The 57,671-nt window shown below is 60.7% G+C and carries 47 protein-coding genes (2 of these 47 cut by a window edge); 14 read left to right on the top strand and 33 right to left on the bottom strand.

Going from position 1 to position 57,671, the window contains the following annotated elements; genetic code table 11:
- From ACNOHI_RS20860 to ACNOHI_RS20840, 5 genes are all read right to left on the bottom strand, one after another.
- Positions 1-113, bottom strand: partial view of an ABC transporter ATP-binding protein gene (locus ACNOHI_RS20860; protein WP_420476632.1) — the 5' portion only. It extends 658 nt beyond the left edge of the window; the window shows 113 of its 771 coding nt (coding positions 1-113); its start codon is at positions 111-113; its stop codon lies off the left edge, out of view.
- Positions 114-122: 9 nt separating this feature from the next.
- A complete protein-coding gene (locus ACNOHI_RS20855; protein WP_420476631.1) occupies positions 123-1,343 on the bottom strand; it encodes an ABC transporter permease subunit in 1,221 nt (406 codons plus the stop codon).
- 11 nt (positions 1,344-1,354) lie between these two features.
- Complete coding sequence (locus ACNOHI_RS20850) at positions 1,355-2,284, bottom strand: branched-chain amino acid ABC transporter permease (RefSeq protein WP_420476630.1); 930 nt, start codon at positions 2,282-2,284, stop codon at positions 1,355-1,357.
- 721 nt (positions 2,285-3,005) lie between these two features.
- Positions 3,006-3,947 (bottom strand): 4-hydroxy-3-methylbut-2-enyl diphosphate reductase, encoded by a 942-nt coding sequence (gene ispH, locus ACNOHI_RS20845; RefSeq protein WP_420476629.1) that lies wholly within the window; start codon positions 3,945-3,947, stop codon positions 3,006-3,008.
- Between the two features lie 36 nt (positions 3,948-3,983).
- A complete protein-coding gene (locus tag ACNOHI_RS20840) occupies positions 3,984-4,439 on the bottom strand; it encodes an FKBP-type peptidyl-prolyl cis-trans isomerase (protein WP_420476628.1) in 456 nt (151 codons plus the stop codon).
- 167 nt (positions 4,440-4,606) lie between these two features.
- On the opposite strand from ACNOHI_RS20840, the gene radC reads away from it, so the two are divergent.
- The 3 genes from radC (at position 4,607) to rpmG (ending at position 5,848) form a co-directional block, all read left to right on the top strand.
- Entirely contained in the window at positions 4,607-5,281 is a 675-nt protein-coding gene (radC, locus tag ACNOHI_RS20835) for a RadC family protein (protein ID WP_420476627.1), read from the top strand.
- A 139-nt stretch (positions 5,282-5,420) separates the two neighbouring features.
- Positions 5,421-5,657 (top strand): 50S ribosomal protein L28, encoded by a 237-nt coding sequence (gene rpmB, locus ACNOHI_RS20830; RefSeq protein ID WP_088708877.1) that lies wholly within the window; start codon positions 5,421-5,423, stop codon positions 5,655-5,657.
- A 23-nt stretch (positions 5,658-5,680) separates the two neighbouring features.
- On the top strand, positions 5,681-5,848 hold the full coding sequence (rpmG, locus tag ACNOHI_RS20825; RefSeq protein ID WP_040039369.1) for a 50S ribosomal protein L33: 168 nt from the start codon (positions 5,681-5,683) through the stop codon (positions 5,846-5,848).
- Positions 5,849-5,962: 114 nt separating this feature from the next.
- Here rpmG and ACNOHI_RS20820 read toward each other — a convergent pair whose 3' ends face one another.
- The 7 genes from ACNOHI_RS20820 to ACNOHI_RS20790 all read right to left on the bottom strand — a co-directional run bounded on the left by ACNOHI_RS20820 (position 5,963) and on the right by ACNOHI_RS20790 (position 11,972).
- Positions 5,963-7,156, bottom strand: a complete 1,194-nt coding sequence (locus ACNOHI_RS20820) for a DesA family fatty acid desaturase (RefSeq protein WP_420476626.1) — start codon at positions 7,154-7,156, stop codon at positions 5,963-5,965.
- A 112-nt stretch (positions 7,157-7,268) separates the two neighbouring features.
- On the bottom strand, positions 7,269-8,606 hold the full coding sequence (locus ACNOHI_RS20815; RefSeq protein WP_420476625.1) for a mechanosensitive ion channel family protein: 1,338 nt from the start codon (positions 8,604-8,606) through the stop codon (positions 7,269-7,271).
- Positions 8,603-9,160 (bottom strand): phospholipase D family protein, encoded by a 558-nt coding sequence (locus ACNOHI_RS20810; RefSeq protein WP_420476624.1) that lies wholly within the window; start codon positions 9,158-9,160, stop codon positions 8,603-8,605. The genes ACNOHI_RS20815 and ACNOHI_RS20810 overlap by 4 nt, the downstream gene beginning before the upstream one ends.
- Positions 9,157-10,413, bottom strand: a complete 1,257-nt coding sequence (locus ACNOHI_RS20805) for an RsmB/NOP family class I SAM-dependent RNA methyltransferase (RefSeq protein ID WP_420476623.1) — start codon at positions 10,411-10,413, stop codon at positions 9,157-9,159. Before ACNOHI_RS20805 ends, ACNOHI_RS20810 begins: the two co-directional genes overlap by 4 nt.
- 9 nt (positions 10,414-10,422) lie before the next feature.
- Positions 10,423-11,052 carry a phosphoribosylglycinamide formyltransferase gene (gene purN, locus ACNOHI_RS20800; protein ID WP_420476622.1) on the bottom strand — a complete coding sequence of 210 codons (630 nt, stop codon included), beginning with the start codon at positions 11,050-11,052 and terminating at the stop codon, positions 10,423-10,425.
- Between the two features lie 85 nt (positions 11,053-11,137).
- A complete protein-coding gene (locus ACNOHI_RS20795; RefSeq protein WP_420476621.1) occupies positions 11,138-11,536 on the bottom strand; it encodes a barstar family protein in 399 nt (132 codons plus the stop codon).
- Positions 11,537-11,597: 61 nt separating this feature from the next.
- Positions 11,598-11,972, bottom strand: a complete 375-nt coding sequence (locus ACNOHI_RS20790) for a ribonuclease (RefSeq protein WP_420476620.1) — start codon at positions 11,970-11,972, stop codon at positions 11,598-11,600.
- A 280-nt stretch (positions 11,973-12,252) separates the two neighbouring features.
- Between ACNOHI_RS20790 and ACNOHI_RS20785 the strand changes: the two genes are divergently transcribed.
- The gene (locus tag ACNOHI_RS20785; RefSeq protein WP_420476619.1) at positions 12,253-12,591 is read left to right on the top strand and encodes a hypothetical protein; all 339 of its coding nucleotides are present in this window, start codon (positions 12,253-12,255) and stop codon (positions 12,589-12,591) included.
- A gap of 40 nt (positions 12,592-12,631) precedes the next feature.
- Here the strand turns inward: ACNOHI_RS20785 and ACNOHI_RS20780 are convergent, their stop codons facing one another.
- From ACNOHI_RS20780 to ACNOHI_RS20735, 10 genes are all read right to left on the bottom strand, one after another.
- The gene (locus tag ACNOHI_RS20780; RefSeq protein ID WP_420476618.1) at positions 12,632-13,846 is read right to left on the bottom strand and encodes a patatin-like phospholipase family protein; all 1,215 of its coding nucleotides are present in this window, start codon (positions 13,844-13,846) and stop codon (positions 12,632-12,634) included.
- A gap of 85 nt (positions 13,847-13,931) precedes the next feature.
- Positions 13,932-15,725 (bottom strand): gamma-glutamyltransferase, encoded by a 1,794-nt coding sequence (gene ggt, locus ACNOHI_RS20775; protein WP_420476617.1) that lies wholly within the window; start codon positions 15,723-15,725, stop codon positions 13,932-13,934.
- 131 nt (positions 15,726-15,856) lie between these two features.
- Positions 15,857-16,615, bottom strand: a complete 759-nt coding sequence (locus ACNOHI_RS20770) for a 3-hydroxyacyl-CoA dehydrogenase (RefSeq protein WP_420476616.1) — start codon at positions 16,613-16,615, stop codon at positions 15,857-15,859.
- 136 nt (positions 16,616-16,751) lie between these two features.
- The gene (locus ACNOHI_RS20765; RefSeq protein WP_420476615.1) at positions 16,752-18,899 is read right to left on the bottom strand and encodes a sodium-translocating pyrophosphatase; all 2,148 of its coding nucleotides are present in this window, start codon (positions 18,897-18,899) and stop codon (positions 16,752-16,754) included.
- 282 nt (positions 18,900-19,181) lie between these two features.
- On the bottom strand, positions 19,182-19,838 hold the full coding sequence (gene adk, locus ACNOHI_RS20760; protein WP_420476614.1) for an adenylate kinase: 657 nt from the start codon (positions 19,836-19,838) through the stop codon (positions 19,182-19,184).
- 154 nt (positions 19,839-19,992) lie between these two features.
- Positions 19,993-20,751, bottom strand: coding sequence for a 3-deoxy-manno-octulosonate cytidylyltransferase (gene kdsB / locus ACNOHI_RS20755; RefSeq protein WP_420476613.1), 759 nt, complete (start codon positions 20,749-20,751; stop codon positions 19,993-19,995).
- Positions 20,752-20,782: 31 nt separating this feature from the next.
- Complete coding sequence (locus ACNOHI_RS20750) at positions 20,783-20,971, bottom strand: Trm112 family protein (RefSeq protein WP_420476612.1); 189 nt, start codon at positions 20,969-20,971, stop codon at positions 20,783-20,785.
- Complete coding sequence (gene lpxK, locus ACNOHI_RS20745) at positions 20,952-21,974, bottom strand: tetraacyldisaccharide 4'-kinase (RefSeq protein WP_420476611.1); 1,023 nt, start codon at positions 21,972-21,974, stop codon at positions 20,952-20,954. The genes ACNOHI_RS20750 and lpxK overlap by 20 nt, the downstream gene beginning before the upstream one ends.
- Positions 21,971-22,405 (bottom strand): ExbD/TolR family protein, encoded by a 435-nt coding sequence (locus ACNOHI_RS20740; protein WP_420476610.1) that lies wholly within the window; start codon positions 22,403-22,405, stop codon positions 21,971-21,973. The genes lpxK and ACNOHI_RS20740 overlap by 4 nt, the downstream gene beginning before the upstream one ends.
- A gap of 9 nt (positions 22,406-22,414) precedes the next feature.
- The gene (locus ACNOHI_RS20735) at positions 22,415-23,020 is read right to left on the bottom strand and encodes a MotA/TolQ/ExbB proton channel family protein (RefSeq protein WP_420476609.1); all 606 of its coding nucleotides are present in this window, start codon (positions 23,018-23,020) and stop codon (positions 22,415-22,417) included.
- Positions 23,021-23,334: 314 nt separating this feature from the next.
- Here ACNOHI_RS20735 and xseA point away from each other — a divergent pair, with 314 nt between their 5' ends.
- From xseA to phnE, 7 genes are all read left to right on the top strand, one after another.
- Complete coding sequence (gene xseA, locus ACNOHI_RS20730) at positions 23,335-24,696, top strand: exodeoxyribonuclease VII large subunit (protein ID WP_420476608.1); 1,362 nt, start codon at positions 23,335-23,337, stop codon at positions 24,694-24,696.
- Positions 24,697-24,827: 131 nt separating this feature from the next.
- Positions 24,828-25,406, top strand: coding sequence for a superoxide dismutase [Fe] (gene sodB, locus ACNOHI_RS20725; RefSeq protein ID WP_420476607.1), 579 nt, complete (start codon positions 24,828-24,830; stop codon positions 25,404-25,406).
- 171 nt (positions 25,407-25,577) lie between these two features.
- Positions 25,578-29,063, top strand: a complete 3,486-nt coding sequence (locus ACNOHI_RS20720; RefSeq protein WP_420476606.1) for a pyruvate carboxylase — start codon at positions 25,578-25,580, stop codon at positions 29,061-29,063.
- A 195-nt stretch (positions 29,064-29,258) separates the two neighbouring features.
- Positions 29,259-30,122, top strand: coding sequence for a putative selenate ABC transporter substrate-binding protein (locus ACNOHI_RS20715; RefSeq protein WP_420476605.1), 864 nt, complete (start codon positions 29,259-29,261; stop codon positions 30,120-30,122).
- A gap of 2 nt (positions 30,123-30,124) precedes the next feature.
- Positions 30,125-30,943, top strand: coding sequence for a phosphonate ABC transporter ATP-binding protein (locus tag ACNOHI_RS20710; RefSeq protein ID WP_420476604.1), 819 nt, complete (start codon positions 30,125-30,127; stop codon positions 30,941-30,943).
- Positions 30,944-30,950: 7 nt separating this feature from the next.
- Positions 30,951-31,787: a PhnE/PtxC family ABC transporter permease gene (locus ACNOHI_RS20705; protein ID WP_420476603.1), complete on the top strand. Its 837-nt coding sequence runs from the start codon at positions 30,951-30,953 to the stop codon at positions 31,785-31,787.
- On the top strand, positions 31,784-32,578 hold the full coding sequence (gene phnE, locus ACNOHI_RS20700; RefSeq protein WP_420476602.1) for a phosphonate ABC transporter, permease protein PhnE: 795 nt from the start codon (positions 31,784-31,786) through the stop codon (positions 32,576-32,578). Before ACNOHI_RS20705 ends, phnE begins: the two co-directional genes overlap by 4 nt.
- Positions 32,579-32,656: 78 nt before the next feature.
- Here phnE and ACNOHI_RS20695 read toward each other — a convergent pair whose 3' ends face one another.
- The gene (locus ACNOHI_RS20695; RefSeq protein WP_272938364.1) at positions 32,657-32,962 is read right to left on the bottom strand and encodes an HU family DNA-binding protein; all 306 of its coding nucleotides are present in this window, start codon (positions 32,960-32,962) and stop codon (positions 32,657-32,659) included.
- Positions 32,963-33,090: 128 nt separating this feature from the next.
- The gene (locus tag ACNOHI_RS20690; protein WP_420476601.1) at positions 33,091-33,570 is read right to left on the bottom strand and encodes a glycine zipper 2TM domain-containing protein; all 480 of its coding nucleotides are present in this window, start codon (positions 33,568-33,570) and stop codon (positions 33,091-33,093) included.
- A gap of 187 nt (positions 33,571-33,757) precedes the next feature.
- On the opposite strand from ACNOHI_RS20690, the gene ACNOHI_RS20685 reads away from it, so the two are divergent.
- Complete coding sequence (locus tag ACNOHI_RS20685) at positions 33,758-34,651, top strand: YihY/virulence factor BrkB family protein (RefSeq protein ID WP_420476600.1); 894 nt, start codon at positions 33,758-33,760, stop codon at positions 34,649-34,651.
- On the opposite strand, the gene ACNOHI_RS20680 is transcribed toward ACNOHI_RS20685, so the two are convergent.
- From ACNOHI_RS20680 to ACNOHI_RS20665, 4 genes are all read right to left on the bottom strand, one after another.
- A complete protein-coding gene (locus ACNOHI_RS20680) occupies positions 34,648-35,157 on the bottom strand; it encodes a CinA family protein (RefSeq protein ID WP_420476599.1) in 510 nt (169 codons plus the stop codon). The two genes, ACNOHI_RS20685 and ACNOHI_RS20680, sit on opposite strands and share 4 nt — an antisense overlap.
- A gap of 106 nt (positions 35,158-35,263) precedes the next feature.
- Positions 35,264-37,531, bottom strand: coding sequence for a CHASE2 domain-containing protein (locus ACNOHI_RS20675; protein WP_420476598.1), 2,268 nt, complete (start codon positions 37,529-37,531; stop codon positions 35,264-35,266).
- 22 nt (positions 37,532-37,553) lie between these two features.
- Complete coding sequence (locus ACNOHI_RS20670; RefSeq protein ID WP_420476597.1) at positions 37,554-39,182, bottom strand: HD domain-containing phosphohydrolase; 1,629 nt, start codon at positions 39,180-39,182, stop codon at positions 37,554-37,556.
- Positions 39,183-39,233: 51 nt separating this feature from the next.
- Positions 39,234-40,001, bottom strand: a complete 768-nt coding sequence (locus ACNOHI_RS20665) for a 3',5'-cyclic-nucleotide phosphodiesterase (protein WP_420476596.1) — start codon at positions 39,999-40,001, stop codon at positions 39,234-39,236.
- Between the two features lie 380 nt (positions 40,002-40,381).
- Here ACNOHI_RS20665 and ACNOHI_RS20660 point away from each other — a divergent pair, with 380 nt between their 5' ends.
- A complete protein-coding gene (locus ACNOHI_RS20660) occupies positions 40,382-42,742 on the top strand; it encodes an ATPase, T2SS/T4P/T4SS family (protein WP_420476595.1) in 2,361 nt (786 codons plus the stop codon).
- Between the two features lie 67 nt (positions 42,743-42,809).
- Here ACNOHI_RS20660 and ACNOHI_RS20655 read toward each other — a convergent pair whose 3' ends face one another.
- The 5 genes from ACNOHI_RS20655 to ACNOHI_RS20635 form a co-directional block, all read right to left on the bottom strand.
- A complete protein-coding gene (locus tag ACNOHI_RS20655; RefSeq protein WP_420476594.1) occupies positions 42,810-43,685 on the bottom strand; it encodes a FecR family protein in 876 nt (291 codons plus the stop codon).
- Positions 43,654-48,354 (bottom strand): filamentous hemagglutinin N-terminal domain-containing protein, encoded by a 4,701-nt coding sequence (locus ACNOHI_RS20650; RefSeq protein WP_420476593.1) that lies wholly within the window; start codon positions 48,352-48,354, stop codon positions 43,654-43,656. Before ACNOHI_RS20650 ends, ACNOHI_RS20655 begins: the two co-directional genes overlap by 32 nt.
- 210 nt (positions 48,355-48,564) lie before the next feature.
- The gene (locus ACNOHI_RS20645) at positions 48,565-49,440 is read right to left on the bottom strand and encodes a FecR family protein (protein WP_420476592.1); all 876 of its coding nucleotides are present in this window, start codon (positions 49,438-49,440) and stop codon (positions 48,565-48,567) included.
- Positions 49,409-53,905 carry a filamentous hemagglutinin N-terminal domain-containing protein gene (locus ACNOHI_RS20640; protein ID WP_420476591.1) on the bottom strand — a complete coding sequence of 1,499 codons (4,497 nt, stop codon included), beginning with the start codon at positions 53,903-53,905 and terminating at the stop codon, positions 49,409-49,411. Before ACNOHI_RS20640 ends, ACNOHI_RS20645 begins: the two co-directional genes overlap by 32 nt.
- Positions 53,906-53,926: 21 nt before the next feature.
- Positions 53,927-55,516, bottom strand: a complete 1,590-nt coding sequence (locus tag ACNOHI_RS20635) for a ShlB/FhaC/HecB family hemolysin secretion/activation protein (protein WP_420476590.1) — start codon at positions 55,514-55,516, stop codon at positions 53,927-53,929.
- 286 nt (positions 55,517-55,802) lie between these two features.
- On the opposite strand from ACNOHI_RS20635, the gene ACNOHI_RS20630 reads away from it, so the two are divergent.
- Positions 55,803-57,671, top strand: partial view of an EAL domain-containing protein gene (locus ACNOHI_RS20630; RefSeq protein ID WP_420476589.1) — the 5' portion only. The gene runs 1,263 nt beyond the window's last position; 1,869 of the gene's 3,132 nt are visible here — the first part of the coding sequence; it begins with the start codon at positions 55,803-55,805; the stop codon falls past the right edge of the window.

Below are 57,671 nucleotides of genomic sequence, written 5' to 3'. Positions count from 1 at the left end.
ATCAGGCCGTAAATCTGGCCGCGCATGATCTTGACGTTGACGTCCGACAGCGCCTGCAGGCCGCCGAAGCGCTTGTTGACACCTGCGATATTCAGAATGGTTTGTTCGCTCATGAAAGTTCCTTATGCAGCCAGCGCCGCCGGTTCTTTTTCGTCGTGACGCTTCTTGGCGTTGGCGTCCATGCGGTCTTCGTGCTGCGGCGACGGCCACAGACCGGCCGGGCGGTACAGCATGATCACAACCATGGCCAGGCCGTACAGCAGCTGGCGCAGGACTTCGGCGTCGATCAGCACGGCGCCAAACAGCTTGCGCTGCAGCGGCTCAACGACGTGACGCAGGACTTCCGGCAGCGCGGCGAGGATGACGCCACCCAGCACGACGCCCGGGATGTGACCGATACCGCCGAGCACCACCATTGCCAGAACAGCGATCGATTCCATCAGCGAGAACGATTCCGGCGAGATGAAGCCCTGGAAGGACGCGAACATTGCACCGGAAATGCCACCGAAGGAAGCGCCCATGCCGAAGGCGAGCAGCTTGATGTTGCGGGTGTTGATACCCATTGCCTTGGCGGCGATTTCGTCTTCGCGGATCGCGACAAATGCGCGGCCGAGGCGGGAGTGCGTCAGGCGAACGGAAATGAAGATGATCGCTGCGCACAGTGCCAGGAACAGGAAGTAGTACGCGTTCACGGACGGCATGGAGAATCCGAGGAACTTTACCGTGGCGTTCGAGCCTGGCTCGCCGGCGAGCGATACGCCGAAGATACGGATCGGATCGATCAGGTTGATGCCTTGCGGGCCGTTGGTGATGTTGACCGGGGCATTCAGGTTGTTCATGAAGATACGGATGATCTCGCCGAAGCCAAGGGTCACGATGGCGAGGTAGTCGCCGCGCAGCTTCAGGGTCGGAGCACCGAGCAGCGCTCCGAAGAATGCAGCCAAGGCAGCGCCCAGCGGCACGATCATCCAAACGGAGAGGTGGATGCCGTTCTTCGCCGCTTCTTCGCCCACCATCCATGTCAGCGCTTCACCGATCATCGGATATTGATTGACGAAGGATTCGAGCACCGTCGCAAATTGCGGCGACGCCAGCAGGCCGGTCATGTACGCACCCAGCGCATAGAACGCGATATAGCCAAGGTCCAGCAGGCCGGCCATGCCGACCACGATGTTCAGCCCGAGCGCCAGCATGATGTACAGCAGCGCCAGGTCCATGATGCGCACCCAGGAGTTGCCGTAATGCATTGCGATGAACGGGAAGGCGATCAGCGCGATACCCAGGATGGCAAAGCTCGTGTAGGCCTTGCGCGGATTCTGTTTAACGTCGAATAGTGTTGACATGAAGCTCTCCTTTACGCACGGTCCGCAACACGTTCACCCATGATGCCGGACGGACGCAATGTGAGTACGATGATAAGCACGATGAATGCAAAGATGTCCTGGTAGTGGCTGCCGAGGAAGCCGCCGGTCAGGTCGCCGATATAACCGGCGCCGAGGCTTTCGATCAGTCCGAGGAGAATGCCGCCGACCATCGCGCCGTAGATGTTGCCGATACCGCCAAGCACCGCAGCGGAGAATGCCTTCAGGCCGGGCACGAAACCCATCGCGAACTGTGCGGACGAATAGTTGGCGCCCCACATCACGCCGGCAACCGCAGCAAGCGCAGCGCCGATTGCGAACGTCATGACGATGACCTTGTTGGCATCGACACCCATCAAGCCGGCAACGCGCGGATTCTCGGCCGTCGCGCGCATCGCACGTCCCATGCGGGTACGTTCAACGAGGAGGACCAGGCCAACCATGGCGGCGGTCGCGAGGAGGAGAAGCATGACCTGCGTCGGCGAAATCAGCGCGCCACCAAGGGTGAACGGTTCGGACGGCATCACTTGCGGGAAGGGGATCGGGCTGCGGCCCCAGATCATCATGGCGAAGGTCTGCAGCAGGATCGACACGCCGATCGCTGTGATCAGCGGCGCAAGACGCGGCGCGTTGCGCAGGCGGCGGTATGCGACACGCTCAATGATGATGTTCACGATAATACAGACCGGAATGGCACCTGCAATGGCGATGCCGAGCTTGACGATGCCAGGCAGGTCGGGCGCGACCTTTTGCAGGATCTGAAGGATGGTGACACCCATCATGGCGCCAATCATCAGCACATCGCCGTGCGCAAAGTTGATCAGATTCAGAACGCCGTACACCATGGTGTACCCGAGCGCGACCAGCGCATACATACTGCCTAGCACCAGTCCGTTGATGATTTGTTGGATAAATGTATCCATGGTTTGCCTACTCTCTATAAAGATCGTTCAAATCGGTCTGCAACTTCATTGCGGGAAGCAATGTGCAATCGCAGCAATTCGATTCAGATAACAAAAACGGCACCCGGGGGATTACCTCGAGGTGCCGCCTGAAAAATTCATTGTTTATCTGCCAAGAATCGCAGCGAGATTGCGAATAGCGGGGGTGGTCTGGATGCGCATGATCGTGTCTCCTTTGCCGTCTTCGGTAAAAAACTTTTTTAGTTAAGCGTTGCCTTTTGAGCGCACCTGAACCGGGCGGCATTATACCGAACCTGTTCTCATATGAAACATTATTGCGACTTCTTTACGCAAATCGCTGAGAAAGCAACAACAATTCCGTCGAACTGTTGGAACCCTTGCAACGATTGGCGTTCCCTGCCGCCTTCACCTGCCCGCTCCGCATACACTTCGCGCCGTTCTCGCGTGGCGACGCGTGTTATCTACTTTATATTCAAAAATGCAAAAAACATCCTGAATATTTGCGGAAGAGCCGTTCTTATGTTTCATCGGCCGCCCGGCATGCGACGCCGCCATGCATGGGCTCTTTAGGCCATGTCTGCGGCAGTGCTGCCTGCACCTGCAATGACACTGTCATTGCAGGCTGCATCATAACGACGAACGCAAAAAACAATCGATGGAAATAGTGGAGCCCGTCTGAATTAAATTCCGGCGTGTTTCAGGCTCCGGAGCAGGCCATTGCTCAGCCCGGACGTACCGCCGTCAATCCTTTTGGCATGGGGAAAGTTACGTTTTCTTCCACGCCTGGCAGCGGGCGCACGCTCTTCGCGCCGAGGTCCTTGAGACGGTTGATGACAGCTTCAACGAGCACCTCCGGGGCGGAAGCGCCTGCGGTTACTCCGACCCGAGTGGCATTTGCAATCCAGGCAGGATTGATCTGATTCGCGTTGTCGACCATGTATGCGGCGGCGCCCTTCTTCTCGGCGACCTCGCGCAAACGGTTGGAATTGGAACTGTTCGGGCTGCCGACGACCACGACCACTTCCACTTGCGGCGCCATGAACTTGACGGCCTCCTGGCGGTTGGTCGTGGCGTAGCAGATGTCGCCCTTCTTGGGCTCGGAGATATTGGGGAAACGGCGCTTGAGTGCCGCAATGATATCGGCGGTGTCGTCGACGGACAGCGTGGTCTGCGACACGTAGGCGAGCATGTCGGGATCGGCGACTTGCAGCGTCTCGACATCCTTTACATTTTCAACCAGGTACATGCCTTCGTCCGCTTGTCCCATCGTGCCTTCCACCTCGGGATGCCCGTCATGGCCGATCATGATGATCTCGCGTCCTTCGCGACGCATCTTCGCGACCTCGACATGCACCTTGGTGACCAGCGGACAGGTCGCGTCGAACACGCGCAACCCGCGTGCTTCCGCCTCCTCCTGCACGGCCTTCGAAACGCCGTGCGCGGAGAAGATCACCGTATTCCCGGCAGGTACCTCATGCAGTTCTTCGATAAAGATTGCGCCCTTGACGCGCAAGTCGTTGACCACATACGCGTTATGCACGATTTCATGACGCACATAGATCGGCGCACCAAATTCTGCGAGGGCGCGCTCGACAATTTCGATCGCCCGATCGACACCGGCGCAAAAGCCGCGGGGCTGGGCAAGCAGGATTTCCTTATCCATATTCTGTACAACCTTCAGGAGCTGCGAAAGCAAGCGTTACAGTATGCCGATAATCCGGACTTCAAACTTCAAGGTCTGTCCAGCGAGCGGGTGATTGAAGTCAAACAGGGCGCTATCGGCATCGATGGCACGCAGCACGCCGGCGAACTGGCCGCCGCTGGGCGCATTGAACTCGATCAGGTCGCCAACCGCATATTCGTCACCTCCGCCCGAATTCTCGTCGAGCGTAGCCCGCGAAAGGCGCTGGATCAGGTCAGGATTGCGCGGACCGAAGGCCTTCTCCGGCGGCAGTTCGAATACGGTATGCGCGCCCTCTTGCATGCCGAGGAGGCAATCCTCCAGGAACGGGGCGAGCTGGCCGGTGCCAAGCTGAAGCGTGGCCGGCTTTTCTTCGAACGTACTAACAATGTTATTACCATCGACCGACGCCAGGCGGTAGTGCAGGGTCAGGTAAGACGTGGGAGTGACGACGGGGACGGAAGAATTGGACATGGAAATTCCGGTTCAAAAGGTAACCCGCTATTGTATGCCACGAGTGCGGAAGGCTGCCGCTTTTCGGCAACGGTGGAATGCTCCAGGGCTTTCCGAAATGTCGCAGTTATCTTTTTTGCAATTATTTCCCTATAATTTTCCATCTTCAACCCGCCTCCTCCTACCTCATGGCAATTACCGATTGGCCCGAAGAACAGCGCCCGCGCGAACGACTCGTCAGGCATGGCGCGCAAACCTTGTCCGATGCGGAACTGCTTGCCGTTTTCCTGCGGGTAGGCGTGAGCGGCAAAAGTGCTGTCGACCTGGGTCGCGACATGATTGCGCATTTCGGATCCCTGAACGGGCTGTTCTCGGCGAACCTCCCGGAATTCTCACAGCTGCATGGACTGGGTCCCGCAAAGTACGCCCAGTTGCAGGCCGTGATGGAACTCGCCCGCCGCTCGATCACGGAAGAATTACGGGCCGGAGAAATCCTCAGTTCGCCTCAGGCCGTCAAGCAGTACCTGCAATTACTCCTTGCGAGGCGCCCCTATGAGTCCTTCGCTGTCCTGTTCCTCGACGTGAAAAACCGGCTTATCGCATCGGAGGAACTCTTTCGCGGCACGCTCACACAGACGAGCGTCTATCCGCGCGAAGTCGTGAAGGCGGCACTGGGACACAATGCCGCCGCGGTCATCATTGCGCATAACCACCCTTCGGGCACGCCGGAACCCAGTGCAGCAGACCGCACCCTGACGCTCGCGCTAAAGCAGGCACTGGCCCTGGTGGACGTCCGGTTGCTCGATCATTTTATCGTCGCGGGACGGCTCGTCTATTCGTTTGCCGAGCATGGCGAAGCATGAATGAACGCGAGTGTCGGAACTGTTAAATTTCTCTGTATTTTCAAGACACAATTGTTTTTCGCAAGTCATTGAAAACTCACATTTTTTTGGATATACTCTCGTTTTTTCCAAATTCCGGAATCTTTTTAAGGAGTACACCATGGCACGTGTTTGCCAAGTCACCGGGAAGGGGCCGATGGTCGGCAACAACGTTTCCCATGCGAACAACAAGACCAAGCGTCGCTTTTTGCCGAACCTGCAGAACCGCCGCATCTTCGTTGAATCCGAAAACCGCTGGGTTTCCCTGCGCATCTCCAACGCCGGCCTGCGCGTGATCGACAAGATCGGCATCGACGCAGTCCTCGCCGATATGCGTGCGCGTGGCGAGAAAGTCTAAGCGGAACCTAACAGGAAATCATCATGGCAAAATCTAACCGCGACAAAATCAAGCTGGAATCGACCGCAGGTACCGGTCACTTCTACACCACCACGAAGAACAAGCGCACCACGCCGGAAAAAATGTCGATCATGAAGTTCGACCCGAAGGCACGCAAGCACGTGGAATACAAAGAGACCAAGATCAAGTAATCGATCCGGTTTCCGTATTACGACAAAAGCCCCGCACTGCGGGGCTTTTTGTTTTGAGAAAGAAAAACGCGGCCGAGAAATTCCTGCCGCGTTTTGCATTAGCGCTGCGTACTATCAGGCATAGCTGCGCAGGCGCGACGAGAACTCCTGCAAGGATTTGATCCCGGAGGCTTCGGCGCGTGCACACCAATCCTGCAACTGCTGCAGCAACTGCTCGCGGCTGGAATTCGAACGCTCCCAGATCGCACCGAGTTCGACACGCATCTCGTGCATGGTCTTCAGTGCCTTGCTGTGGACGAACAACTCGGTCAGTTGCTGTTTCTGCGGCGCTTCGAGCTTTGCCGGCTCTCGCTGGAGCAGCTTCTTGGCATTCTTCAGGAATTTCGCCTCCAGGTTGGCCTTGCCCTTCAGGTCGGCGAGTTCGTCGCGCCATGCACTCTTGACGGACTTGGCATACGTCGCCATCACGTCATAGCGGTTGGCGATAACTGACTGCAGGGTTTCAAAATCGGCCACGAGCTTCTGGCGATCGAACTTGGGTTCCGGTGCGACCTTCTTTACCTTGGCCAGGCCCAGCGTCTCCAGAATGCGGATGTACAACCAGCCGATGTCGAACTCGTACCACTTGGACGACAGTTTGGCGGAGGTGCCATAGGTGTGATGGTTGTTGTGGAGTTCTTCGCCGCCAATGATGATCCCGATCGGGAAAATGTTGGTCGACGCGTCAACGCAATCGTAATTGCGATAGCCCCAGAAATGACCGATGCCATTGATGATGCCTGCGGCGGTGATCGGAATCCAGAGCATCTGCACGGCCCAGACCGTGAGGCCGATGCCGCCGAACAGCATGACGTCGATGATCAGCATCAGTCCCACGCCTTGCCAGCTGTATTTGGTGTAGAGGTTGCGCTCGATCCAGTCATCGGGCGTGCCGTGGCCGTACTTCTCCATCGTCTCACGGTTTTTTGACTCGGCGCGATACAGTTCCGCGCCTTCCAGCAGCACCTTCTTGATGCCGCGCGTCTGCGGGCTATGCGGGTCTTCTTCGGTTTCGCACTTGGCGTGGTGCTTGCGGTGGATTGCGGCCCATTCCTTCGTCACCATGCCCGTCGTCATCCACAGCCAGAAGCGGAAGAAGTGGCTGGGAATGGCATGCAGCTCGAGTGCGCGATGCGCCTGGCAACGGTGCAGGAAGATGGTGACGCTGGCAATCGTGATGTGGGTCACGACAAGCGTGAAGGCGAGAATTTTCCAGCCGGAAGCGCCGGTCAGGCCATTGGATAAAAAGTTGAGTACGGCATCGAGCATCGTGTGTCCAGTCTTTGAGTTTCAGTTGGAATGCATCCGGAAATAGCGCTGGAAGCGTTCTGTCAGCCAAAAACCGACCTCCTGCATGCATGCAGGCCCGATTGTACGCTGTTTAGGACGCCCCCGTGGCGCGGACCGCCTGCAAAGTTGAGGATTCACTGCTTGCAATCGGATCGAGCAATCGGATTTCGCGCTGCGGGTAAGGAATCTGGATCCCGTCTTGTTGCAACTGTTTCCAGATGGCGCGGTTCACGTCGGACAGCACGCCGGACCTTCCGTTCTCCGGATCCGCAATCCACCAGCCCACTTCGACTTCGAAGCCATCAGCATCGAATCGCAGGAGGAAAGCTTGCGGTGCCGGATCCTTGACTACCCGTGCCACGCTGGCCGCCGCCTGCTCAAGCAGCTTTAGCACTGCATCGATATCGCTTTGATAAGCGACGGACAGCTTCGTCGACATCCTGAGCATGCGGTCGCTCAAGGAGTAATTCTGGACGGGCCCAGACAGCAGCATTTCATTTGGAACAACGGTTTCGATGCCGTCCATGCTGCGGACCACGGTGTAGCGTGTATTGATCTGCGTGACCTGTCCGTAATACTTGTCCACATTGACCAGGTCGCCGATGGCGAGGCTGCGTTCGATCAGAATCACGAAACCGGATACGTAGCTGCTGACGATCTTTTGCAGGCCAAGACCGAGGCCTACACCTAACGCGCCGCCGAAGACAGACAGGACCGTGAGGTCGATCCCGACCAGCGAGAGGCTGATCAGCACGGCAAGCAGGATCAGGACTGCGCGGCCGAGGCGGGCCGTAACCGCGCGAAGGGATGAATGGACGGCATCCATCCGCATCAGCCGCTCTTCGAGCACGGCGCCCGCCCAGAGGGCCAGGATCAGGGTCACAACCACGGACGCGGCCGCCTGCACGATTACCAGCAGCGAGGTCTTGTGACGCCCAACCGGAACGAGCGTCTGGTCAAGGAAACCGACGAGTTCGGGCCAGAGCCCGGTGATGTAAAGCGCCACGCCGCACCAGACAATCGTGGCGATGACTTTCTCGAATGTCAGCAGTACCCTGCCCGCCTTCCCTCCGCGCGCGAAAATTCGGCGCAGCACGTAGAAGGCCAGGCGAATCAGGGCGAACGAGCCCACCAGCGGAATGGCCAGGCGAAGCAGGTTCACGTTCTGCCATTGTTCGAGTATCAGCTTGGCGACGGCGATCAGCGACAGCGCCACGAGCGGTGCGAGTACGCTGGCGAAACTTTCGACGCCGAGGCGCATGACGCGCAGTTGCATGTCCTGCGTGCTCAGGCGGTTGCGCAAGACGCGTCCAAGCACCCATCCTAGCGCAAGGCAGGCGACCAGCGCGGTGAGCTGCCAGAGCAGTCCGGGATCGCTCAGATCGGTCCATAAGTCGGTCAGCAGGTTCGAAAGCAGGTTCTGTTTCATTTCTTGAAGGGTGTCGCCTCCAGGCGGTGCCGTTCCCAGTTTTCAGCATAGCGGGTGGCAAGCGCCGGGTTGTTGCGCGCAATAAGGATGTTTTCGGCGTTCTTGTGCTGCGCCGTCCAGGTGAAATTGAAGCTGCCGGTGATCACCGTTGCCGCCGGGCTGCCCGCATCCACGATGATGAGTTTGTTGTGGGCATTCTGGTACCGGGTTTCGATCCATACTGGGACGCCGGCGGCGGAAAGGTCGGCCGCCATCGATGAGGGGACCTTTTCCAGCTGGCCGCCATCGACAAGCACGCGCACCTCGACACCGCGTCTATGGGCTGCAATAAGGGTAGTGGCGATCTTTTTGCTGGTCAACAGATAGGCCTGGACAAGGACCTGCTTGCGAGCGCTGACGACGACATCGATCACGGCAGATTCGACATCGTCCCATGGAGCAAACAGGGGTTGCAGCGAGCCCTGCGCAGGAAGGGGGACTCCTGTGGCATGGGCCGCGCCGGACAGCGCGGCCAGCGTAAAGATTAACGAGGCAACGAGCGCCCGCCGGATCATTTCCGGCGCTCGAAGACGGCGGCGAAGAAGCCGTCGGTCTGATGAACGTGGGGGTACAGCTTGAGGTAATCGCCCATTTCCAGCGCCACCTTCTGCTCGGCGAGCACGTCCTTCATGGGTATGAGCGTGAAATCAGCGTGCGATGCAATGAACTGCGCGGCGATGGCGTCGTTTTCCTCATCGAGCAGGCTGCAGGTTGCGTAAACGAGGCGGCCGCCGGGTTTCACGATGCGTGCGGCGCTGGCCAGGATAGCTGTCTGCTTGGCATTGAGCTCTACGACGGATTCCGGCGTCTGACGCCATTTCATGTCCGGGTTGCGGCGAAGCGTACCCAAGCCGCTGCATGGCGCGTCGACGAGGACACGGTCGATTTTGGCGGCGAGACGCTTGATCTTGGCATCGTTTTCATGGGCGATGACGACCGGATGCACATTCGACAGTCCGCTGCGTGCCAGTCGCGGCTTCAGCTTAGCCAAGCGCTTTTCCGAGACGTCAAATGCATAGAGGCGGCCGGTATTGCGCATCATGGCGCCGAGTGCGAGGGTTTTCCCGCCGGCACCGGCACAGAAGTCCGCCACCATCTCGCCACGCTTGGCGCCGACAATCTGGGCCAGGAGCTGGCTACCCTCGTCCTGCACTTCGATCGAGCCGTCCTTGAACAAGGGCAGGTTCTGCAGTGCGGGCTTCTTGTGCAGTCGAAGGCCGAACGGTGCGTATGGTGTGGCTTCGCAGACAATGGGTGCTTTGGCCAGTTCGGCGATGACTTCATCGCGCTTTGCTTTGAGCGCGTTGACACGCAGGTCGAGCGGCGCGGGGCGATTGAGCGCATCAGCAAGCTGCAAGGCCGCCGCTTCGCCGTCGCGCGCCACCAGCTTGTCGTACAGCCATTGCGGCAGGTTGGCGCGAAGGGCGACCGGAAGCGCGGCGCGATCGATTTGGGCGATCCGCTGGAGCCAATCCGCCTCTTCTGTTGCAAGTCCGCCTATCGCATCGGCGCCGACGACGTCGGCCAGACCCAGGAGGGCAAGCCGGCGCATGGCGGGACCGTGGCCCGATTCGGCAAAACTCGCATAGCTGAGCTTGTTGCGCAGGACGGCGTAAATGCCTTCTGCAACCGCATTGCGTTCGCGCGGGCCAAGCTTCGGATGTTCGCGGAAATAGCGGGATAGGATAACGTCGGCCGGGCCGGTAAAGCGCAGGATTTCTCGCAATGCTTCTTCGATATGGCCCACGACTGCGGGATGCAATCTCATGGAAATCTTTCAGGTAATGGCAGGCTTGCCGGATTCCGGGGAAACGCGGACGAGGCCGTTGTCGATGGTCAGCCGGCCCTCAATGAACCATCGCACCGCGCGCGGATAAATAATGTGTTCCTGCGCCAGCACGCGGTCGCCGAGCGCATGTTCGGTGTCGTCCGGCAGGACGGGTACAACCGCCTGTTCGACGATTGGTCCATGGTCGAGTTCGGCGGTGACGAAGTGTACGGTGGCGCCGTGATATTTGACGCCTGCCGCCAGCGCCTGGCGATGTGTGGCGAGGCCGGGGAAGCTTGGCAGCAGCGATGGATGGATATTCAGCAGGCGTCCGGCGTAATGCTCGACGAACGCGGGAGTCAGGATGCGCATGAAACCGGCAAGAACGACGAGATCCGGGGCGAACTTGTCGATTTCTGCACGCAACGCGGCGTCAAATTCATCCCGGCTGGGGAATGCCTTGCTGACAACCACAGCGGTCTGGATGCCGTGTTCGGCAGCGAAGGCAAGCCCTTCGGCATCGGCGCGATTGCTGATAACGGCGGCTATCCTGCACGGCCATTGCTCGGACTTGGCGGCGCGGACGATCGCCTGCATGTTGCTTCCGCGTCCGGAAATCAGGATGACGATATTTTTCATGGCGCGCATTTTACCGTACAGGGGTTCCGCCACCCCAACAAAAAAGCCGACCGGAAAGGGTCGGCTGTGCGGGAGAAGGTGAATATTACTGGAAGGAGTAGAAGACCCGGAAGGCCACCTTGCGCTCCGCCCAGAAATCGGCGGCGTCGCGGAAAACGTCCAGCAGAGTTTCGCGTGCTTCCTTGTCGAACTTTGGCGTGTTTGGCAATTGTTCAATCACCACCAGGAAGCCCGGTTGCGGGCCGGCCTTGTAGGCCAGGTCGGTAAGGCAGTCGCCAAGGGCGTCGAAATTCTTGCCGAAATGGCGCGGGAAATGGAATGCCGTCGCAATGCGGGTAAGCACCTGCTGCTTGGTCGTCGCATCGGCACACCAGGCGTACAGGAAATGCTGGCCGAGTCGGGCGGCCTCCTCCTGCAGCTCGTTCACACGGAACGCGCGGATGGACTGAACCACATTGGGCGGCACCGTTTTAAACAAGCTCATGTCATCCTCGGCTCGTGCGATTAGCTGGACGGGATTGTGCAGTGACTCGATACGCATTTCGTTACTCTTTGATGCGCCGGAAGGTCGCATAGTGGTCGTCGGTGTAATAGTGTTCGCCGGATGTCGCGGGATCACCTCCGGAGACAATGCGCCGCGCACCGCGATTGCGCGCGCCAGGAGTCTTCACCGTGAATTCGTGATAATACCCGCGCTTCTGTTTCGGCAAAACCCCTTCATAGTTCCCGAAAACGCTGCCGTCCTTTGGATAGGGGAAGGGGCCGCCCTGCTTGATCAGGACCAGGGTTTGCTGCGCTTCCTTCGGCAGGTCGCGCGCCGCAACGATATCGATCGGTACGGGTCCTCTTGCAAGGACATGAACAGATAGTAATAAACCAAGGACGAGTAACGTCCAAGTTTTCAGGAACTTAGCAATCATCGTCGCTCGCCCGCGTTGTTGCCTGTTTATAAACAGTCGTGTTTTTTCGGGATTACGTAGGGTAACGTGTTGTCAGAAACGAAGCAAGCGTCTGGCGTCAATTTCGAGTCTGTTTTCAAGGACTTAGCAGCGAAAACATTTTCAGGAATGCAATTTTTTTGAGCAAAACAGTTGCCGGTCACAATTTGTTGCAATAGTTACTTGCCAGGGAATAATTGTTCGTAGCCCGAAAGCGGGGGTTTGACGTTTAATAGGTCAGGAAAACCTCAAGGAGAACGTCATGAAGCAATTCTTCCCATCGTCCCCGTTCAAGTGGATTGCCGGAGCCGTGATCGCGCTCGCCGCGCCGCTGGCCGGTGCAAGCGATGTGAACTGGTCGGTCAGCGTGGGCTCCCGCTATCCGGCCCCGCAGGTCTACGCACCGCCGCCGGTCGTCTACGTCCAACCGCAACCGGTCTACGTACAACCGCAACCCGTGTATGTCCGGCCGCGCCCGGTCTATGTTCAACCGGCGGCCGTGGTTCAGTACGGTCCGACTTACTATGTCGAGGAAGGCCGGCACCGTGGGCACAAGCGTGGCCACTGGAAGCATCGCCACGACCATCGCTACGACTATTGATGTTTAAGGGCACGCCCGGCCCTGCCGGCGCGTGCCGCCCTCAAGCAGTTTTGGCAAGTGCCGGCAGGGACATGGCGCCCTGCTCGGGCACACCAAAGAACGCCAGCACATCCGCCTTGCGCGCCAACGCATCCTTTCGGCCCAGGCTGATCAATTCCCCAGTAAAACTCGATTCGAAAAGCAGGTAGGACGCGAGCGCGCCGCCGCGCGCTTCGGTGGCGCCGATGGCGCCGAGGAGCATGCGGATCGGACCCGGCAGGCTTTGCACGTGCCGGCTTGCGATTTCATCCAGGCGTTCGGACGGCGCAATGATCAGGAGATCGACCGGCCGCAGCGGCGTGTGGCGTCGCTGCTCCTCCGTCAGCACGGAAAGCGTCAGGTTGATGCGGGTCATCCGCTCGATGTCGACCGCGAGACTGTCGAGGAAGATGCTCGACATCGCATGGCCAGCGATCTGGGCGAGACTTGGGTATTGGGCGAACTCGGATGTCTCCCGCTGCTGCTCGGTGAGGCGTCCCGCACCGATTACCATGACCTTGTCCGCGCCGAGATGGATTGCGGGTGAGATCGGCGCCAATTGACGCATGGACCCGTCGCCAAAGAATTCACGCTTGCCATCGCAGTAAATCGGTGTGGCCGGAAAGATCAGCGGGATCGCCGACGAAGCCAGCAGATGCTCGACACCGATCTGGCTGCGCAGTGCGATCCGTTGTGAGCGTATCCAGGGTTCGACGTCGGCCTCCGTCTGGAAGAAGGTGATGTGGCGTCCCGCTGTATACGACGATGCCGTTACCGCGAGGGCATGCAAAGCGCCGTTCAGCAGTGCCTCGTCCAGGCGCGGGAAGTTGAGCATGCGGTTCAGGAGCGTGACCAGCGGCGTGTTGTCGAGCAGTGCGTTGGGCGGGTTCGCCTTCCAGGTTCTCAGCAGCCAGCCAAAGGAAAGCAGCGACAGCCAGCGCGCGCCAGATCGCAGCACACCCAGTGAATCGGCGCGGTACACCTGCTCGACGGTGATGCGCTCCCATACGCGCAGCACCATTTGCAGTCCCTCGTCGAAGTTGTCGGCATGGCATGCGAGCGCTGTCGCATTGAGTGCGCCCGCGGAGGTGCCGCAGATGATGTCGTAGGGATTGTGTTCGGGAAGCCAGCCTGCCTCGCGCAGGATCGTCGACACGCCGTCCAGCACACCGACCTGGTATGCCGCGCGTGCCCCGCCTCCCGTCAGGACCAGACCCGTTTTCTTCTGCTTTCCCATAGAGAAGAGATTAGCAGGCGATCCGTGATTTGGGGAGGAAGCCTTTCAGGAAAGGATGAAAAAACGACGCATGGCGCAGATGCGTCTACTCTCCCCTGACGATTCCTTCACGGCGCGGGTCGGCGCCGCCGAACCACATCTCCTCGCCATGAATCGTCATGCGCATGATCCCCTGCAGTCCCGACGTCTGCTCCATGAGGCGTACGTTGTGGCCCTTTGCCTTCAATTGCTCGACGACGTTATCCGGCACGCGGCCCTGTTCGAGTTCTGTAGGCCCGTTGCGGCTGCCGAAGTTGGGCAGGCTGATCGCCTGCTGGACATTGAGCCCCCAGTCCATCGTCCCGATGAGCACCTTGGCAACGTAGTTGATAATTGCGGAGCCGCCCGGCGATCCAGTCGACAGCACCAGCTTGTTCGTGCCCTTTTCAAACACAAGCGTGGGCGCCATCGAACTGCGCGGCCGCTTGCCCGGTTGCACCCGGTTGGCGACCTGCCCGTTTACGTCAGAAGGATCGAAGGAAAAGTCGGTGAGCTGATTGTTCAGCAAGAAGCCGCGCACCATCTGTCGCGAGCCGAATGCATCCTCGATGGTGGTCGTCATCGAAATCGCGTTGCCGAATGCATCGACAATGGAGATGTGCGAGGTTGACGGGAGCTCGGGGGAGTTATCGATGCCGCCAGCCAGCGCAGTCGCGGGTGGCACGCCGAATTTCGCCTGCCCCATCGACTTCTCAGTGATCAGCGCGGCACGGTCACCAAGGTATTTGCGGTCGAGGAGTGCCCTGGCGCTGTTGCCCGGGAGGGGAACGAAATCGGTATCGGCGACATAGCGCCCCCGATCCGCATAGGCGAGGCGGCCGGCTTCGGAAAACAGGTGGATCGCGTCGGCAGTCAACGCGCCGTCCTTCGGTGCGAGGGAGCGCATGTCCCGCGTTTCGAGCATGCCGAGCATCTGGGCGATGGCGATGCCGCCGGAGGATGGAGGCGGCATGCCGCAGACCGTCCACGCCTTGTAATCCGTGCAGATTGGCTCGCGCAACCTCGGCTGGTAGCGTGCGATGTCGGCGGCTGTCAGCAAGCCGGGATTGGTTGGATGCCCCTTGACCTTGGCTTCAATGTCGCGCGCGATCTGCCCCTTGTAAAACGCGTCCGCCCCGCCAAGTGCAATCTCGCGCAGCACGGTCGCTAGTTCGGCATTCTTCAGTACGTGGCCGGCTGGCCAGGGATTGCCGTCCTTGTCGTAGAAATAGGCGGCGGCGACGGGGTCCTTCTTCAGGTGCTGCTCGCTCTTGAGCATGGTGTTCAGGCGCGGACTGACCGCAAAGCCCTCTTCTGCCAGTTTAATCGCGGGCGCAAACAGTGATGCCCAAGGCAGCTTGCCGTACTGCTTGTGTGCCATTTCGAGCATGCGCAGCGCGCCTGGCGTCCCGACAGACCGTCCGCCGACTACACCGTCATAGAAGCTCATCGCCTTGCCCTCGGGCGTGTAGAACATCTTCTCGGTGGCTGCCGATGGCGCCGTTTCGCGTCCGTCGAATGCCTTCACCGTCCTGCCGTCGAAGTGCATGAGGAAGGCGCCGCCACCGATGCCAGAGGACTGCGGTTCGACCAGCGTCAGCACCATCTGCACGGCGATGGCGGCGTCCACTGCCGTGCCACCGGCGCGCAGTACCTGGTAGCCCGCGTCCGTTGCGAGCGGATTGGCTGCGGCCACCATGTATTTCCTGGCTGTCCAGCCGGACTTCTCGGTGTAGTCGCTCGCGCGCTCGGGCGCCTGCATCCCGGGAGCAGGCGTGCTCGATTGCTGCACTGGCACAGGGGCGCAGCCGGCAATCAACAGGATGGCAAGCAGGGATGAAGGTATTCCAGCTTTCAACATGGGCGCTCCAGAAAGAAAAAGACAAGCCTCGGGCTTGTCTTAGTCTAGTGCGGCAGGGACGACATTGTCATCCTGCCATGCCGTGAATCCGGCCCGGGCTTGCGTTTGCTCACCCGGTCCGCAGCATGCAATTACTTAGGCTGCATGCGGATCGCGCCGTCAAGGCGGATCGATTCGCCGTTGAGCATCGAGTTTTCGATGATGGTCTTGGCGAGGTTTGCGTATTCGGCCGGTTTGCCGAGGCGCGGGGGGAACGGGACCATCTTGCCCAGCGCGTCTTGCACTTCTTGCGGCATGCCGAGCAGCATCGGGGTTTCGAAGATGCCGGGGGCGATCGTCATCACGCGGATGCCGTTTCGGGACAGGTCCCGTGCCATCGGCAGCGTCAGGCCAACAACCGCGGCCTTCGATGCGCCGTAAGCGGCCTGGCCGATCTGGCCGTCATAGGCGGCAACCGATGCGGTATTGATGATGACGCCGCGCTCGCCGCCCTCGTTGGCTTCCGTCTTGGCCATGGCATCCGCTGCCAGGCGCGCCATGTTGAAGGTGCCGACGAGATTGATGTTCACCACGCGCTGGAAGACATCCAGGGGATGCGGGCCGTCCTTGCCTACGGTCTTGACTGCCGGCGCGACGCCTGCGCAGTTCACGAGTCCGCGCAGCGTACCCATCTCGGTCGCGGCGGCGACGACCGCCTTGCCGTCGGCTTCGGAGGTCACGTCGCACTTGACGAACTTTCCCTTCAGTTCGGCGGCCAGCTTCTCGCCAGCATCCACCTGCACGTCGGCCAGGACAACCTTGCCGCCGTTTTCCACGATCATGCGCGCGGTTGCCGCGCCGAGGCCGGACGCACCGCCGGTGATGATGAATACGCTGTTCTGAATCTGCATTGCTTCCTCTTTGTGATGAACGGAAAGGTTAATGACGTTTACGTAAACGTAAAGAAAACCAATTGTAGCCAATTTTGAATGGCAAAAGCAAAAAAGGCGGCCGGAGCCGCCAATTTTGCTTTGCGAAAATCCGGTGTTACTTGGATTCCGCCTGTGCCGGCGCGGGCATCGCCGGAGTTGTCGCCGGTGCGCTCATCGCGGCCGGCGTCGTCGAATGTCCCGGCGTTGCCGTCGTGCCGATTGCCGGAAGCAACGGTACCAGCAGCAGTGCCACGATGTTAATGATCTTGATCAACGGATTGACCGCCGGACCGGCCGTGTCCTTGTACGGGTCACCGACGGTGTCGCCGGTCACCGCTGCCTTGTGCGCATCGGAACCCTTGCCGCCGTGATGGCCGTCTTCGATGTACTTCTTGGCGTTATCCCATGCACCGCCGCCGGTACACATCGAAATCGCCACGAACAGGCCGGTCACGATGGTGCCCATCAGCAGGCCGCCGAGCGCCGCCGGGCCAAGGATGAGGCCGACCAGGATCGGCACCACGACCGGCAGCAGGGAGGGAACAATCATTTCCTTGATGGCCGCGGTAGTCAGCATGTCGACTGCCTTGCCGTATTCCGGCTTGCCGGTGCCTTCCATGATGCCCTTGATGTCGCGGAACTGGCGGCGCACCTCTTCCACCACGCTGCCCGCCGCGCGACCAACCGCTTCCATCGCCATCGCGCCGAACAGGTAGGGAATCAGGCCTCCGATGAACAGGCCGACGATCACCATGTGGTCGGACAGGTCGAAGCGCAGGTGCATGCCGCGTGCTTCCAGTGCGTGGGTGTAATCGGCGAACAGCACGAGCGCAGCCAGGCCAGCCGAACCGATCGCATAGCCCTTGGTCACCGCCTTCGTGGTGTTGCCCACGGCGTCCAGCGGATCGGTAATGTCGCGCACGCTGTCCGGCAGGTCCGACATCTCGGCGATGCCGCCAGCATTGTCGGTGATCGGGCCATAGGCGTCGAGCGCCACGACGATACCCGCCATGCTCAGCATGGAGGTCGCCGCGACCGCAATGCCGTACAGGCCACCGAGCGCGAACGACACCCAGATGGCGAGGCAGACGAAAATCACAGGCCATGCGGTTGATTTCATCGAGACGCCGAGGCCGGCGATGATATTGGTACCGTGGCCGGTGGTCGATGCCTGCGCGACGTGTTGCACCGGCTTGTAGTCGGTGCCCGTGTAGTACTCAGTGATCCACACCATCAGCGCCGTGAGCACCAGGCCAACGACGCAGGTACCGAACAGGGCCATGGCGCTGACGGTCTTGCCGCCGGCAACGGCCACTGCCTGCGGGAACATCCAGGTGGTCACGAAATAGAAGGCAATCAGCGAAATCACGCCTGCGATGATCAGGCCCTTGTACAAAGCGGGCATCACGTTCTTCATGCCGGGTGACGCCTTGACGAAGCTGCAGCCGATGATCGATGCAATGATCGACACGCCACCGAGGGCGAGCGGATAGATCACGGCATTGAGCGGCGCGCCGGTGACCATCAGCGCACCGAGGGTCATGGTCGCGATCAGGGTCACCGCATAGGTTTCGAACAGGTCGGCGGCCATGCCGGCGCAGTCGCCCACGTTGTCACCAACGTTGTCGGCGATTACCGCGGGGTTGCGCGGATCGTCTTCCGGAATGCCGGCTTCCACCTTACCCACCAGGTCGGCGCCGACGTCAGCACCCTTGGTGAAAATGCCGCCGCCAAGACGCGCGAAGATCGAAATCAGCGAGGAGCCGAAAGCGAGGCCGAGCAGGGGTTTGAGGGTAGTTGCGTCAACCGTCTTGCCGTTAGTCACGAACCAGAAGAAGAGCGTCACGCCAAGCAGGCCGAGGCCAACCACCAGCATGCCGGTGATGGCGCCGCCGCGGAAGGCGACGTCCAGCGCAGGGCCGATGCCCTTGGTCGCCGCTTGTGCGGTGCGCACGTTCGCGCGAACCGACACGTTCATGCCAATGAAGCCGCATGCGCCGGAAAGGACGGCGCCGACGATAAAGCCGATGGCTGTGGTGGCGTCGAGGAAGACGCCGATCAGGATGGCGAGGACAACGCCGACGAGGCCGATCGTCTTGTACTGGCGCGCGAGGTAGGCGCCGGCGCCCTGCTGAATGGCTGCTGCGATTTCCTGCATGCGGGCGTTGCCCGCATCCTGGCTCAAGATCCAACTCCGGGACACCAATCCGTAGATGACAGCGATAATGCCGCACGCTACGGCCAACCATAAACCTGTTGCCATATCGACTCCTCCAATTGTTTCACGACAAAGTTAAAACAACGACGGTCCGGAGGACGGCGACGGCATACGCCCGGTGCTGCAAGAAGGTATCTGCTGTCGTCGTCCCGCGAGTACTACGCACTGCAAAACTTCAAGCGTTACTGAAGAGATTCGGTTGGCCCGTATTGTTGCATACGGGATATTTGTCTGGATACGTGTGCCAGGCGCCCCCTGATGTTTCGTTGATCTGGAACAGGCCGGTGGCCGGAAAGAAAAAAGCGGACATGAGGTCCGCTTTCCTTTTTACTCCGACAAGGCCGCGAAGGCTTTGTCGCGGATCGTCTCTACTGGACCGACACCCGAAATCTTGCGGTATTTCGGCGCGCCGGACTGGCCGGACTGTGCCCACTTGTTGTAGTAGCCGACCAGCACTTCCGTCTGCTCATGGTAGACGGCGAGGCGTTTCTTGACGGTTTCTTCCTTGTCGTCATCGCGCTGGATCAGCTCTTCGCCCGTGACGTCGTCCTTGCCTTCCACCTTCGGCGGATTGAACTTGACGTGGTACGTACGGCCGGACGTCTGATGCACGCGGCGGCCGCTCATGCGCTCGACGATGGATTCGTCGGGCACGTCGATCTCGAGCACGTAGTCGATTGCCACACCGGCTTCCTTCATGGCGTCAGCCTGGGGAATAGTGCGCGGGAAGCCGTCGAACAGGTAGCCGTTCGCGCAGTCCGCTTCCTTCAGGCGGTCCTTGACGAGCCCGATGATGATGTCGTCGGAAACCAGCCCGCCAGCGTCCATCACCTTCTTGGCTGCGATGCCGAGCGGCGTGCCAGCCTTGACGGCAGCACGCAGCATGTCGCCGGTGGAGATCTGGGGGATGTTGAATTTTTCCTTGATGAAATTCGCTTGCGTGCCTTTGCCGGCACCTGGCGGTCCTAAAAGGATGAGGCGCATGGTGTGTCCTAGACTGGTTTTAAATTTGTAATCGGTGGCGAGGATCTCCGCCAGGGCGGGCGAATTTACCTCAAAGACATGCTTTTATCACACTAAGTTTTCATGAAACTTACCACAGAATGTCTCCTGACCGGAATCCCATGCGTGATTTCTTCTAATTTCCTTGACCGAAAACCTGCCGGACCCGGACGAGGTCTTCCGGCGTATCGACGCCCGCAGCGGGTGCATCGGGCGTGACATGCACGGCAATCGGATAACCGTGCCACAGCACGCGAAGCTGCTCCAGCGCTTCGATCTGTTCCAGCGGCGACAGCGTCAGGCGCGGATAATCCTGCAGGAAAGCGTTGCTGTAGGCATACAGGCCGATATGGCGTAGCGGCATATACCCCGGCGGAACAAATTCTTTCGATTGGGCGAAGGCGTCACGATGCCACGGGATGGTTGCGCGTGAAAAGTAAAGCGCCTTCCCGGTCTTGTCCAGAACAACCTTGACCACATTCGGATTGAAGATCTCCGCGATGTCCGCGATTGGATGCGCGGCGGTTGCCATTGGAACGCCGGCAGAGATGAGTCCTGCGGTCGCTGCAATCAGCGCCGGAGAAATCAGCGGTTCATCGCCCTGGACATTGACCACGACAGCATCTGCGGCCAGCGACATCGCGGCAGCCACTTCCGCAATGCGGTCGGTGCCTGAGGGATGATCGGCCCGCGTCATGTGCGCCACGACGCCGTGGTCACGACACGCAGCGAGGATGTCTGCATGATCGGTTGCAACGACCACCTGGGTTGCGCCGGATTGCGATGCACGCTCTGCGACACGCACCACCATCGGCTTGCCGCCGATGTCAGCGAGAGGCTTGTTGGGCAAGCGGGTCGATGCCAGCCGCGCGGGAATGATGACGGTAAAGGTCATGAGTCTGGCTGCACGCGCGGTGCGGGAAAAATCAGGGATTGGCTGTGGAGGACGGCGGGTTCAGGTCGCGTGCCTGGTCGGCCCACATGATGGGGATGCCATCGCGAATCGGATAGGCCACCTTGTCGGGATTGCAGATGAGTTCCTGCGCGTTCTTGTCGTACTCGAGGGGGCCCTTGCAGATGGGGCAAACCAGGATATCAAGCAGTCGGGCGTCCACGACATTTCTCCACTATTCGTTCGGCCAGCGCGCGATCGATGCGCGCCGTCACCGGCACGACCCAGATGCGCGGGTCGTTGTTGATCGTATCAATTCGCGTACATTTTACTGCATCCTTCTCGGTGACCAGAATGATATCGGCAGTGATATTCGCGAAAGGGTTGTCGGAGAAGTCGTAGTGATCGGGCAGCGGCAGCTCTTCAATCTCCAGGCCCGCCGACCGCAGCATGGAGAAGAAACGTGAAGGATTGCCGATGCCAGCGGCTGCAACGATACGGCGCCCCTGCCCTGCAAGTTCACGAAGCGGGACCGCCTTCGCATCGCCGGACAGCGGCTCCGCAATCTCGCCCACCAACTCCATCCGCATTGCTAGCTTCGGAATGCCATCCGGCACGCGCGCCGCGTTGAATATGGTGAAATCGCGCCGCCTGCCGGGCGGCTCGCGCAGCGGACCGGCCGGTAGGAGCCAGCCGTTGCCATTGCCGCGTTCGTCGCAAAGCACGATTTCAACGTCGCGTTGCAAAGGGTAATGCTGCAGTCCGTCGTCCGAGACGATGACGTTCACCGCCGGGTATGCAGCAAGCAACGCGCGTGCGGCCTCGACACGCCTGCGGCCGATTACGACGGGACACTGCGTACGCCGCGCAATCAAGGCGGGTTCGTCGCCGACGTCCGCTGGAGCAGACGTAGGGAGAACCGCTAGCGGTGCGTCATTCTTCGAGCCGTAACCACGCGAGATCACACCTGGGAAAAAGCCGGCACGCCGCAGTTCCTCGACGAGCCAGATGGTCAAGGGCGTCTTGCCCGTGCCGCCGACGAAGATGTTGCCGACGATGACGACGGGGACAGGCAGGCGAGTAGAATCCAGGAACCCCGCCCGATAGGCAGCACGACGCGCAGAGACAAGTGCATGGAAAATGAGCGAAACAGGCCACAGCAAGCGTGCGAGCAGGCCGCGGCGCAGCCAGCCCTGGGGAAGGGTCGTGTCGGCGCCGCGCGTCATTTCCTGCCGCTGGTTTGCGCGGCAAAGGTGACCTTCTCGAAACCGGCGAGGCGTGCGGCTTCGAGCACGTTGATGACCGACTGGTGTGCAGCCGTCGCATCGGCGTTGATGATGATCACCGGATCCTTCTTCGACGCGCCCTTGGCATTGGCCGCAGCCTTCAGTTCGTCAGCGAGGCTTGCCGCATCGCGTGCCGAAATTTGCTGGTTATCGATGGCGTACTGGCCTTGGGCGGTTACGCCGACATTGATTTCCATCGGCTGTTCAATCGCCTTTTCAGCATCGGCCGTTGGCAGGGAAATCTGCAGCGCGGTGAACTTGCTGTAGGTGGTGGTGACCATGAGGAAGATCAGGATCACCAGCAGGACATCGATGAACGGAATCAGGTTGATGTCCGGATCGTCGCGGCGCTTGCCTTTGCGGAAGTCCATGAGGCGGCCTTACTTGCGGTTGCCGTGCACAATGTCGACGAACTTCACCGCCTGCTGTTCCATGTCAACGATGAAGCTGTCGACCAGCGCACGGAAGTGCCGGTAGAACACCAGGGCGGGCATCGCAATCGCAAGGCCAAAGCCGGTGTTGTAGAGGGCCACGGAAATGCCATGTGCCAGCTGTGCCGGGTTGGCGCCGGTGGCATTCTGGGAGCCGAAGATTTCGATCATGCCGACGACGGTGCCGAACAGGCCCATCAGCGGCGCGAGCGTGGCGATCGTGCCAAGCGTGGTGAGGAAGCGCTCGAGGTCGTGGGCGGTGCCGCGACCGGCCTCTTCGATCGATTCCTTCATGACGTCGCGCGGAGCGTTGACGTTGCGCAGGCCGGCGGCGAGCACACGACCCAGCGGTGAATTGAGTTCAAGGTTGCGCAGGACTTCGGGACTGATCTTGCCATTGTGATAGACGCGGATGACCTCTTCCAGCAGGCTCGGCGGGAGGATGCGGCGACGGCGCAGGTACAATACGCGCTCGATAATGAGTGCCAATCCGATAACGGAAGCAATCAGCAGCGGCCAGATCGGCCAGCCGGCCGCTTGAATAATGGCGAGCAAAACAGGCTCCTTGGGTGAGAAATCAGTCGGATGCAGAATGTATCCTGTTGGGCCGTCGCGGGCAAGCGCACACAACGCGGATCCTACGTGAAAACTGCTGCACAGCGCCTGTGGATAACTTTGTGGGCAAGTCGGTGGATTTCATAAAAGTACTTGATTCCAAAGGCTTTTCGGGCAGCAAGCATGCAGCAGTGCAAATTGAAATGTTCAATGAATTCAGATACTTACCCGGTGCCGATGTTGTTTGTAACCAAGTGTGACGGCGAAATGACGATTTGGCGCGCCTGTGGACAGCTTTTCCCTTGGAAGACCGCATGAATACTGGAAATATTTCCGAAAACCAAGGATCCGCGCCGTCTGTACTGACGGTCTCGGCGCTGAACCAGGCCGTGGCACGGATGCTGGAGCGGAGTTTTCCGCTGGCCTGGGTGTCCGGCGAAATCTCCAATTTCACGAAGGCGGCGTCCGGTCACTGGTATTTCACGCTCAAGGACGACGCGGCACAGGTTCGGGCTGTCATGTTTCGCGGTCGCGCGCAATATGCAGGCTTCACCCCGCGCGAAGGCGACAAGGTGGAGGTACGCGCGCTCGTCACCCTGTACGCGCCGCGCGGCGATTACCAGCTCAATGTCGAAGCGATTCGCCGGGCCGGCGTTGGCAACCTGTACGAAGCCTTCCTGCGGCTCAAGGAAAAGTTGAATGCCGAAGGCCTGTTCGACCCGGCGCGCAAACGTCCGCTCGCACTCTTTGCACGCACGATCGGTATCGTCACCAGTCTGCAGGCTGCGGCGTTGCGCGACATCCTGACGACCCTGCGCCGCCGTGCACCGCACGTCCGGGTCATCCTCTACCCTGCCCCCGTGCAAGGCGAAGGGTCGGCACAGAAGATCGCGCAAGCGATCCAGACCGCTTCCGCGCGGGCGGAATGCGATGTCCTGCTCGTGTGTCGGGGCGGCGGCAGCATCGAGGACCTGTGGTCGTTTAACGAGGAAGTGGTTGCACGCGCCATTGCCGCCTGCTCGATGCCGGTGATTTCCGGCGTTGGCCACGAAACCGACGTCACCATCGCGGATTTCGCCGCCGACCTGCGCGCGCCGACGCCAACAGCTGCGGCCGAAATGGCTGCCGCGCCACGCGAGGACTGGATGGCGACCCTGGGTGCGCACGCCGATGACCTGACCCGCGCATTCAGGCGCCTGCTGGCTGAGAAGGCTCAGACCCTGGACTGGTTCTCAAGGCGGCTGGTCAGTCCGTCCGCCTACATTACGCACGAGCGGCTCAAGCTCCAGGGCCTGCAAACCCGACTTGGTCATGCAACGCGGTCGCCCCTCAGGCAGGCGCGTTTCTCGCTCTCGCATCTCCAGACGCGGCTTGCCGCGCAACTCCCGAAAACCGCTTCCGCCCGATTGCGCCTGCAGGACGACGCGCGGCGTATCGGCACGCGCATGGGAACGCTGCTTGCGCAACGCAGGCAAGCGCTCGCATCGCTCGAAGCGCAACTGGAATTGCTGAATCCGCAGCGCACGCTGGAGCGCGGCTACGCAATGGTGTTGGACGGCAAAGGACGGATTGTCCGCGCGCCGAAGGATTTGCGCCCACGGGAAACTGTGACGGTGCGATTGGCGGAAGGATCGGCCGAAGTCGGCATTGCCAGCGTCCAGCCCACCCTCGATTAGCCGCGCGGGAAGCCTTTCCGCCCGCGATTCGTCGCAGGTCAATGAGATCATTCATGCAACCTGTCGGCATCCGTCTTACAATTAACACCTTTCAAAAACAATATCGACCGTAACGAAAGAAAGGAAACGCCATGGAACACACCCTGCCCCCGCTGCCTTACGCAATGGACGCACTGCAACCGCATATGTCGAAGGAAACGCTGGAGTACCACTACGGCAAGCACCACCAGACCTATGTGACCAACCTGAACAACCTGATCAAGGGCACCGAATTCGAAAACGCCTCCCTGGAAGACATCATCAAGAAGTCCTCCGGCGGCCTGTTCAACAACTCCGCTCAGGTGTGGAACCACACCTTCTTCTGGAACTGCCTGAAGCCGAACGGCGGCGGTGCTCCGACCGGCGCAGTTGGCGACGCCATCAACGCCAAATGGGGTTCCTTCGACAAGTTCAAGGAAGAATTCACCAAGTCCGCCACCACCAACTTCGGTTCCGGCTGGACCTGGCTGGTCAAGAAGGCCGACGGCTCGGTTGACATCGTCAACACCTCCAATGCCGCGACGCCGCTGACCACCGCCGACAAGCCGCTGCTGACCTGCGACGTGTGGGAGCACGCCTACTACATCGACTACCGCAATGCCCGTCCGAAGTTCCTCGAAGCATTCTGGAACCTGGCGAATTGGGATTTCGTTGCGAAGAATTTCGCGTAATCGCCATCGTCTCCGAAGAACCCCGCCTCGTGCGGGGTTTTTTATTGTCCAGGCGGTATTTGCAAGCATGCCGTCAGCCTACGTACGTAGGGTTACGTACCTGTTGAAAAACTTTCACTCCAGCGCAGGCCCGATGACTTATCCTTGCGCGAAACGAATTCTTAACTTTGCATGCCAACCACCATGAAGACGCCTCACCATCGTCATCCCATCCGCAAGATCCTCGTCGCCAACCGTTCCGAGATCGCCATCCGCGTGATGCGTGCCGCTGCCGAACTCGGCATCCGTACCGTCGCCATCTACGCCAATGAAGACAAGTTCGCCCTGCACCGCTTCAAGGCGGACGAGTCCTATCTCGTCGGTGAAGGCAAGAAACCGATTGCTGCCTATCTTGACATCGACGACATCATCCGCATTGCGAAGGAAGCGCATGTCGATGCAATCCACCCCGGCTACGGCTTCCTCTCGGAGAACCCCGACTTTGCGGAAGCCTGCGCGAAGAACGGCATTACTTTTATCGGCCCGCAACCGGAGGTGATGCGCACGCTGGGCAACAAGGTGGCCGCGCGCAACGCAGCGATCGCCGCAGGCGTGCCGGTCGTTCCGGCAACCAAGGCGCTCCCGCACGACATCGAACTGGCGAAGAAGATGGCTGCGGAAATCGGCTACCCGCTGATGCTCAAGGCAAGCTGGGGCGGTGGCGGACGCGGCATGCGCGTGATCGAATCAGAAGCCGAGCTGCCCGGCCAGCTGGAAGTCGCGCGGCGCGAAGCGTTGGCGGCATTCGGCAATGACGAGATGTACCTCGAAAAGCTGGTGCGCCGCGCGCGCCACGTCGAAGTGCAGCTGATGGGCGACAAGCACGGCAATCTCGTGCACCTGTTCGAGCGCGACTGCTCCGTACAACGGCGCAACCAGAAGGTGGTGGAGCGCGCACCCGCACCCTACCTCGACGACCAGACCCGTACCGAGCTGTGCGATGCCGCGCTGCGACTCGGCCGCGCGGTCAACTACACGCACGCCGGCACCGTCGAATTCCTGATGGATGCCGACACCAACAAGTTCTACTTCATCGAGGTCAACCCCCGCATCCAGGTCGAGCACACCGTTACCGAACAGGTCACCGGCATCGACATCGTCAAGGCGCAGATCCGCGTCTCGGAAGGCATGGCCATTGGCGAGAAGGATGAGCACGGCGCAGGGATTCCCGCGCAGGAAGACATCCGGCTGAACGGCCACGCGCTGCAGTGCCGCGTGACGACGGAAGACCCCGAAAACAACTTTACGCCCGACTACGGCCGCCTCGTCGCCTATCGCAGCGCGGCCGGCTTCGGCGTACGCCTCGACGGCGGGACCGCCTACTCGGGCGCGGTGATCACGCCCTACTACGATTCGCTGCTGGTCAAGGTGACGGCATGGGCGCCGACCTCGGACGAGGCAATCGCGCGCATGGACCGTGCGCTGCGCGAATTCCGCATTCGCGGTGTGTCGACCAACCTGCCCTTCCTTGAGAACGTCATCAACCACGACCAGTTCAAGTCGGGCGAATGCATCACACGCTTCATCGATACGACGCCGGAGCTGTTCCAGTTTGCGAAGCGCCGCGACCGTGCGACGCGCCTGCTGCGCTTCATCGGCGATGTGGTCGTCAATGGCAATCCGGAGATGAAGGGCCGCAAGGGCGTCGATGGCGTCATTCCGACGCCGCTGCTGCCGAAGGTCCATCGTTCGGAACTGATCCTGCCCGGGTCGCGCGACAAGTTCAAGGAACTCGGTGCGGAGAAATTCGCACAGTGGATGAAAGACCAGCCGCAGGTACTGCTGACCGATACCACGATGCGCGACGCGCACCAGTCGCTGTTCGCCACCCGCATGCGTACTGCCGACATGCGCGCCATCGCGCCCTACTACGCACGCATGCTGCCCAACCTGTTCTCGATGGAATGCTGGGGCGGCGCGACCTTCGACGTGGCGATGCGCTTCCTGAAGGAAGATCCGTGGGAGCGTCTCTCCCAACTGCGTGAGGAAGTACCCAACATCCTGTTCCAGATGCTGCTGCGCGCCTCCAATGCAGTGGGCTACACGAACTACGCGGACAACGTGGTCAAGCACTTCGTTGACCAGGCCGCCAAGGGCGGCGTCGATCTGTTCCGCGTGTTCGATTCGCTGAACTGGGTGGAAAACATGCGCGTGGCGATCGATGCGGTGCGCGAATCCGGCGCGCTGTGCGAAGGCGCGATCTGCTACACCGGCGACCCGTTCGATCCGTCGCGTCCGAAGTACAGCCTGAAGTACTACGTCAACATGGCCAAGGAACTGGAAAAGGCTGGCGTCAATATTCTCGGCATCAAGGACATGGCGGGCGTATGCAAGCCGCACGCGGCGCGTGAACTGGTCAAGGCGCTGAAGGAAGAAGTCGGCCTGCCGATTCATTTCCATACGCACGATACCAGCGGCATCGCTGCTGCGTCCGTACTCGCTGCGGTTGAGGCGGGCTGCGATGCGGTCGACGGCGCGATGGATGCAATGAGCGGCCTCACCTCGCAGCCCAACCTCGGTTCGATTGCTGCCGCCCTGCAGGGCACGACGCGCGATCCGAAGATGGACAAGCAGGCGATGTTCGAGATCTCGCAGTATTGGGAAGGCGTGCGCCGCCAGTACGAACCCTTCGAAGCAGACATGCGTTCCGGCACCTCGGACGTGTACCGCCACGAAATGCCGGGCGGCCAGTACACCAACCTGCGCGAGCAGGCCCGTGCCATGGGCATCGACCACCGCTGGACCGAGGTCGCACAGGCGTATGCGGACGTCAACCAGCTGTTCGGCGATATCGTCAAGGTGACACCGACGTCGAAGGTGGTCGGCGATATGGCGCTGTTCATGGTCGCCAACGACCTGACGCCGGAAGACGTGAAGAATCCGGACAAGGAAGTCGCCTTCCCCGAATCGGTAATCTCGCTGTTCAAGGGTGAACTCGGCTTCCCGCCGGACGGTTTCCCCAAGGAACTCGAACGCAAGGTGCTCAAGGGCGCGGCGCCGATGGTCGGGCGCCCGGGGGCGAACCTGCCGCCGGTCGACCTGGCCAAGGCCAAGGAAGATGCGGAGAAGGCAGTGGGACGCTCGATCTCCGAGCAGGAACTGGCGTCCTACCTGATGTACCCGAAAGTTTTCCGCGACTACGCCGAACATCGCCGAAACTACGGCGACGTGAGCGTGCTGCCCACGCCGGTGTTCTTCTACGGCCTGCAGCAGGGCCAGGAAATCTCGGTGGACATCGACCAGGGCAAGACGCTGGTCGTGCGCTTGCAGGGACGCACCGAGCTGGAGGAAGAAGGCCAGAGCAAGCTTTTCTTCGAGCTCAACGGCCAGGCACGCATGGTGCGTATCGACAAGGCTGGCGCACTGAAGCTGGTCACGCATCCGCGCGCGCAGGACGGTAACGCCAATCACGTCGGCGCACCGATGCCGGGCATGATCGTGACGCTCGCGGTGAAGCCCGGCCAAAAGGTGGCCAAGGGCGATCCGCTGGTCTCCATCGAAGCGATGAAGATGGAAACCATGATCCGCGCAGAACGTGATGCAGTCGTGAAACAGACGCATGTGAAACCGGGCGCCGTGGTGGCGGCAAAAGACCTGCTGGTAGAACTGGCCGAGTAATCTACCCTGCTGCACGCTCAGGGCCCGCGGCTTGCGGGCCCTTTTTTTGTCAGTCCGGCAACTTCCAGCGGCCGTCCGCTGAATCCATGTGACTCCGGGCAGGGGTTTAATTAAAATACAAGCCTTTTGCGGCGGCAGCGCCCGCACGCAAATGCATTCTCTCCATCCAGCCCGAACATCATGAGCCCTTCGCATATGTCCATTTCTATCAAACGCATCCTCCAGCTTACTGTCGCCGCAACGGCCGTTGCCCTTGCCGGTTTCGCGCAGGCGCAACAGGTACTGCGCGTATCGGCAATCCCCGATGAGGCGCCGACGGAACTGCAACGCAAGTTCAAGCCGCTCGGCGGCTACCTGGAGCAGAAACTGGGCATGAAGGTGGAATTCGTCCCGGTGACCGATTACGCGGCGTCGGTGGAAGGACTGGTCAACAACAAGCTCGACATGGTCTGGTTCGGCGGTTTCACCTTCGTGCAGGCGAAGATCCGCAGCGGTGGCAAGGTGATCCCGATCGTGCAGCGCGAGGAAGACGAGAAATTCCGTTCGGTTTTCATCACGACCAGCCCTGCGATCAACAAGCTCGAAGACCTGAAAGGCAAGACCTTCACCTTCGGTTCCGAATCGTCGACCTCCGGCCATCTGATGCCGCGCTCGTTCCTGCTTTCCGCGAACATCAATCCGGACACCGACATGAAGCGCGTCGCGTTCTCGGGCGCGCATGATGCGACCGTCGCCGCGGTATCAGGCGGCAAGGTCGATGCCGGCGCGCTGAACATTTCCGTGTGGGAGAAACTGGTCGCGCAAGGCAAGGTGGACAGCAAGGCTGTCCGCGTGTTCTACACGACGCCGGGCTACTTCGACTACAACTGGACAGTGCGAGCCGACATGGACCCCGCGCTGCGCAAGAAACTGACGGACGCTTTCCTCGCACTGAATGCCAATGATCCGCAGGGCAAGGAAGTCCTGGAACTGCAACGCGCGACGCGCTTCATTCCAAGCAAGGTCGAAAACTACGAACAGATCGAAAAGGCGGCGCGCAACGCCGGCCTGCTGAAGTAACAATGACGTTTGAGCTGCATGGCGTCTCCGTACGCCATACCTTTACCGCCTCCGCTCCTGCCGCGCTGGATGACTTGACCCTGTCGATCGGACAGGGCGAACAAGTGGCGCTGATCGGGCCGTCGGGGGCGGGCAAGACCACCTTGCTGCATACCCTCGCCTGCGCGCATCGTCCCGATGGCGGCAACCTGTCGCTGTTCGGCATCGCCCCGTGGGAGGCGAGCGACGTTCAGCGCCATGCCCTGCGCTCGCGCCTGTTCCTGGCGCCGCAGACGCCGCCCTTGCCGCCACGCCAGCGCGTGGTCACTGCAGTGCTTGCCGGACGGCTGCCGCAGTGGAGCTTGTGGCAGGCGCTTGCCTCGCTGTTCAGGCCTGCCGATCCGGATGCCGCGTACAACGCACTCGCGCGGTTCAACCTCCAGGACAAGCTGTATTCCCGTGTAGACCGTCTCTCCGGTGGCGAAAGGCAGCGTTGCAGCATGGCCCGTCTGCTCGTCTCGAACGCTGAAGCTTTCCTGGTGGACGAACCGCTCTCGGCGCTCGACCCCGCCCTCGCCGTGCAGACGCTTGCCGTTCTGCAGGAAGAAGCATCGTCGCGCCATGCGACGCTCGTCTGCAGCCTGCACCAGGTCGACCTGGCGCGTGCGCATTTCCCTCGCGTCATCGGTGTCCGCGCCGGTCGGATCGTCTTCGATGCCGCGCGCGAGGCGGTAACGGATGACATGATTGATGCGCTGTATCGTCACACAGACCGCGCGCCCGTCATCAGTGAACCGATGGATGCGCCGGCGACAGTACCGCTGCCGACGCGCTGCTTCTGAACCGCCGATGCCCCTGTTTTCCTCGCACGCAATGCATCCGGACCCGGCCTGGCATGGCCGCATTGCCGCTGTCATCCTGACGCTCGCCGTGCTATGGCCGATGCTGTCCTGGAGCGAATTCCATCCTTGGCTGCTGCTGGACGCGCAAAGCCTAAACGCAACTGCGCGCTTCCTTGCCGCCTTCGTGCCCCCCGCGCACTCGTCCGAATTCCTGCAACTCGTGGCGCAGGCGACCTGGGAAACGATTGCGATGGCGACGGCCGGAATGGCGCTCGCCCTGCTGGGTGCGGTCCCGATGACGCTGATCGTCACCGAGCGGCTGTCCTTGTCGCGCATCGGCACCGGTCGCATCGGCCTGCTCGGGAGTACTGTTCGGCAGGCTGTGCGCTGGGTCCTCGTACTCTTGCGCAGCGTTCCGGAACTGGTCTGGGCATTGCTGTTCGTGCGCATTGTCGGCCTTGGTCCCACTGCCGGTGTGCTCGCGATCGCCCTGACCTACTGCGGCATGCTCGGCAAGGTCTACGCCGAAATCCTTGAGTCCTCCGATCCCCATGCGAGCGATACGCTGCTGCAGAACGGAAGCAGCCGCCTGTCCGCCCTACTGTATGGCGCACTGCCCGACTCGGCATCGGAGCTGGTTTCCTACACGGTGTACCGATGGGAGTGCGCAATCCGCGGGTCGGTGATCATGGGCTTCGTCGGCGCCGGCGGACTCGGACAGCGCATGGATGAATCAATGAAGATGCTGGCGGGCGGTGAAGTGTCGACGATGCTGCTGGTCTTCGTCCTGCTGGTCGCCTGTGCGGATGGCGTCAGCAAGCTGTGCCGGCGGAGGCTCGCATGAACCGGCCGGCCTTGCCGCCCGCCCCCCGCATGCGCCGGTCGACACTGGCCTTGCTTGCCGCAATGGCGCTGCTCGTGGTCGCGAGCTTTGCGACCTTGTCCCTGCAATGGAAGGCGTTCTTCACCCTGGACGCCGCACGGACAACCGGAGAATTCCTGCTCGGCTTCGCGCCGCCCGACATGTCGCCCGGCTTCCTCAGGAAGACGGTGATGGCGACAGCGGAGACGCTGTCGATGTCCGCGCTCGGGACAGGTATTGCGGCACTCATCGGACTCGCCCTGGCGCTTCCCGCCAGCGGCCGTTTCGGGCAAACGGCACGCGACGTCACGCGCGTGCTGCTCAATGTATCGCGCTCGATCCCCGAACTGGTTTGGGCATCGATCCTGCTCATTGCCGCCGGTCTCGGCCCTTTCGCCGGCACGTTGGCACTGGCTGCGCATACGACGGGCGTACTGGGCCGCCTGTTCGCGGATGCGCTCGAGAACACTTCGCCGCTGCCTGAGTCATCCCTGCGCATCAATGGCGTGCGTCCTTTTGCCGCTTTCTTGTACGCGACGTTGCCGCAAGCCGTTCCGCAAACGGTGTCCTATACGCTGTACCGCTGGGAGAACAATATCCGTGCCGCCGCCATCCTGGGCGTGGTTGGCGCCGGCGGTCTGGGGCAAATGTTGAAATACCACCTGTCACTGTTCCAGATGCAGCAGGCGGCGACCGTCATCATCGCGATGTTGCTCCTGGTGGCGGTGGTGGATGCGGCCAGTTTCGCGCTGCGCCGTGTCATGACGCGTTGAACGAAAAAAGGGTGACGCGCGTTTCCGCTGCGTCACCCTTTCAATCGGGGTTTGTCCGGCACGTGTGCCGAAACAGGATCAGCCGTTGACGGCGTCCTTGAATGCCTTGCCTGCCGAGAACTTGACGGTCTTGGCGGCAGCGATCTTGATCTCTTCGCCGGTGCGCGGGTTGCGGCCGGTACGTTCAGCGCGCTTGCCGCATGCAAAGCTGCCGAAACCGACGAGCTGCACGGTCTTGCCTTCAGCAACGGACTTGACGATGTTGTTGATCACGGAGTCGAGTGCACGTTGTGCGGCGACCTTGGACAGATCGCAGTCAGCTGCAATTGCATCAACCAGTTCAGTCTTGTTCATTAAATGTTCCTCCTGAGAAAAGGCACAGATTCTAGCATCACGTCTTGATGCAGTCTGTAGATATTTTTCCACAGCCGCCGGGGCGGCCGGGGATGTTCAATTTTCGTTCAAATGCCCGTCTGGCGGGAGCTATAGGATAAAACAAACCGGCATTTGTATCAGTAACGATACGCCCGGTCGTTTTCCACCCTGACCCGGGCGCCGACCTGGAGGTCGGCGGCACTTTCCTGGGTCACCGTCCGGTAGCTGCCGTTATCCATGCGGATACCCAGCTGATAGGCATTGCGGGCCTGGCTGCCCCGCTCTATCTGGTGGCCGACCATGGCACCGCCGATGACGCCGGCGACAGTGGCCGCTTTTTTCCCGCTGCCGCCACCCACCTGGTTGCCGAGAAGGCCGCCGACCACGCCGCCGACCACCGCACCGGTACCGATGCCGTTGCTGCCGCCCCCTTGGACAAGCTGGATCGACTCGACCGTGCCGTAGGAGCTGCCATAGGCGGGTCCAGCGGCCGGATAGGTTTGTACGGGCGCAGGATAGGATGGACCGACGACAGGATAATTTTGCCCTTGGCTGGCGCAGCCGGACAGGATGACGGCGGCAAGGATGGCGGGGAGAGAAAGTTTGGGATTCATCATGGCAGACCTCACTTGTTGTGAGGTCATTTAACGCCAACGGGGATGGGGCCGCCAGTGTCGATGAGTAAGGATTGCAACAAGATGTTTCGACCGGATTGCCGTTGCCGTCGGTTGTCTTTCCTCATGAAAGCCAGTACGCGCCAACACGATAATTTGCACAGGCAACGACGCTCCCGCGCTTCCTCCCATGGCAACTTCCCCTGACAGGCCGCATACCTTTTCCCAGCGCTTGCGCAAGCTGCTGGTGGGCGCCGTGGAGGAATGGATCAACGACCGAGCCTCAAGCAAGGGCGCGGCGCTCGCCTTCTATACCCTCTTTTCGCTGGCACCGATTCTCGTCATGGTACTGGCGATTGCCGGCGCAATCTTTGGCGACGAGGCGGCACGCGGGGCCATCTTCCATGAGCTGAACGGCCTCGTCGGACCGGCTGGCGCAGAGGCGATCCAGCTGTTGCTGGCCAACGCGCGCAATCCGAAGGCCGGGGTACTCGCCACGCTGATCGCCCTCGGCCTGCTCCTCATCGGCGCGACCACCGTCTTCGGTGAGCTGAAGGACAGTCTCGACGAAATCTGGGAAGTGCCGCCCTCCCGCCAGCCGGGCATCATTCTCTTCGTCCGCTCGCGCCTGCTCTCGTTCAGCCTGATCCTGGTACTGGCTTTTCTCCTGCTGGTGTCGCTTTCGGTGAATGCGGCGCTGGCGGTGCTGGAAAAATACCTCGGCGGATTCTGGGGCGACGCGACTTACGTCCTGCTTGGCTTGTCGTCGCTGGTTTCCTTCGCGGTGATTGCAGCACTCTTTGCCGCCATCTACAAATTGCTGCCCCAGGTGCGATTGCCCTGGCGCGATGTGTGGGTAGGCGCCATTGTCACGGCGGCCCTGTTCCTGATCGGCAAGAAGCTGATTGGCGCCTACCTCGGCAACAATGAGTTCGTCACCAGTTTCGGCGCTGCCAGTTCCATCATTGCCCTGTTGATGTGGGTCTACTACTCCGCCCAGGTATTTTTTCTCGGAGCCGAGCTGACACGGCAGTATGCACTGTGGTTCGGCAGCATGAGCAGTCGCGAAGCGAATCGGAATTAGCTCGAGCGGGGCCCCGTCCCATTGGCGAGCTGGGCGTGGTAGTGCACGATGCGCTCGATGGCATACTCAGCCCCTGCCTTGCGCACCGCGTTGCGGTCGCCCTCGAAACGACGGGTCTCGGAAAACACCAGCGTCGTGCCCTCATGCTCGAATCCCCATGCGAAGCAGATCGTGCCGGGAGGAATGCCGTCGGCCGGCGTGGGCCCCGCGATCCCCGTGTTCGCCACCGCGGCGGTCGCATGGCTGTTGCGCAGCGCGCCTTGCACCATTTCGCGGGCAACGGCTTCGCTGGTCAGGTTGTATTTCTCGATGGTGGCAGGATTGACGCCCAGGAGCCGGCATTTTGCCTCGGGGGCATAGGTAACGAAACTGCACTCGAGCCAGCTGCCGCAGCCAGGTACGTCGCCAAGGGTGGCGACGACAAGTCCGGCGGTGCAGGATTCGGCGGTGACGAGACGAAGTTTATGGTGGTCGAAATAAGCGGCGATGCGTGGAAGGTTTTCCATGTCTCTCCCGGATGGATGGCGAGGTGCTTGCACTCCACGCATATGGGGCGCAAACAGGCGTATCTATACGGAATAGACAAGCTGCGTCCTGGTTCGGTTCGCAGCTTTATTTCGTTTCAAAGGTGGTGACGCCGTCCCAGTCAGGACCGGGCGGATGCTCGCGGAAATGCGCGATGCGCTGCAGGTAGAGCGTGTACAGCACATCATCCGGATGGTCGGCGAGAAGCGCGTTGAGCAATGCTTCGGCCTTGTCCCATTCCTGGCCGCGGATAAGGCTGAGCGCGTCGTGCCATTTTTCGACGGTTGCGCGGACGGACGCGTCGATTTCCGCTTCCAGTCCGAGTGGCTCGAAAATCGGGACAGGCTCGTTCTTGCCCTTGACCCGAACGCGATCAAGCTCACGGTAAGCAAACTGCGGGGCCGCGAGTTTCGTTGCCGTGCCTACAGCGACGCCGACACCGTACACCTTGGTAATGCCTTCGAGGCGCGACGACAGGTTCACCGCATCGCCCATCACGGTGTATGCGCGACGAATTTTGGATCCCATGTCGCCCACGCGCATCTCGCCCGAGTTGAGGCCGATGCCAATTTTCAGCGGCGGCCAGTCGCGCGCGATGAAATCCTTGTTCAAGGTCTTGGCCGTGGCCTGCATTTTCAGCGCGGTCGCCACCGCGCGGGCGGCGTGATCCGGCAGTTCGACCGGGGCGCCCCAGAACGCCATCACGGCGTCGCCAATGTACTTGTCGAGGGTGCCGCGGTTGCCGCGGATGTCTTCCGACATGGCGGTCAGGTAGATGTTGATGTACTCGCGCAGCGCATTCGGATCGAGGCCTTCCGAAATGGTGGTGAAACCGCGCACGTCGCAGAACAGCACGGTCAATTCGCGGCTTTCGCCCTCCATGCTGTAGCTCTCGGGGTTGGCCGCCATCTCGGCCACGAGTTCCGGCGCGACATATTCGCCGAACAGGTTGACCATGGCCCGGCCCTTGCGGTATTCGAACAGGTAGCCCCAGGCGATATTGAAGATGAACAGCGCCACGACCAGCAGCAGGGAAATGGCAATGGGAACGACCCAGTTGAGGTGCTGGTACATGGCGAAGTTGGCGCCGATCACTGCCGCCATGGCGGCAAGCGATGCCAGGATGGACAGCATGGGCGACAGCACCGGGAGCAGAAGTCCGAGCACGATGCCGATGACCAGTACTTGCGCCAGCTGCAATCCGATACTGAAGTCCGGCTCCTGCTTGAACTCGCCATCCATGATGGAAGAAATGATGTTGGCGTGCATCTCAACGCCGGGATAGTCCGTGTTGACCGGCGAGGGGCGCAGGTCCTTGAGTCCGGCCGACGTCGTGCCAACCAGCACGATGGTGTCGGCCAGGTGCTCCATCGGGACTTTCTCCTGCAGGACATCGACCGCCGATACGTAGCGGTATTGCCCGCCCCGCGGCCCGCCGGGACCGCGATAATTGATCAGCGCGGTCATGTGCCGCTCGAGGGGAATGACCGTGGTTTTCGGCTTGGTATTGAGACGAAGCTCCTTCAATGCGCCATAGGTCCTGTGCTCTTCGCCGCTGAGCTGGGTTTCCTCTTCGGAATAAAAGACCGGTTTGATTCTGCTCGCGCCCAGGCCAACCCGCGCAGTCGCCAGCGCCAGGGATTCGTAATAGTTGTTGCCGACGCGGGCCAGCAGGCTCAGGCGGCGGATTGTTCCGTCCGGATCCTGCGTCGGATTCATGAAGCCGCCTGCCCTGGCCGCGGCCTGAAGTTCCTTCAGGTTGCTGGCGTAGGATTTGTAAACAGCAGACTCCACCTCCATGCCGCCCAGGTCCGATACCGAAAACGCAGGCGCCGGCAGCAAGCCCTTGGTGATCGCGTCCGGTTCATTGGAGAGGAAATAGCCGAGGACCGTGGGACGCCCTTCAAGCGCCGATGCCAGATGGTGGTCATAGTCGAACCTTGGCTTGAGCGCGCGGATCCTTTCCGCAAAGCCGCTGATGTCCTTGAACTCCTTGCGCGCCAGCCCTTCCAGCGTGCCATAGCCGGAACTGGTATCCGCTTCCGAGAAAATCACGTCGAAGCTGACGGACTTGACGAAGTATTTCTGGTCAAGCGTCTCGATCAGTTTCGCCACGACATTCCGGCTCCACGGCCATCGTCCCACCTCGGCGATGCTCTTTTCGTCGATGTCGACGATGACGACGCGCGGATCCAGTTCGCCCTTCTGCACGCGCATGCGCATGTCGTAGGCAAGGACGTCGAGTCGTTCGATAAAGGGAATGGACGGAAAGTAGGCAATCTGGAGCGCGGCGAGCAGGGTCATGCCCAGCGCCACCGCCCAGCGCGATCCCAGCTTGGAAATCAGTCGCAGCATGCGCTCCCCCGTCGAGTCCCGGTCAGGGCTTGTAGCCCGGTATCCGGGTGACATCGACCTCATCGATCTGCGCGGGATCCATGAATCGCTTGGCGTACGTCAGATAGACCTGCTTGCGGATGAAGACGTCGAAGAGATCCGGATCGATGTGGTTGCGCAGCACGAATCCGCCAAGGATTTCCAGCGATTCGCTGAGCGTCTTTCCCTTCTTGTAGGGGCGATCTTTCGCCGTGAGCGCTTCGAAAATATCGGCAATTGCCATCATGCGCGCCTGCACCGACATCTGGTCGCCACGCAGCCCGCGCGGGTAGCCTTTGCCATCCATCTTTTCGTGGTGGCCGCCGGCGTATTCCGGCACCTGCTGCATGTGCTTGGGCCACGGCAGCGATTCCAGCATGCGGATCGTGACCGAGATGTGGTTGTTGATGATTTCGCGTTCCTGCGCGTTGAGCGTGCCGGCGCGGATCGTGAGATTGGTAATTTCGTCCTCGCTGAGCAGGTCGCGCTCGAAACCGTCCGGTCCGACCCAGCGGTAGCGGGCAATCGCGCTCACGCGCTGCTGCGCCTCGGGCGACATGGCTTCCGAGCCGATGTTGGCAAAGCGCAGGAAATCGCGGTCGGCATCGAGACGCGCCAGTTCCTCGCTCAGGTTCCGATTGATTTCCTCGTGGCGCTTCGCGTCATTAGCGGCGACCAGCTTCTCTTTCAGGGAGCGGATCTCCGCATCGCGCTTGAGCACTTCGAAGCGCGTATCGACCACGTGGATCCGATCGAACAGGGTCTCCAGCTTGGTGGCCTTTTCGACCACGTGCACCGGTGTCGTGATCTTGCCGCAGTCGTGCAGCAGGCCGGCGATCCACAATTGCTTGCGGTCGCGCGGCGTCATCGTGAAATCGGCCAGCGGACCGGTGTCGATCTCATGGACGGCGTCGGCCAGCATCATGGTCAGTTCCGGCACATGCTCGCAGTGGCGACCGGTGTGCGGCGATTTCTCGTCGATGCCGATGTTGATCAGCTTGACGAACGACTCGAAGAGGTCCTCCAGCAATTTGATCAGTTGCTGGTTAGTCAGCGCGATCGCCGCCTGGGACGCCAGCGCCTCGATGAACCGCTGGTCGGTATCGGAGAAGGCGTGCGTCTGGCCGGTTGCCGGGTCCTTCGCGTTGATAAGCTGCAGCACCCCGATGACCTCGCCCTCGTGGTCCATCATCGGCACGGTCAGGAAGGACTGCGAATGGTAATTGAAGGTCTCGTCGAACTTCCGCATGCCCGAGAAGTTGAAGACATCGACCTTGTAGACATCCTGGATGTTGACCGAGGTGCCGGTGTTGGCAGCGTATGCCGCTACCGCACCCAGGTTCTTCGCACCGGTGGACGTGTATAGCGGAATGTCGGGGATCTCGATCTTGTGTCCGCTGGTGCCGCCCTGGTGCATGCCCAGCGTATCGTTCATCGAGATGTTGAAGCACAGCGCCTGCTTGTCCTCGCGCGTGATGTAGAGCGTGCCGCCGTCCGCATGCGTCATGCTTTTGGCGACCGTCAGGATCCTTTCGAGCAGCAGGGGCGTGTCATGGTTCGTGCTGAGCTCGACGCTCAGCTCGGTCAGGCGCTCCAGTCGTTGCGCGATATCTGTGTAAGTCGAGTCACTCATTGTATTTGTTGGACACTTCAGCCGCTGCGCGGTATTTCGACTAACACTTGTTCAGAAAACGAATTCATCTCCGCATTTCAGCGCGCGGAAGGGGCGCCCTTCACCTTCATCGGCCAGCTCACGCATGATCTGGTCTTCCTGGCCGGGCTTGAGGTGGTAAATCAGGAACTCGATGGCATTTGTCATGCCGCGGATATCGTCGATCAGTGACCGCGGACAGAAATGCATGGACTTGGCGGCCAGCTCCATGTCGGCATTGGTGAATGAACAGTCGACAATGACCTTAGAGAGACCTTTTTCGCTTTGCAGCGTCGTCCAAAGCTCCGGCGTGGAAGACATGTCGCCCGAGAACAGAAAGCCCGACCGGGAATTCTTGACCATGTAGGCGACAGAACCGACAGTGTGATTGACGATGTGCGGCGTCAGGTGCCGGTTGCCGAGATGGACCGTTTGTCCTGGTTCGATGATTTCCCAGCGCATCGAAGGACGTTCGTTGCTGGGAATCGTGGCGAAGTCGGGCCACAGCACCCAGTTGAACAAATGCTTCTTCAGCGAGGCGACGACCTTTTCCGTGCCGTGCACGGTAATCGGAGAGGCGCGCTTGCCCTGGATCGAATCGACCAGCAGTGCGAGACCCGCGACGTGATCGAGATGGCAATGCGTGATGAACACATGCTCGATGCGGATCAATTGTTCGACATCGAGACTGGTTACACCGGTACCGGCGTCCAGGAGAATGTCTTCATCAACCAGCAGGCTGGTGGTCAATCGCTCGCGTCCACCGATTCCTCCGGCGCATCCAAGTACCTGCAATTTCATTGTGCGACACCCGGGCAGCCCGGGCCAGTTGTTGTGTGCGGTGCATCAAAGGGAGCCGGGCAACGAGCCCGTTTCACACGCATCACATCCGTCAAACGCATGACGCTCCTCCCTTTGCTTTTTTGAATGATTGTAGACCGAATCGGATGGATTGCGGCTTTTTCGTCTCCGTAAATGAGACGCCGAAAATTAAGCGCGAGCCGATGATACATTTTTGCAACGTGATCCATTATGATGGAAGGAGTGGCCTCACGCGGCCAGTGACTACATAACGATTCCATGTCCACATGCATGCTGGTTCCCGCACCTTCCGCCTACGAACGACAAGGCAGCACGCATGATGTTGATAAAGATGAAACACTGGTGATGGACGACAATTCATGAGCGCGGTTCTCGGCACTCCACGAAGCAATCCCGACGACGCCAATCTCCGCCTGGCGTTCTTCAAGAAACTGCAGGACGTTACCAACAAGATCCACGCGACCAGTAACCTGGACGAGATCATGATGGACCTGTCGCAGGACATCTGTGACCTGTTCAACGCGGACCGCCTGACCTTGTACGTGCTGGGCGAAGACAAGAACAGCATCGTTTCCAAGATCAAGACCGGCCTGAATTCCTTCAAGGATTTCAAGCTGCCGATCTCGGCGCAGAGCATTGCCGGCTACGCGGCACTCTCCCGCCGCGTGCTCAACCTGCGCGACGTCTACGACGACAAGGAACTGAAATCGCATTCGCCGGACCTGAATTTCCAGCGCGGCGTAGACCAGGCAACCGGCTACAGGACCAAGCAGATGCTGGTCGCGCCATTGATCGATGAAACCAGGAACGAGCTGCTGGGCGCCATCCAGCTGATCAACAACCGGTCGGGGGAATCCTTCAGTGCTGTCGCTGAAGAGGGCATCAAGGAATTGTGCAAGACGCTGGCGATTGCCTTCACCCAGCGCCTGAAGCCGATGCCGCTGATCCGTTCCAAGTACAGCATGCTGGTGGAGGAATCCGTCCTGTCGGCACCCGAGCTCGAGCTTGCCTCCCGCTCGGCGCGGCGCAAGAACGACGACATCGAAGAAATCCTGGTCAACGAGTTCCAGGTCAAGCTGCCCTCGATCGGACACGCGCTGTCCAAGCATTTCGGCGTGCCCTATGAACCGTTCAAGTCGGATCGCGTCAAGCCCGTCGACCTGCTCAAGAACCTGAAGCGCGATTTCGTCGAGCAAAACCTGTGGGTGCCGATCGAGGAAGGGCCGGAAGGCATGGTCATCCTCGCCATCGACCCGGAGCACGTCCGCAATGCGCGCGTCATCAATAACATCTTCCCGAAGGCGAAGCTCGTCTATCGCGTGACGACCAATCGCGAGTTCGGCCAGACCATCGACCAGTTCTATGGCGCGGAAGGCGACTTCACCTCCGTCGGCGACCTGCTGTCCGGAATGGACGACGGCGACGAAGACGGCTCGGAACTGTCGGAAGCCGATCTGTCGGCAGCGGCCGAGAACGAGCTGGTCAAGCTGGTCAACAAGGTCATCATCGACGCCTATCGCCAGGGTGCGTCGGACATCCACATCGAACCGCGCCCGGGCAAGGAAAAAACCATGATCCGCTTCCGCAAGGACGGATCGCTCGAACCGTACATCGAAATCCCGGCGAGCTACCGGAATGCACTGGCGGCGCGCATCAAGATCATGTGCGACCTCGACATTTCCGAGCGACGCAAGCCGCAGGACGGCAAGATCAAGTTCAAGAAATACGCGCCGCTCGACATCGAACTGCGCGTTGCGACGATTCCCTCCGCGGGCGGCGTCGAGGACATCGTCATGCGTATCCTCGCAGCCGGCGAACCCATCCCGCTCGACAAGCTGGGCGTGCTGCCGCACAACCTGGAGCGTTTGAGGGCCGCGGTCAGCAAGCCGTACGGCCTGTTCTTCGTGTGCGGACCGACCGGTTCGGGCAAGACGACGACGCTGCACTCGGTGCTCAACTTCCTCAATACGCCGGAAACCAAGATCTGGACGGCGGAAGACCCGGTTGAAATCACGCAGAAGGGATTGCGCCAGGTGCAGGTCAACCGCAAGAGCGGCCTCGACTTTGCCACGGCGATGCGCGCCTTCCTGCGCGCTGACCCGGACGTGATCATGGTCGGCGAAATGCGCGACAAGGAAACCGTCTCGATGGGCATCGAGGCCTCTCTTACCGGCCACCTCGTGTTCGCGACGCTGCATACCAACAGCGCGCCCGAATCCATCATCCGCCTGCTGGACATGGGCATGGATCCGTTCAACTTTGCGGATGCGCTGCTGGGCGTGCTTGCGCAGCGTCTTGCCAAGCGCCTCTGCTCGAAGTGCAAGCAAGCCTACGAGCCGTCCGAGGATGAGCTGCGCACACTGCTGACCGAGTATTGCGAGGAATTGAAGAATACCGAAGCCTTCAAGGACCAGCAGGCCGGCCTGGATGGCGTACTCGCAACCTGGAAGAAGAACTATGCCGAGAACGGCAAGTTCAAGTTGTACCGCGCGGTGGGATGCGACCAGTGCAGCAACGGCTACAAGGGTCGCGTGGGCCTGCACGAACTCATGATCGGTACGGATCGTCTGAAGCGGCTTATCCAGGAACACAGCCGCGTGGCGCAGATGCTGGCGGCGGCGCTGGAGGACGGCATGCTGACGCTGAAAATGGACGGCATCGAGAAAGTGCTGTCCGGAATTACGGACATCAAGCAGGTCCGGGCCGTCTGCATCAAGTAACGATGCAATAAAGAGCGGCGCATACCTGCGCCGCTCTTTCCCTGCCTGTTCACGTCATCTCTTTCTTTTACCGCACTTCGCAATCGACGGCATTCGATCCCGAGGTATTACCCGATCCGCCCTGCGGACCGCTGCTCGTATTGAAGGCCGGCGGCGGCGCGAACTTGATGCCCGGGTTGTTCGGCAGGATGACGGGCGGCTGCTGGAAGCTCGCGGTGTAACCGAACTGGCCCGCCGAGAAATTCTGCGTCCCGCCCTGGTTGGTTAAGTGGATCATCCCGTCCAGCACCTGCACGTACAGACCAGGCGCGAGACCGCCGCTACCCGGTGCCGGCGGCTGCCCCGGCACCTGCGCCAGCCGTATCGGCAGCACCTGCAGCGGCACCGCCGATGGCATGTCGCTGCGCACGTCCGCATAGCCTGACACACTCATCGCCGCCATGCTCGCCATCCCGTAGGCAGCCACTGCTTCTTCATTCGGTGCAATGTATTCGGCGATGAAGATCGTGCCGCGAATGCCGATCGTCGCTGTCGGCGTGTTCATCCCGAACTTTTCCTTGTTGCGCTTGCCCAGCGTCCCCGTCACCGCGCGCAGTCCGCCCTTGACCAGGTTGAACGCCGCGCTGTCCTTCTCCGGCTTGTCCTCTTCAAAGCTGAAGTTGTCGATTTTCAGTTGCGAATTCGGCCGCAGCGTGATCTCGCTGTTGTCGATGAACTTGATCCGCGCGTACGTATCCTTCTCGCTGATGAGCGTGTCGCCCTGCTCCACCGACGATTTCACCGCCAGCACCTTGGAGGTGCCGTCGGCCTTCTTGGCCAGCAGCGGGCCGCTCAGGTTGGCCACTGTCCCTACCACCTGCGCTGCCCACGCCTGTGCCGACAGCAGCAGCGCAGACATGAACAGCAGCGGCTTAATTGCAGTACATCTTCTTGGCTGGTTCATTCTTTTTCACTCCGCTGTCATCCGTCGAGGATAAGGTTTTCTTTTCTTCCTTCTTGCTGTCGCTGTCGGACTGCGGGCTGGAACCGCCGGAGGAGCCGCCGCTGCCCGGCTGCATCTTGATTACCGACGCCTGTGTTATCACCACCGTATTGGTCGTCTCGACGACTAGTTCCGTAATGGTGGTTGCCGGTCCCTGCTCTGTGCCGGTAGTGGGAAGCACCGTCTGGCATTCCGGCGCGGACGGGTTGGTCACGCACTTGCTGGCCGTAGGCACGACCACCGAACAGCCTTCCTGGCTCGGGTTGGCAGAGCATTGCGCCAAAGTGGGCAGTACGGCCGTACAACCTGCGGTGGTTGGTGCGGTAGTGCAAATGCTCATACTCGGCAACACGGCACTGCATCCGGCTACGTTGGGCGTGGCAATGCAAGTGATCAGCGGTGGCAGCACTACGTTGCATCCCGGCTGTGCCGGATTAGCCGTGCAAACACCGACTGGCGGCAAGACAGCATTACAGCCTGCTATTGACGGACTTTGCACGCATACATCAAAAGGTGGCAACACGACGGTGCAACCCGGGGTCGATGGCGCCGACGTACACAGCTCAAATGTCGGCAGCACTGTGTTGCATCCAGCAGTGGTCGGCGCGGCGATGCAAGTATCAATGGACGGTGGCGGCTTGGACACTACGGAGCATCCGGCCAGCGTCGGGTTGGCGGCACAAGCGTCGACAGTCGGCAACACTGCCGAACAGCCCGCGGTGCTGGGAGCTGCGATACAGGCATCAAGCGTTGGCAACACCGTACTGCAACCTGAAAGCGTTGGACTGGTCGTGCACTGTTCCAAAGTCGGTGGAGGTGGCTCCGTTGAACCTCCACCACCACCCGAACTCGGCAATTGAAGTATCGCGCCAGTCGGGACGCTCGTCCCGCCCACGCTGTTGGCGCCGAGCGTAATGGTGCCCGACGTCGACGTGACCGGGCGATTGATGGTCAGGACGTTGCCCGAGAAGGAAGACCCCGCCGACCCGGCCGTCAGATTGATGTTCCCGCCTGCGGATACGTCGCCGTTGATCGTCAGCGGAAGAGAACTGCTCGTCGTGATCGTTACTGATCCTGCCGGTGCGCTGACCGCCGTCATTGCCGTTGGCGTCGTTGCGCCGATGGTCAGGGCGGAAAAACCCAGGACGTTAACGCTGCCTGCGGCCGTCTCGAGTTTTGAAATGAGCGGAGCAGTGATATGAAGGCCTCCAGCCCCATCGATACCTGAGGATCCGTCCGCCTTGATGCTCACATTTCCCGCGACGATATCAGGGCTGAACGCGGACCCGAAAACCGAACCGGAGGAATCGATTGTGACCGTTCCCGTGCCGGCATTGACTGCCGCGTCGAGGTCGAGCACTGAGGAACTGACGCCAGCAAGTGTAAGCGTAATGCTACTGTTACTCGTCACAAGTCCCGAAAAGCTGTAGTCGTAAGTCGGTCCGCTGCCAGAGATGTCCGCGATGCTGAAGGACTGATCGTTCTTGAATGCAAACGCTCCTCCGGACAGCCCGGCGAGTTCCGTTACATGATTAGTGGAAGTGGCCAGGTTGACGGAGCCGGCTGCCTTCACCCCCAGGGTGTTGACGTCAATGGGGCCAGTCTGCGTTACGTTGCCTCCGGTCATCAGGCCAATGCGAGTCGTGTTTGCATGGCGGTCCGTCAGCGCGCTCGACCCGGTATTGGTGATTCCAGCGACCGTAATGTCGCCGGGGATGGGAGCCGACGTATTGCCGATGCCAATGGCAGGTGAATCGATCTTGTAAAGGTTCGTGATGGAGAGGCAGTTCGGACCGGTACATGCGGCGCCAACCATGATCGAGTTTCCTGCCGTTTTTGGATAGATGCCGGTGACGGAGCTGGTAATGGACGCGGACGCGCCAAGCGTAAGACTGTCGGTCGAAAGCTCCACATCGTCAGCGGCGAGACTTCCGTTGACATTCAGTGCGGCCGTTTTCAGCAGAAGGTTGTTGAGGCTGCCCGCCGTGATCGCGCCAGGTGCATTGATGGCGATCGAGCCGGATTCCGAGGAAATGTACAAATCCTTCGGCACCGTCATGGCCGCACTGATCGAAACTGTGCCGGTCGCTGTATAGATTTCAAAGGGTCCTGTCAGTTTGCCTGGCGTTACCAGGTCAAGCGTGCCGGACACATTTACAAAACCGCTTGGCGCGGAGAGGGTATCGCCGATTTTCAACGTGCCGCTGGTCTTGACTGCGGCAAGGTCGTTCTGGTTGAGCGCGAGATAGCCATCTTCGCCACCGGTTCCGCCGACCTGGATGGTCTCCGCTGGGTTAAAGGGCTTCAGTTGAACGTTTGCGCTACCTGCGTCCACCAGGCCGCCTGCCAGGTCGATCCAATCCGAGGTAAGGGTGACAAGGCCGCCGCCGCTGGCGATCTTTGCATTCGTTTGCACGTCGATGGAACCGCCGCCACTTACCGTCAGCGAAATGGCTCCACCATTGCTGGAGATAAGTCCGCCCGCATTCGTTCCTGAATCGTAGGCAATCAATTCAATACCGAGCGGGGCCGCCAGAGCGATTGGCGCCGCAGAGGTAATGATTGGCGCCTGGACACTGATCTCTCCACCCACGCCGTTCTTGAGGTCGATGAGTCCGTTCGCTGCATGAATGCCGTTAGCTCCCGCGACACCGCCATCGTAAACGATGAGGTTGCTGCCGGTATTGCTGAGCCGGATGGGGCCGGAAACAGTACTCTTCGCATTGAGGAAGTTTGCCTTGATGTTGGCGTAATCGGACGTGGCGGCACCATGAATGCCGCCGGTAGTCGTCATTTTGAGATGGTTGGCAGTGATCAATGCCGAGTTGCCGACGCTGATATCGCCACCGGCAGTCAGGCTGACATCTCCAGTCGTGCCCGTCACGCCGCTTGCATTGATAGTGTCGAGGGTCATCAGGCCGGAGGAAGTCAGCGAGATATTGCCCCCATTGCCGCTTAAGGGCGTCGAGTTCGCTTCACGCACGACCATGAATCCGGTGCCGCCTGCAGTCATCGAGATTGCACCGCCCTTGCTCTTGACCCCGCCGATATTGAGATTGCCACTGGTGGTGGTGAATACGACGTTGCCGCCTCCGGTCTGGAAGCGGTCATTGACATCCGCCGTGCCGATAATATGGCGCCCCGCGCTGATGGTAAACGTGCTTCCGCCCGCCACACTTGCAAGATTGACGGTGTCATCGGAAATGTTCTGGAGAATAATGTCGCGGCTGGCATTCAGTGTGACACTCCCCGACAGCGCTTCAAGCGCCTGTTCGGAAATCGTCACGTCGGTAACGGTATCGGGCTCCGCGACCAGGATCTGGCTGTCACTGAGGAGGCCGTCGTTGGCGCCGCCCGAACCATTCGCAATAATGATGTCCTGCGGATCGAGCAGCAGGCTGCCCGCCTTGCCGTTAGGTGCATCAACGTCGACCTTGCCATTGAATGCGAGATGCTGCTTGCCCGATGTTTCGACCAAGCCGCCATTGCCGGAGTGACGTCCGCCACGCGCGGAGATCGAGCCGTAGTAACGTGCTGTGTCATCCGCCCAGACGATAACCTTGCCACCGTCGCCGTTCTCGACCGCATCTGCCTTGACCTGCACATCCTTGCCGACGTAAGCCACCTTCGCGTTCTGCACATCCGGATTCTTGCCCTGGTAGTCACCGCCCACCAGTACGATGCCGCCGCCCTGCTGGCCGCTTGCATCCACCATGGCATCGCCCGTCAAACCTACGCGCTCGCCCAGCACATGGATCTCGCCGCCCTTGCCCGCGCCCTTCGCCGTCGTCCGGCTACCCGCCTCCAGCAGCGTGTCCCGGCTCGCCTTGAGCACCACCTTGCCGTTCTCGCCTACCACCGCACTATCGGCGTTGACGATCCCGCGCTGCCTGATCAGCGCGCCATAGATGCTCGCCTTGCCGCCTGAAGAAATCACCTGCCCCAGGTTCAACGCTTCATTCTCGGGCGCACTTAGCACCACGCGCAGCTCCGGATTGAGCGAATCCGCCAGCTGCACCATATGGCCCGCCGCCAGCATCACCTCCCCCTTCGGCGAGGTGATGATCCCGCTGTTCTCCACATTCGGCGCAATCAGGAAAACCTGGCCGCCTGCCGGGGTCGTGATCGAACCTTCATTCTTCAGGTTGGCCGCCTTGTCGCCGGCCTTGAACAGCATCTTCCCGATCAGGAAATCTTCATTGCTGATGTTGAGCGTCGACGCCATGAGCCCGTTGACGTCGACCTGCGCGCCCTGGCCGAACAGAATGCCGTTGGGATTGACGATGAACACGCGCCCGTTCGATTGCAGCGCACCCAGGATCTGCGATGGGTCCTGCCCGGTGATGCGGTTGAGCACCGCGCTGTTGGCGTTTTGCTGGATGAAGCGGGTGAGTTCACCCTGACTGATTGAGAAGCCCTGCCAGTTGATGATGGTGCCCGGCGTGTTGGTCACCGAGAGCACGTTGCCCTGGTTGAGGAAGCTGGCCTGGCCGTTGATGACTTGTGGGCTGACGGGATTGGCGAAGGCTGTACCAAAACAGCCTCCAACCAGAATCGACAGGAGCCGGCGGTGCAAGACCGACCGGCACTTTGGAGTGCGCTGGTTGCGCACGACGGGATTGATGTTCATGTCTCCCCCTACTCCCTCGCCTGTCAGATGCAGGCGTGCGTCAGACTGTTTGCCGTCGATTGTAGAAAGCAACGTCTACTAAGAAACTATCGTGCATCGACCACAGGGGTGTCAAGGAAATTACCCCCGCTTGCTTTGCATTCAAGGAAACCATCGCCGCATGGTTTCCTGCACTTGCACTTCAGGCCCTCGGTATTGCAATTTCAATAACTACCGTACTTCGCAGTCGACGGCATTGCTGCCCGACGCATTACCCGTTCCGCCCTGCGGACCGCTGCTCGTATTGAAGGCCGGCGGCGGCGCGAACTTGATGCCCGGGTTGTTCGGCAGGATGACGGGCGGCTGCTGGAAGCTCGCGGTGTAACCGAACTGGCCCGCCGAGAAATTCTGCGTCCCGCCCTGGTTGGTTAAGTGGATCATCCCGTCCAGCACCTGCACGTACAGACCAGGCGCGAGACCGCCGCTACCCGGTGCCGGCGGCTGCCCCGGCACCTGCGCCAGCCGTATCGGCAGCACCTGCAGCGGCACCGCCGATGGCATGTCGCTGCGCACGTCCGCATAGCCTGACACACTCATCGCCGCCATGCTCGCCATCCCGTAGGCCGCGACCGCTTCTTCATTCGGTGCAATGTATTCGGCGATGAAGATCGTGCCGCGAATGCCGATCGTCGCTGTCGGCGTGTTCATCCCGAACTTTTCCTTGTTGCGCTTGCCCAGCGTCCCCGTCACCGCCCGCAGTCCGCCCTTGACCAGGTTGAACGCCGCGCTGTCCTTCTCCGGCTTGTCCTCTTCAAAGCTGAAGTTGTCGATCTTCAGCTGCGAGTTCGGCCGCAGCGTGATCTCGCTGTTGTCGATGAACTTGATCCGCGCGTACGTATCCTTCTCGCTGATGAGCGTGTCGCCCTGCTCCACCGACGATTTCACCGCCAGAACCTTGGAGGTGCCGTCGGCCTTCTTGGCCAGCAGCGGGCCGCTCAGGTTGGCCACCGTTCCCACCACCTGCGCTGCCCATGCCTGCGCCGACAGCACAAGCGCAGACATGAACAGCAGCGGCTTAATTGCAGTACATCTTCTTGGCTGGTTCATTCTTCTTCACTCCGCTGTCATCCGTGGTGGATGTGGTTTTCTTTTCGTCTTTCTTGCTGTCGCTCTCGGCCTGCTGGCTCGATCCGCCGGACGAGCCGCCGCTGCCGGGCTGCGACTTCAGCACCGAGGCTTGGGTCGTCACCACCGTATTGGTCGTCTCAGCGACGGTTTCAGTGACGGTATTCGTTGCCGTCGTGCTTGTGCCCGTCGTTGGCAAAACCGTCTGGCATTCCGGCGCTGACGGGTTGGTCACGCACTTGCTGGCCGTAGGCACGACCACCGAACAGCCTTCCTGAGCGGGATTGGCCGAGCATTGCGCGAGCGTGGGCAGTACGGCCGTGCAGCCGGCTGTGGTCGGCGCGGTGGTACAAATACTCATGCTTGGCAACACCACACTGCAGCCCGCCGCATTGGGCGTGGCAATGCAGGTGCTGAGCGGCGGCAGCACGACGCTGCAGCCGGCCTGCGTAGGATTGATCGTGCAGGCACTGACTGGCGGAAGGACAGCGTTGCAGCCAGCGGTTGTCGGGTTCTGCAGGCAGATGTCCATAGGTGGCAACACCACGATGCAACCCGGCGTCGATGGCGCGGTCGTGCACAGCTCGAACGTCGGCAGGACAGTACTGCAACCTGCAGTGGTCGGCGCGACGATACAGGTATCAATCGTTGGCGGCTTGGAGACCACGGAGCATCCGGCCAGTGCCGGGTTCGCGGCGCAAGCGTCGGCCGTCGGCAAGACCACTGCACAGCCTGCGGTACTGGGCGCGGCGACACAGGCATCAAGCGTTGGCAACACCGCACTGCAACCCGAAAGGCTCGGATTGGACGAGCAAGCCTCAACTGTCGGGAGCACAGCAGTGCAGCCGGCTGTCGTCGGCGCAATCGTGCAGGTACCCAATGTCGGAAGCACAGTGCTGCACCCGGAAAGGGTCGGATTGGATGTGCAGTCGGTCAACGAGGGTGCCGGCGGCTCGGATGAGCCGCCGCTGCTCGCAGTCGCATTTTTGTTGGCAAGAACTGTCACCGTACCCGGCGAGCCTGTCGTTGCCGAGTTTCCGCTGATCGTGCTGCCAGCCTCCAGGGTAATGTTGCCCGTCGTTGAGTTCACACCACCGGAGATGGTCAGCGTATCGCTGCTGCTGCCCGTCGGGTTCGACTTCAGTGTGATGTTTCCTGCACCTGTCGAAACCGTATAGTCTGCATCAACGATGATCGGTCCGGTGTTGGTAATCGTAATGTTTCCCGTTCCTGTTGATTGCGACACGTTGTAGAGGTACAGCGGGTCCGGGCTGGAGACGTTCGCAATACTGATGTCGGAATTGGCGCCCGAGTTGACGGCCGCCAGCGTCTTGACCTTGGTGTTCGACAGCGCGATGCCGCCGCTTGCCGACGCGCTCAGGTCGTGTGCAGTCAGTAGCCCCGATCCGTTGATGGCGCCCGATGCCGACAGAATGACATTTCCGAGTCCGGCATTGATCGGCGAGGAGACGGTAATGTTATTGGTCGTACTCTGCAGCTTGACCCCGGTGAAACCGACGGGCGTGGCGGACTGAATTCCAGTGTACCCCGCATCGGTAACGGTCACGATGCCGTTATTGCTCTTGTAGCTGAACGTATCCCCGGAGGTCGTGCCTGTGGACTTGCCTGCAATGATCCCGGTCGGGTTGACTTGTTCCAGCACCACCTTCGAACCTTCGGCGAAAACCGCTTTTCCGCTAAGGAGGGCACCGGCTTCCTGCAATAGTGCTCCCGCGCTCTTCAAGGTGATCACGCCGGTCGCGCCAGTGGAATACGTCCCGGACATCGTGGCCGTGATCCCCGACATGCCATCGATGCTGCTGCCAACGGTGAGGCCGCTGGTCACGTTGTTGAACGAGAAGTTCTTGTTGAAATTCGTGATCATGTCACCGGTCACGCCGGCAACGTAGTTCACCATGTTCTCGTCCATCAGGTGGACTTTCGTCAGCGAACGCAAGCCGAGCTTGTCGATGATGATCTTGGCGCCGGCGTCTTGCTTGATCTCGCCGCCCGCCTGCAGGATGAGCATGCTGGTACCGGACGGCGTCAACGAACTGACGACGTCCAGGTTTCCGGTTGCAGCAGTGTCTCCAATGCGCAGCTTGGCAGTGGAGATCCGATCGATTTCGTCTTGGGACAAACGCAACGCACCGGCGGCGTCGTCACCAGACGTTACGCCGACCTTGATTGCCTGCAGCGACGTTTTCGGCTTCAGGGTGACGGCTGCCGAACCGGTGACAGTCGCGCCGGACTGGATGTCCATGCTGTCCCCTGTCATGTCGATATTGGCGCCGGAGACCGCAGCGCTCAAGGTCACGCCATAGCCGGCGCCATTGGCATTCAGGCTGACCGTGCCGGTTCCCGCCGAAACAGCACCATTCACGATCAGCATCCCGGCCGGAGCGTTCAATGTGATATTGCCGTTGTTAGTGGAAATGCCCGAGGCGCCAACGACGAGGGCGCCGGCATCCTGAAGCTGGATCGTCGATCCGGCGCCAGTGGCATGCGCAGTGATGTTGCCGTCGAACCGCGTCACGTCGATGTTGCCAACGGAATTGAGCGTGATATTCCCTTCGAGCAGGGAGTTCGACAAGGGGTTGACGACAGTGCCGCTCACGGCAATGCCCCCGGTCCCCGCCTTCAAGGTAACGTTACCGCCCTCGGCGTAGGAGTTGACGAGGTCCACGCCGCCGGCGCCAGTCACTGCCGGCGTGCCGGTATCCCCGTTCCAGCCTCCAATCAACGTGACGTTGCCCGACGTCGTGGCCGCACTGTTGTTCATGTTCACGTCGGACAACGCGAAAAGGTTGATCTGCCCCCCGTTCGCGTTGATCGTGGCGCCGCTCAATGAGATACCGCCGCCGGTGGAATACAGATTTACGTTGAGCGCGTTTGCGCTGGACGTGATATTGCTCTGCAAGCTGATGTTATTGCCGGCCTTCAGTGTGAACGTGCGCGCTACGCCCCCATAAGTCAGGGGCGCACCCGAAGCCCAGTTAATATCGTTGGTTGCCTGCAGCTCGAGATTGCTGCTGGCGAGTAGGGTTGCGATATCCGACACGCCGATCGATTTGGCGGCCCCGAGGTCTTCGGTCGACGACCAGAGGTAATCGCCGGCCCCGCCCGAGTTTGCTGGCGAAGCCGCGAGGCTGCCTGGCGTACCGGTGTACGCGCTGCCGGCGACGATATTGATGTCCGTCGGATCGAGGAGGAGCGTACCGTACTTGCCACGTGCCGCAGAAGTATCGACCGTGGCAAGGAAATCGAGCGTGCGTTTGCCGGAAACTTCAACGAAACCGCCATTACCCGCTGCCGCACCAGCGCGCGCGGAAATGTTGCCGTATGCGCGTGTGTCTTCGTCGGCCCAGACAATGATCTTGCCGCCGTCTCCGCTTTCGACTGCATCGGCATGGATTCCCGCATCCTTGCCGAAGTAGGCGCGCTTCGCGTTCTGCACATCCGGGTTCTTGCCCTGGTAGTCGCCGCCCACGAGCACGGTGCCGCCGCCTAAGTTTCCGCTGGCATCCAGCTGTGCATCGCCGGTCAAGGCCACGCGCTCACCCAGCACCTGGATCTCGCCCCCCTTCCCCGCGCCACGCGCACTCGTCCGGCTGCCGGCCTCCAGCAACGTATCCCGGCTGGCCTTGAGCACCACCTTGCCGTTCTCGCCCACCACCGCACTGTCTGCATTGATGACCCCGCGCTGCTTGACCAGCGCGCCATAGATGCTCGCCTTGCCGCCCGATACAATCACCTGCCCCAGGTTCAACGCTTCATTCTCGGGCGCACTCAGCACCACCCGCAACTCCGGATTAAGCGAATCCACCAGCTGCACCGTATGGCCCGCCGCCAGCATCACCTCCCCCTTCGGCGAAGTGATGATCCCGCTGTTCTCCACATTTGGCGCAATCAGGAAGACCTGGCCACCTGCCGGGGTCTTGATCGCACCTTCGTTCTTCAGGTTGCCCGCCTTGTCACCGGCCTTGAGCAGCATCTTCCCGCTCAGGAAGTCTTCGTTGCTGATGTTGAGCGTCGACGCCACCAGGCCGTTGACGTCGACCTGCGCGCCCTGACCGAACAAAATGCCGTTTGGATTGACGATGAACACGCGACCGTTCGATTGCAACGCGCCGAGGATCTGCGACGGATCCTGCCCGGTAATGCGATTGAGCACCGCGCTGTCAGGGTTCTGCTGGATGAAGCGGGTCAGCTCGCCAGCATTGATCGAAAAGCCCTGCCAGTTGATGATGGTGCCCGGCGTGTTGGTCACCGACAGCACGTTGCCCTGGTTGAGGAAGCTGGCCTGGCCGTTGACGACTTGTGGGCCGAAGGGGTTGGCCAGCGCACTACCGAAACAGCTGGCAACCAGAACCGGCAGCAGCCGGCGACGCAATGTGGCCTGAGAGCGCGCAGTCTGCTGCGCACGCCGGGCGGCATGGATATTCATTTACGTGTTCCGCGTTGAGGTTCAATACGTCAGGCCGAGCCTGAAATGCAATTTCTTGTCGCCCTTGAGCTGGGTGATGCCGCCATCGATGACATGCCCGTAATCCATCTGCATCGTCATGTACTTGCTGACGCTGACGCGCAGGCCCAGGCCGACGCTGCCGATGGAGGCTTTGGCGATTTCGCCCGGCAACGCATCGTTACGACGGACATTCGCCGTGTCGTAGAACGCGAGACCGCGGCATTGCGCGGCGACGGTCTGGAGCGTGGAGCAGAAATTCGGGGTGTAGAACTCGATGCTGGCAAGCTGACCCTTGTCGTTCGAGATATCGCGTTCATCGAAGCCGCGCACCGTCGTCGCGCCGCCCGCGCCGAACTGCTCGCCCGGGACGAGGGCGTCGGACGTGAACTGGCCGGCAAGGATCAGGCGCATCTGCCAGTCGGCCGGCAGGGAATGGCTGTAACCCGCGTTGTAGCGGAGCAGGCTGTATCCGGCCGGGGCGCCGGCGCGCACGCGTGCAAAATCGGCGCTCTTCCCCTTGTCGCCACCGGGAATGTTGCGCATGCCCGTGACGGTGAAGCTCAGTTCGCCGTTCGCCGTGCCGAGAATGCCGGTATAGGCAACGCTCAGCGGATGCACGGTCACGTCATTGCCGAGCTGGACGCCCTGCAGGGCCACGTTATTCTGGAATTGTTTGTAATCCAGTCCGTAGGTGAAGCGCGATTCGTACTCGCCCCTCCGCTGGAGCAACTGGTTGTAGCGTCCGCCGACGACGGTACCGCGACCGCTGACCTGAAGATTGAAAATGCCGGCCAGTACCGATCCGGAATCGACGTCGGAGTAGCTCGCGAAGAGGTCGACGGAATCACCCAGCGCATACAGCGGGATGTGATAACCCACGCCGTACACGCTGATCTGGCTCGGCTTCTCCAAGGTGGTCGTGTATTGCAGGCTCATCACATGGTCGCGGTCCATGATGTTGGCGTGCTGGAACTGCATGGTCAGCTGCGATTTGCCGGTACTGCTGTTGCCGCTGTTGTCCAGGCTCGCCGCCACCTTCCACGCCTTGTCGTCCACGACCGCGAGAACGGCGTTGACCTCGTCGTCGTTGTCGCCGCTCTGGAGCTGCAGCGTGGTTTTCTTTGACGGGTTTTCATTGGCCAGCTTGAGGCTGGACGAAACCGCGCCGAGATTCGGCGTCTGCCCTTCGGCCAAGGCGGGCAGGCTCCTGCGGATATTGTCCTCGCTGAAGACGGTATTGCCTTCCACGCGCAACTTGCCGATCCGTGTCTCGACCACCTGCAGGCGCACGACGCCCTGATCGAGCTCCTGCTCCGGCAATGCGACCTGCACGACGTTGAATCCGCGCGCGTGATAGGCCGCTTCCAGGGCCTCGAGCGCCATCTGGACGTGCCCGAAATTGCGTTCCTTCCCGGCAAAGGGCGTCAGCAGCCTGTCAATTTCCGCCGCCGGGAGGATGGTGTTTCCTTCGACAGCAAATCGTGTGATCTCGAAACGGCCGATGGGATCCTGCCCGTCGGCGGCAAAGGCCGACCCTGCCAGCATGGCGAAGGCCGTGCCGGCAATCAGACGCGATAGTGGATGTCTCATGATGTGGATGCCGTGGGGGTCTCGGGTTTTTATTAGAAGTTGGTTACAACTATTTACATCTTTTCCGAGTAGTAACTATAGCGTAGCGGCTTGATTAATCTCAATGAAATTGCCTTTTTGACAGCACAAATACCATGTCTTGTTAAGGGATATGTTGTATCGGGGTCATGCGACACCACTACGCCCTGCGGTCCTGCCCGGAGTGCCGGCATGCCAAAGAAGGCGTGCTCGGCCGCGTCCTTCCTTTTGACGACGTTCAACGGCGCCGACAGCGGATGCTGGCATAGTGATTCAACTCACGTTGCTCGTCATCGAAAGGCCGGGGATGGGGCTCATCAGCAATCTGTTCGGAAAGCCGGACGGGCACCGCGAAGGCGTCCGTGGCGCTGACTTCCCGATCTTCCTGTTGCGATTCACCCTCCTGACCACGGGGTATGCCCTGGTCGCGCGACTTTCCATCGCGTTCGCAGTCATTCCCGGCATCGCCAGTTCGCTCTGGCTTCCCTCCGCCATCGCCTTGTGCGCCTGCCTCGCATGGGGCGTACGCATGGCACCCGCCGTATGGCTCGGCGCCATGCTCGCACTCGCCGACCGGGACATACCGCTGGCAGGATCTGCCCTCATGGCGGCCGGCGGCATGGCGGGTGCGATCATCGCGACACTGCTCGTGCAGCGCCTGTACCGTGCGCGGACGGACTTCATTTACCTCGCGCCCCCCTACCGGTTCATCGCAATCGCCTTATTCAGCAGCATGATCAGCGCGGGAGCGGGCACGTTCGGCCTTGCCACCAGTGCCCAGACTGCGGCCACACCGGCACCCATCCTTTTCCTTGTCTGGTGGCTGGGCGATACTGCAGGCCTGGTCATTGGCGTTCCGCTCATCCTGGCGTGGAACCTTCGGCGAGGTATCCGCTGGCGCCCGGGCAAACTTGTTGAAATCGCGGCCTTCGCCATCCTGCTGCCCTTGATCGCGCAGGGCATATTCGGAGGAAGTTTCGGCAACTGGCCGCTTGCCTACCTGGTCATGCCCCTCTTCCTGTGGGCGGCCGTCCGCTTCAACCTCACCGCTGTCGCCTGGACGACCGCCGTTACCTGCGCCGTCGCGGTATGGAACACGGCGCATGGCCACGGGCCGTTTGCCGACAGCGACATGACGGTTTCCCTGCTTCTCGTGATGCTCTACGTCATCGTCACGGGAAGCATCGGACTGGTCATGTCCAATCTTGTCTATCAGCGCAGCAGCGCCGAATCGCTCCTGCGCGAAGAACGCGACGACCGCGAACGCCATGTGCTCGACCGCACGCACACGCTGGTCAACGATATCGAAGAGCGCAAGCGTATCGAGCACAAGCTGGCCGCGCGCGAGCGTCAGTTGGCCGAGGCGCAGCATCTCGCGCAGCTGGGCAGCTGGAACTGGAACCTCGATACGGACGAAATCGCATGGTCCGACGAGCTGTACAGGATTTTCGGCGTCGACCGCGGCACGTTCACGGTCACGCAGGAGAGCATACGGAACCTGATTCACCAGGATGGTTACGAAAAATTGCGTGAAAGCGTGCGCGGCAGCCGGGAGAGCGGCGAACCATTCCAGGTGGAATACGGCATCACGCTGCCGGACGGATCCTCCCGCATCGTCGCCGCCCGCGGCCAGCCCCAATACGACGGAAACGGCCGCATGGTTCGCATGGTCGGCACCGTGCAGGACATCACCGATGCCAAGAAGGCGGAAGCCTCGCTGCGCGAGGCCGAGGAGCGCTATCGCAAAGTCGTCGAACTGTCTCCGGACGCCATCCTCGTGCAGCAGGATGGCGTCTTCGTCTATGCCAACCCGGCGGCCCTGCGCCTGCTCGGCGCGGCACGGATGTCAGAAATCGTCGGCAAGCCGATGTTCGATTTCGTGCATCCGGACTTCCATGCGCTGGTGCGGCAGCGCATTGCCTGCCTCCAGCGCGGCGACACGCTGAGCGCGGCGGAAGAAAGATTGATCCGTCTCGATCGCAGCGAAGTCGATGTCGAAGTCAGCTCCTCTCCCTTCCTGCACGGCGGGCACTTCGCTTCGCTGTACATCATGCGCGACATTACCGAACGCAAGAGAACGGCGGAACAGATGGTGTATCTCGCGCACTTCGATTCGCTGACCGGCCTGCCGAACCGC

It is taken from the genome of Noviherbaspirillum sp. ST9, from assembly GCF_048799745.1.
Lineage (GTDB): Bacteria > Pseudomonadota > Gammaproteobacteria > Burkholderiales > Burkholderiaceae_D > Noviherbaspirillum.
This window is presented reverse-complemented; position numbering and strand designations above follow the sequence as displayed.

Excerpts from the sequence above, each read along its gene's own strand:
- ACNOHI_RS20855 (WP_420476631.1), bottom strand. The coding sequence starts at position 1,343 with ATGTCAACACTATTCGACGTTAAACAGAATCCGCGCAAGGCCTACACG.
- ACNOHI_RS20850 (WP_420476630.1), bottom strand. The coding sequence starts at position 2,284 with ATGGATACATTTATCCAACAAATCATCAACGGACTGGTGCTAGGCAGT.
- ispH (WP_420476629.1), bottom strand. The coding sequence starts at position 3,947 with ATGGATAAGGAAATCCTGCTTGCCCAGCCCCGCGGCTTTTGCGCCGGT.
- ACNOHI_RS20840 (WP_420476628.1), bottom strand. The coding sequence starts at position 4,439 with ATGTCCAATTCTTCCGTCCCCGTCGTCACTCCCACGTCTTACCTGACC.
- radC (WP_420476627.1), top strand. The coding sequence starts at position 4,607 with ATGGCAATTACCGATTGGCCCGAAGAACAGCGCCCGCGCGAACGACTC.
- rpmB (WP_088708877.1), top strand. The coding sequence starts at position 5,421 with ATGGCACGTGTTTGCCAAGTCACCGGGAAGGGGCCGATGGTCGGCAAC.
- rpmG (WP_040039369.1), top strand. The coding sequence starts at position 5,681 with ATGGCAAAATCTAACCGCGACAAAATCAAGCTGGAATCGACCGCAGGT.
- ACNOHI_RS20820 (WP_420476626.1), bottom strand. The coding sequence starts at position 7,156 with ATGCTCGATGCCGTACTCAACTTTTTATCCAATGGCCTGACCGGCGCT.
- ACNOHI_RS20815 (WP_420476625.1), bottom strand. The coding sequence starts at position 8,606 with ATGAAACAGAACCTGCTTTCGAACCTGCTGACCGACTTATGGACCGAT.
- ACNOHI_RS20810 (WP_420476624.1), bottom strand. The coding sequence starts at position 9,160 with ATGATCCGGCGGGCGCTCGTTGCCTCGTTAATCTTTACGCTGGCCGCG.
- ACNOHI_RS20805 (WP_420476623.1), bottom strand. The coding sequence starts at position 10,413 with ATGAGATTGCATCCCGCAGTCGTGGGCCATATCGAAGAAGCATTGCGA.
- purN (WP_420476622.1), bottom strand. The coding sequence starts at position 11,052 with ATGAAAAATATCGTCATCCTGATTTCCGGACGCGGAAGCAACATGCAG.
- ACNOHI_RS20795 (WP_420476621.1), bottom strand. The coding sequence starts at position 11,536 with ATGAGCTTGTTTAAAACGGTGCCGCCCAATGTGGTTCAGTCCATCCGC.
- ACNOHI_RS20790 (WP_420476620.1), bottom strand. The coding sequence starts at position 11,972 with ATGATTGCTAAGTTCCTGAAAACTTGGACGTTACTCGTCCTTGGTTTA.
- ACNOHI_RS20785 (WP_420476619.1), top strand. The coding sequence starts at position 12,253 with ATGAAGCAATTCTTCCCATCGTCCCCGTTCAAGTGGATTGCCGGAGCC.
- ACNOHI_RS20780 (WP_420476618.1), bottom strand. The coding sequence starts at position 13,846 with ATGGGAAAGCAGAAGAAAACGGGTCTGGTCCTGACGGGAGGCGGGGCA.
- ggt (WP_420476617.1), bottom strand. The coding sequence starts at position 15,725 with ATGTTGAAAGCTGGAATACCTTCATCCCTGCTTGCCATCCTGTTGATT.
- ACNOHI_RS20770 (WP_420476616.1), bottom strand. The coding sequence starts at position 16,615 with ATGCAGATTCAGAACAGCGTATTCATCATCACCGGCGGTGCGTCCGGC.
- ACNOHI_RS20765 (WP_420476615.1), bottom strand. The coding sequence starts at position 18,899 with ATGGCAACAGGTTTATGGTTGGCCGTAGCGTGCGGCATTATCGCTGTC.
- adk (WP_420476614.1), bottom strand. The coding sequence starts at position 19,838 with ATGCGCCTCATCCTTTTAGGACCGCCAGGTGCCGGCAAAGGCACGCAA.
- kdsB (WP_420476613.1), bottom strand. The coding sequence starts at position 20,751 with ATGACCTTTACCGTCATCATTCCCGCGCGGCTGGCATCGACCCGCTTG.
- lpxK (WP_420476611.1), bottom strand. The coding sequence starts at position 21,974 with ATGACGCGCGGCGCCGACACGACCCTTCCCCAGGGCTGGCTGCGCCGC.
- ACNOHI_RS20740 (WP_420476610.1), bottom strand. The coding sequence starts at position 22,405 with ATGGACTTCCGCAAAGGCAAGCGCCGCGACGATCCGGACATCAACCTG.
- xseA (WP_420476608.1), top strand. The coding sequence starts at position 23,335 with ATGAATACTGGAAATATTTCCGAAAACCAAGGATCCGCGCCGTCTGTA.
- sodB (WP_420476607.1), top strand. The coding sequence starts at position 24,828 with ATGGAACACACCCTGCCCCCGCTGCCTTACGCAATGGACGCACTGCAA.
- ACNOHI_RS20720 (WP_420476606.1), top strand. The coding sequence starts at position 25,578 with ATGCCAACCACCATGAAGACGCCTCACCATCGTCATCCCATCCGCAAG.
- ACNOHI_RS20715 (WP_420476605.1), top strand. The coding sequence starts at position 29,259 with ATGTCCATTTCTATCAAACGCATCCTCCAGCTTACTGTCGCCGCAACG.
- ACNOHI_RS20710 (WP_420476604.1), top strand. The coding sequence starts at position 30,125 with ATGACGTTTGAGCTGCATGGCGTCTCCGTACGCCATACCTTTACCGCC.
- ACNOHI_RS20705 (WP_420476603.1), top strand. The coding sequence starts at position 30,951 with ATGCCCCTGTTTTCCTCGCACGCAATGCATCCGGACCCGGCCTGGCAT.
- phnE (WP_420476602.1), top strand. The coding sequence starts at position 31,784 with ATGAACCGGCCGGCCTTGCCGCCCGCCCCCCGCATGCGCCGGTCGACA.
- ACNOHI_RS20690 (WP_420476601.1), bottom strand. The coding sequence starts at position 33,570 with ATGATGAATCCCAAACTTTCTCTCCCCGCCATCCTTGCCGCCGTCATC.
- ACNOHI_RS20685 (WP_420476600.1), top strand. The coding sequence starts at position 33,758 with ATGGCAACTTCCCCTGACAGGCCGCATACCTTTTCCCAGCGCTTGCGC.
- ACNOHI_RS20680 (WP_420476599.1), bottom strand. The coding sequence starts at position 35,157 with ATGGAAAACCTTCCACGCATCGCCGCTTATTTCGACCACCATAAACTT.
- ACNOHI_RS20675 (WP_420476598.1), bottom strand. The coding sequence starts at position 37,531 with ATGCTGCGACTGATTTCCAAGCTGGGATCGCGCTGGGCGGTGGCGCTG.
- ACNOHI_RS20670 (WP_420476597.1), bottom strand. The coding sequence starts at position 39,182 with ATGAGTGACTCGACTTACACAGATATCGCGCAACGACTGGAGCGCCTG.
- ACNOHI_RS20665 (WP_420476596.1), bottom strand. The coding sequence starts at position 40,001 with ATGAAATTGCAGGTACTTGGATGCGCCGGAGGAATCGGTGGACGCGAG.
- ACNOHI_RS20660 (WP_420476595.1), top strand. The coding sequence starts at position 40,382 with ATGAGCGCGGTTCTCGGCACTCCACGAAGCAATCCCGACGACGCCAAT.
- ACNOHI_RS20655 (WP_420476594.1), bottom strand. The coding sequence starts at position 43,685 with ATGAACCAGCCAAGAAGATGTACTGCAATTAAGCCGCTGCTGTTCATG.
- ACNOHI_RS20650 (WP_420476593.1), bottom strand. The coding sequence starts at position 48,354 with ATGAACATCAATCCCGTCGTGCGCAACCAGCGCACTCCAAAGTGCCGG.
- ACNOHI_RS20645 (WP_420476592.1), bottom strand. The coding sequence starts at position 49,440 with ATGAACCAGCCAAGAAGATGTACTGCAATTAAGCCGCTGCTGTTCATG.
- ACNOHI_RS20640 (WP_420476591.1), bottom strand. The coding sequence starts at position 53,905 with ATGAATATCCATGCCGCCCGGCGTGCGCAGCAGACTGCGCGCTCTCAG.
- ACNOHI_RS20635 (WP_420476590.1), bottom strand. The coding sequence starts at position 55,516 with ATGAGACATCCACTATCGCGTCTGATTGCCGGCACGGCCTTCGCCATG.